The sequence below is a fragment of the Cohnella rhizosphaerae genome (genome assembly GCF_029525575.1).
Classification (GTDB): domain Bacteria; phylum Bacillota; class Bacilli; order Paenibacillales; family Paenibacillaceae; genus Cohnella; species Cohnella rhizosphaerae.
Genome location: NZ_JAPDIA010000003.1, coordinates 862657 through 920327, shown reverse-complemented (window position 1 = coordinate 920327; position 57671 = coordinate 862657). Strand labels below are relative to the sequence as shown.

General features: G+C 62.0%; 42 protein-coding genes and 6 pseudogenes (1 of these 48 running past the window's edge). 12 read left to right on the top strand and 36 right to left on the bottom strand.

The window, feature by feature from the left end:
* Positions 1-473: 473 nt before the first annotated feature.
* Positions 474-1535 carry a hypothetical protein gene (locus OMP40_RS09825; RefSeq protein WP_277530997.1) on the bottom strand — a complete coding sequence of 354 codons (1062 nt, stop codon included), beginning with the start codon at positions 1533-1535 and terminating at the stop codon, positions 474-476.
* 331 nt (positions 1536-1866) lie between these two features.
* On the opposite strand from OMP40_RS09825, the gene OMP40_RS09820 reads away from it, so the two are divergent.
* From OMP40_RS09820 to OMP40_RS09800, 5 genes are all read left to right on the top strand, one after another.
* Entirely contained in the window at positions 1867-2439 is a 573-nt protein-coding gene (locus tag OMP40_RS09820; protein WP_277530995.1) for an SWIM zinc finger family protein, read from the top strand.
* Between the two features lie 17 nt (positions 2440-2456).
* A complete protein-coding gene (locus OMP40_RS09815; RefSeq protein ID WP_277530994.1) occupies positions 2457-3914 on the top strand; it encodes a hypothetical protein in 1458 nt (485 codons plus the stop codon).
* A 314-nt stretch (positions 3915-4228) separates the two neighbouring features.
* Positions 4229-6634 carry a DEAD/DEAH box helicase gene (locus tag OMP40_RS09810; protein WP_277530992.1) on the top strand — a complete coding sequence of 802 codons (2406 nt, stop codon included), beginning with the start codon at positions 4229-4231 and terminating at the stop codon, positions 6632-6634.
* A gap of 430 nt (positions 6635-7064) precedes the next feature.
* The gene (locus OMP40_RS09805; protein WP_277530990.1) at positions 7065-7499 is read left to right on the top strand and encodes a GNAT family N-acetyltransferase; all 435 of its coding nucleotides are present in this window, start codon (positions 7065-7067) and stop codon (positions 7497-7499) included.
* A gap of 285 nt (positions 7500-7784) precedes the next feature.
* Complete coding sequence (locus tag OMP40_RS09800) at positions 7785-8654, top strand: SDR family oxidoreductase (protein ID WP_277533081.1); 870 nt, start codon at positions 7785-7787, stop codon at positions 8652-8654.
* A gap of 24 nt (positions 8655-8678) precedes the next feature.
* Here the strand turns inward: OMP40_RS09800 and OMP40_RS09795 are convergent, their stop codons facing one another.
* From OMP40_RS09795 to OMP40_RS09770, 6 genes are all read right to left on the bottom strand, one after another.
* On the bottom strand, positions 8679-8921 hold the full coding sequence (locus OMP40_RS09795) for a hypothetical protein (protein WP_277530988.1): 243 nt from the start codon (positions 8919-8921) through the stop codon (positions 8679-8681).
* Positions 8918-9544: a hypothetical protein gene (locus OMP40_RS09790; RefSeq protein ID WP_277530986.1), complete on the bottom strand. Its 627-nt coding sequence runs from the start codon at positions 9542-9544 to the stop codon at positions 8918-8920. The genes OMP40_RS09795 and OMP40_RS09790 overlap by 4 nt, the downstream gene beginning before the upstream one ends.
* On the bottom strand, positions 9537-10085 hold the full coding sequence (locus tag OMP40_RS09785) for an RNA polymerase sigma factor (protein WP_277530984.1): 549 nt from the start codon (positions 10083-10085) through the stop codon (positions 9537-9539). Before OMP40_RS09785 ends, OMP40_RS09790 begins: the two co-directional genes overlap by 8 nt.
* Positions 10086-11320: 1235 nt before the next feature.
* On the bottom strand, positions 11321-13984 hold the full coding sequence (clpB, locus tag OMP40_RS09780) for an ATP-dependent chaperone ClpB (protein ID WP_277530982.1): 2664 nt from the start codon (positions 13982-13984) through the stop codon (positions 11321-11323).
* 76 nt (positions 13985-14060) lie between these two features.
* Positions 14061-15122, bottom strand: coding sequence for a DnaJ domain-containing protein (locus tag OMP40_RS09775; RefSeq protein WP_277530980.1), 1062 nt, complete (start codon positions 15120-15122; stop codon positions 14061-14063).
* A gap of 376 nt (positions 15123-15498) precedes the next feature.
* Complete coding sequence (locus tag OMP40_RS09770; protein ID WP_277530978.1) at positions 15499-16446, bottom strand: nucleoside hydrolase; 948 nt, start codon at positions 16444-16446, stop codon at positions 15499-15501.
* Between the two features lie 155 nt (positions 16447-16601).
* Between OMP40_RS09770 and OMP40_RS09765 the strand changes: the two genes are divergently transcribed.
* Entirely contained in the window at positions 16602-17372 is a 771-nt protein-coding gene (locus OMP40_RS09765) for an AraC family transcriptional regulator (RefSeq protein ID WP_277530977.1), read from the top strand.
* 407 nt (positions 17373-17779) lie between these two features.
* On the opposite strand, the gene OMP40_RS09760 is transcribed toward OMP40_RS09765, so the two are convergent.
* Complete coding sequence (locus OMP40_RS09760) at positions 17780-18181, bottom strand: GNAT family N-acetyltransferase (RefSeq protein ID WP_277530975.1); 402 nt, start codon at positions 18179-18181, stop codon at positions 17780-17782.
* 248 nt (positions 18182-18429) lie between these two features.
* On the opposite strand from OMP40_RS09760, the gene OMP40_RS09755 reads away from it, so the two are divergent.
* Positions 18430-19530 (top strand): cation diffusion facilitator family transporter, encoded by a 1101-nt coding sequence (locus OMP40_RS09755; RefSeq protein ID WP_277530972.1) that lies wholly within the window; start codon positions 18430-18432, stop codon positions 19528-19530.
* 655 nt (positions 19531-20185) lie between these two features.
* Here OMP40_RS09755 and OMP40_RS09750 read toward each other — a convergent pair.
* From OMP40_RS09750 to OMP40_RS09735, 4 genes and pseudogenes are all read right to left on the bottom strand, one after another.
* A complete protein-coding gene (locus OMP40_RS09750; RefSeq protein ID WP_277530971.1) occupies positions 20186-20593 on the bottom strand; it encodes a hypothetical protein in 408 nt (135 codons plus the stop codon).
* Between the two features lie 62 nt (positions 20594-20655).
* Positions 20656-21521, bottom strand: a pseudogene (locus tag OMP40_RS09745) (DUF72 domain-containing protein).
* Positions 21522-21932: 411 nt separating this feature from the next.
* Positions 21933-22442 (bottom strand): SRPBCC family protein, encoded by a 510-nt coding sequence (locus tag OMP40_RS09740; protein ID WP_277530968.1) that lies wholly within the window; start codon positions 22440-22442, stop codon positions 21933-21935.
* 198 nt (positions 22443-22640) lie between these two features.
* Positions 22641-24398, bottom strand: a complete 1758-nt coding sequence (locus tag OMP40_RS09735; protein WP_277533080.1) for an MHYT domain-containing protein — start codon at positions 24396-24398, stop codon at positions 22641-22643.
* Positions 24399-24843: 445 nt separating this feature from the next.
* On the opposite strand from OMP40_RS09735, the gene udk reads away from it, so the two are divergent.
* A complete protein-coding gene (udk, locus tag OMP40_RS09730; RefSeq protein WP_277530966.1) occupies positions 24844-25473 on the top strand; it encodes a uridine kinase in 630 nt (209 codons plus the stop codon).
* Between the two features lie 153 nt (positions 25474-25626).
* Here udk and OMP40_RS09725 read toward each other — a convergent pair whose 3' ends face one another.
* The 6 genes from OMP40_RS09725 to OMP40_RS09700 form a co-directional block, all read right to left on the bottom strand.
* Positions 25627-25821, bottom strand: a complete 195-nt coding sequence (locus OMP40_RS09725) for a hypothetical protein (RefSeq protein ID WP_277530964.1) — start codon at positions 25819-25821, stop codon at positions 25627-25629.
* Entirely contained in the window at positions 25769-27742 is a 1974-nt protein-coding gene (locus tag OMP40_RS09720; RefSeq protein WP_277530963.1) for an alpha-galactosidase, read from the bottom strand. The genes OMP40_RS09725 and OMP40_RS09720 overlap by 53 nt, the downstream gene beginning before the upstream one ends.
* The gene (locus OMP40_RS09715) at positions 27715-29925 is read right to left on the bottom strand and encodes an alpha-L-rhamnosidase-related protein (RefSeq protein ID WP_277530961.1); all 2211 of its coding nucleotides are present in this window, start codon (positions 29923-29925) and stop codon (positions 27715-27717) included. The genes OMP40_RS09720 and OMP40_RS09715 overlap by 28 nt, the downstream gene beginning before the upstream one ends.
* 194 nt (positions 29926-30119) lie before the next feature.
* Positions 30120-30941, bottom strand: a complete 822-nt coding sequence (locus tag OMP40_RS09710; RefSeq protein ID WP_277530960.1) for a carbohydrate ABC transporter permease — start codon at positions 30939-30941, stop codon at positions 30120-30122.
* Positions 30938-31792: a carbohydrate ABC transporter permease gene (locus OMP40_RS09705; protein WP_277530958.1), complete on the bottom strand. Its 855-nt coding sequence runs from the start codon at positions 31790-31792 to the stop codon at positions 30938-30940. Before OMP40_RS09705 ends, OMP40_RS09710 begins: the two co-directional genes overlap by 4 nt.
* 67 nt (positions 31793-31859) lie before the next feature.
* The gene (locus OMP40_RS09700; protein WP_277530956.1) at positions 31860-33224 is read right to left on the bottom strand and encodes an ABC transporter substrate-binding protein; all 1365 of its coding nucleotides are present in this window, start codon (positions 33222-33224) and stop codon (positions 31860-31862) included.
* 170 nt (positions 33225-33394) lie between these two features.
* On the opposite strand from OMP40_RS09700, the gene OMP40_RS09695 reads away from it, so the two are divergent.
* From OMP40_RS09695 to OMP40_RS09685, 3 genes are all read left to right on the top strand, one after another.
* The gene (locus OMP40_RS09695) at positions 33395-35296 is read left to right on the top strand and encodes a histidine kinase (RefSeq protein ID WP_277530955.1); all 1902 of its coding nucleotides are present in this window, start codon (positions 33395-33397) and stop codon (positions 35294-35296) included.
* Positions 35190-36710: a helix-turn-helix domain-containing protein gene (locus OMP40_RS09690; protein WP_277530953.1), complete on the top strand. Its 1521-nt coding sequence runs from the start codon at positions 35190-35192 to the stop codon at positions 36708-36710. The genes OMP40_RS09695 and OMP40_RS09690 overlap by 107 nt, the downstream gene beginning before the upstream one ends.
* A gap of 234 nt (positions 36711-36944) precedes the next feature.
* Positions 36945-39512 carry a hypothetical protein gene (locus tag OMP40_RS09685; protein ID WP_277530951.1) on the top strand — a complete coding sequence of 856 codons (2568 nt, stop codon included), beginning with the start codon at positions 36945-36947 and terminating at the stop codon, positions 39510-39512.
* A gap of 120 nt (positions 39513-39632) precedes the next feature.
* On the opposite strand, the gene OMP40_RS09680 is transcribed toward OMP40_RS09685, so the two are convergent.
* The 3 genes from OMP40_RS09680 to OMP40_RS09670 all read right to left on the bottom strand — a co-directional run bounded on the left by OMP40_RS09680 (position 39633) and on the right by OMP40_RS09670 (position 42072).
* The gene (locus tag OMP40_RS09680; RefSeq protein WP_277530950.1) at positions 39633-40388 is read right to left on the bottom strand and encodes a MerR family transcriptional regulator; all 756 of its coding nucleotides are present in this window, start codon (positions 40386-40388) and stop codon (positions 39633-39635) included.
* Positions 40389-40437: 49 nt separating this feature from the next.
* Positions 40438-41634, bottom strand: coding sequence for a glycosyltransferase (locus OMP40_RS09675; RefSeq protein ID WP_277530948.1), 1197 nt, complete (start codon positions 41632-41634; stop codon positions 40438-40440).
* A gap of 246 nt (positions 41635-41880) precedes the next feature.
* The gene (locus OMP40_RS09670) at positions 41881-42072 is read right to left on the bottom strand and encodes a hypothetical protein (RefSeq protein ID WP_277530946.1); all 192 of its coding nucleotides are present in this window, start codon (positions 42070-42072) and stop codon (positions 41881-41883) included.
* Here OMP40_RS09670 and OMP40_RS09665 point away from each other — a divergent pair.
* On the top strand, positions 42051-42359 hold the full coding sequence (locus tag OMP40_RS09665; protein ID WP_338131150.1) for a phosphatase PAP2 family protein: 309 nt from the start codon (positions 42051-42053) through the stop codon (positions 42357-42359). The genes OMP40_RS09670 and OMP40_RS09665 overlap by 22 nt on opposite strands.
* Positions 42360-42590: 231 nt before the next feature.
* Here the strand turns inward: OMP40_RS09665 and OMP40_RS09660 are convergent, their stop codons facing one another.
* The 15 genes and pseudogenes from OMP40_RS09660 to OMP40_RS41400 all read right to left on the bottom strand — a co-directional run.
* Positions 42591-43412, bottom strand: a complete 822-nt coding sequence (locus OMP40_RS09660; RefSeq protein WP_277530944.1) for a sugar phosphate isomerase/epimerase family protein — start codon at positions 43410-43412, stop codon at positions 42591-42593.
* 41 nt (positions 43413-43453) lie between these two features.
* The gene (locus OMP40_RS09655) at positions 43454-44272 is read right to left on the bottom strand and encodes a carbohydrate ABC transporter permease (protein WP_420871954.1); all 819 of its coding nucleotides are present in this window, start codon (positions 44270-44272) and stop codon (positions 43454-43456) included.
* 126 nt (positions 44273-44398) lie between these two features.
* A pseudogene (locus OMP40_RS41405) lies at positions 44399-44914 on the bottom strand (carbohydrate ABC transporter permease); the annotation flags it as partial.
* Between the two features lie 388 nt (positions 44915-45302).
* A pseudogene (locus OMP40_RS09645) lies at positions 45303-46671 on the bottom strand (ABC transporter substrate-binding protein).
* Positions 46672-46789: 118 nt separating this feature from the next.
* Positions 46790-47296 (bottom strand): HAD-IIA family hydrolase, encoded by a 507-nt coding sequence (locus OMP40_RS39930; protein WP_338131081.1) that lies wholly within the window; start codon positions 47294-47296, stop codon positions 46790-46792.
* On the bottom strand, positions 47289-47594 hold the full coding sequence (locus OMP40_RS39925; protein WP_338131080.1) for a hypothetical protein: 306 nt from the start codon (positions 47592-47594) through the stop codon (positions 47289-47291). The genes OMP40_RS39930 and OMP40_RS39925 overlap by 8 nt, the downstream gene beginning before the upstream one ends.
* Before the next feature lie 228 nt (positions 47595-47822).
* A complete protein-coding gene (locus tag OMP40_RS09635; protein ID WP_277530942.1) occupies positions 47823-49352 on the bottom strand; it encodes an S-layer homology domain-containing protein in 1530 nt (509 codons plus the stop codon).
* Complete coding sequence (locus tag OMP40_RS09630) at positions 49276-51951, bottom strand: glycerophosphodiester phosphodiesterase family protein (RefSeq protein ID WP_277530940.1); 2676 nt, start codon at positions 51949-51951, stop codon at positions 49276-49278. The genes OMP40_RS09635 and OMP40_RS09630 overlap by 77 nt, the downstream gene beginning before the upstream one ends.
* Positions 51952-51958: 7 nt before the next feature.
* The gene (locus OMP40_RS09625; RefSeq protein ID WP_277530939.1) at positions 51959-53290 is read right to left on the bottom strand and encodes a sugar-binding protein; all 1332 of its coding nucleotides are present in this window, start codon (positions 53288-53290) and stop codon (positions 51959-51961) included.
* Between the two features lie 251 nt (positions 53291-53541).
* The gene (locus OMP40_RS09620) at positions 53542-54105 is read right to left on the bottom strand and encodes a glycerol-3-phosphate responsive antiterminator (RefSeq protein WP_277530937.1); all 564 of its coding nucleotides are present in this window, start codon (positions 54103-54105) and stop codon (positions 53542-53544) included.
* A gap of 232 nt (positions 54106-54337) precedes the next feature.
* Positions 54338-55252 (bottom strand): N-acetylglucosamine kinase, encoded by a 915-nt coding sequence (locus OMP40_RS09615; RefSeq protein ID WP_277530935.1) that lies wholly within the window; start codon positions 55250-55252, stop codon positions 54338-54340.
* 69 nt (positions 55253-55321) lie between these two features.
* The gene (locus OMP40_RS09610; protein WP_277533250.1) at positions 55322-55960 is read right to left on the bottom strand and encodes a glycoside hydrolase family 3 protein; all 639 of its coding nucleotides are present in this window, start codon (positions 55958-55960) and stop codon (positions 55322-55324) included.
* A gap of 3 nt (positions 55961-55963) precedes the next feature.
* Positions 55964-56092, bottom strand: a pseudogene (locus OMP40_RS09605) (hypothetical protein); the annotation flags it as partial.
* Positions 56093-56180: 88 nt separating this feature from the next.
* A pseudogene (locus OMP40_RS09600) lies at positions 56181-56900 on the bottom strand (glycoside hydrolase family 3 N-terminal domain-containing protein); the annotation flags it as partial.
* Between the two features lie 98 nt (positions 56901-56998).
* Positions 56999-57671 (bottom strand): annotated as a pseudogene (locus OMP40_RS41400) (exo-beta-N-acetylmuramidase NamZ family protein) (it continues 475 nt past the right edge of the window).

The following is a 57671-nucleotide window of genomic DNA, read 5'->3' as shown; positions in this document are numbered from 1 at the left end:
CCACGGGGGGAAGTAGGGAGAAGTGGCAAATAAGAGGCTAGGAACGAGGGATTTAAACAAACATTTAAATCAATGAACATTAATATACCTTGCTCGCCAAATTAAAGGATATTAATCTTCGTCTCATTTGCCAAGAAAGCCGCCTTAAAAAAAGCTCCTGCTGCCTTTGGTTTGCGCATTAGCGCGCAGCGGACGGACAGAGGAGCCCTTATTCTTGAAACTATCGCGATTCGCGGCCCGCTCACGGACTCAGGGGTCGTTATTGCAAGATTGCCGTCCTATTTTAGCCTCGATCCGGGGTAATAACGTCCCTCCAGTCCGAAACTCTCGCAAATGGACCTTTTTTTTTAGAAAATAGCGTCTCCTGAGTCCCAAGCCCGGTGCTCGTGCTCTCCGCAGGCGATGCCAACCGCACGTGCACGCCCATCTCCTCCTCGAAGACAGCAGATGCCGTCCCCACGCGTTTTTCCATCTTATGTACGCATCGTTCGTCCATCCGCCGCGCGTTCGCGCGATGAGCCGGTTCCGGCGATCGAACGGCACTGCGCCAGATAGGACCGCCGCGCTTCGGACGTCCAGCCGCCGCGGTACCTTTTCTCCCAGACGCGTTCGTCCTGCTCGAGAAACCGCAGGATCGCATGGACGGGAGCCAGGCGCTCGCCATCCGCGCGCATGCGCACCGCGTGGCGCAAATAATCGCCGATGACGGGCATCGCCTGCTCATAATCGTCGATGTCCTCCGCAGGACCGCCCGCGATCAGCGCAGCCAGAATCCCGCCCGCTCCCTCGAAGAGCGCCGGGTCGATCGTATCCGCCTGCAGCGCCTCCTCCAAGTCGCCCTTGAGCGCGCAAGTATAAGCGAGCAGTCCGTCGCAGATGCGGTTGCGGTAACCCTCGCGGAGCAGCCAGTCCCGAATTTCCTGCGTATCCGGATCGAGGCGCTCCACGAGGTAGACGCGTCCCCATCCGTCGACGCAACGCGCCAGCTCGCAGAGCGCCTTGCTGGGCTGCTCCATGCCCATGAGCGCCGAGGCGGCATAAAGCGTGAATTCCTCGTGTTTGCCCAGCGTGAACGTCAATTCCCTGTGCCGTTCGCTTCCGTACTGGCTCAGCAGCGCGATGCCGAACTTCACGACGTTGCGGTGCACGCCGTGCCGCGCCATCCACAACGCTTCCTCGTACAGTTGGCCAGCGTTCAACCCTGGCAATTTATGTAAGGCTTGCAGCGCCGGACTGATCGCGTCCAGCGACTCGTCGCGCATGAGCGCGAGGTAGGCGGCACGCCGGCTGCGGACGCTTCGGTCGCGGCTGAGCCGGACGAGCAGGCGCGTCAGTTCCCTGGCGATGCCGTCATCCTCGATTGCGCCGGTCTGCCCGCTTCCCGCCAGGCCCTGTTGGCGCAGCGTCTCCCGGCGTTCGGGCTTGTCCGCGTATTCATCGTCGTCCGGCAGCGCCTGCGACATCAGCTTGCCGTCCTTTCCGATCCGCAGCGCGATCATATCGTAGGCCGACGGCCTGCCGGCCCAGGGATACAAGGGGGGCGACGGCTGTGTAGCGAAGCATACGGTCTCTTCCTTCCGACGGCAATCGGTCTGGCCGTATCAAGCCGGATTGCCGCTACGTATGTATTACCCGCCTGGCAGATATTGCATCGATAAACGCGGCGGCATCTGTCGAAGCGCGCAAAAACGAGGCGATCGGCTAATGTCCGCGCCTAAGATCCGCTCCGGCGAACGCAATTATGCGTTCCGCGTTGCAACAAACAAAAAATGGCTTGCCGAAAATGCCTCCGCGAAGCGAACGTGTGTGCGAGAAGTGCTATAATAGAAGCTCACAGCAAACCGGAAACCGAAGCGAGGTCTAGCCATGTTCACAGAAGGCACGCCGCCGGAAAGCGATCCGCGGTGGGAAGATCTGCTGCGCCGCGTCGCGGAAGCGTTCGACGATCTGACGCTCAAGCGCGGCTATCAATACTACAAGCAAGGACGCGTCGAAATATCCGATCCCGAGGACATGCGGCATCTGCAGGCGGAGGTGGCGGGCACGGTGATCTATCGGACGCGTGTCGACCTTGAAGCTTTGGAGGACGGCAAATGCAGCTGTCCCGTCGGCCGCCCGTGCAAGCACATGACAGCAGTGCTCATGGAATGGGCCGGCTACCACGGCTATCCCGTTCCGGCGCTGGCCAACGCCAAGACGCTGGCTTCCCGCCCCGTCTCCGCCGAAAGGCCGCAGCACGCCGGGATCGAGCGGCTCGCGAGAGACGCGGCCCGCATACCCGAGATGAGCGTCCCGCAGTGGCTGGCTCTGTTCGACAAATGCCTCGCGCCCATCGCCGGCCAAGTGCGCAATACGCAGTACGTGAAGCAGGCCCTGAGCCTTTTCTATAAAATAAAGCCCGTGCTCCCCCCCCCGTCGCCGAGCGGCTGTTCGAACTGAACGCGCTGCTTTTTCTCATGCGCCATGCCGCCGAGACGACCCAGAGCCACTCCGCGCCCAATACGAATACATACCTCGGCTACTTCACCCATCTGGCCGTGACGGACCTTCACGAAGCCGCGATGGGCTGCCTGGATCGCCCCTTGCCCGTTGCGGACGAGCCGCTCGCGCGAGACCGCCTGCTCGAGACGTCCGACATCGTCCGGACGGCGATGCTGACGCCCGGCCCGACGCAGGATTACGAGGTGAAGCATTACGGACGCCTGTGGGAGACCTGGCTCGCGTCTCCGTACGGAGGCGAAGTCCTGTACAAGGAGGAGCTCGGCAAGCTTGAGGCCGCCGAGAGCGGCCTGCCCGCCCAGAGCAGGAGCGCCTGGAACGCGGCCATGCTGCGAATGCGGTTCGCCCTGGCCGACGACGACCGCGCGCTGGCCTTGCTCGCCGGCGAATCGAGCCGCCTGGGCTCGGCCCATATCGCGCAGCTTACGGAGATGCTGGGCGAGCTCGCCCTGAAGAAGGAGGGGCGGCGCCTGTACCGATGGCTGACCGAGCTCGCGCCCCTGATGAGCGGACGACGCTTGCGGGAGCTCGAAACGTACGCCGGGCTATGGGACGAGCTCGTCGCCATGCTGCCCGAGGCGGAGCCCCGGATGTGGGAGACGCTCGAGGCGATGCTGCCGTCCTCTCAGACGATCTACGAAGAACGGTTGCTCGGCGCCGGACGGTACGAAGATTGGATCGACATTCAGCTGTCGTTCGGCCGCGATCCGCTCGATTACCGCGCGACCGAACTGGCGCCGCTGGAGAAGGAAGCGCCGCATACGCTGCTCCCTTTTTTACCATCAGGCGATCGAACGTTATGTATCGATGAAAAACAGAGCCAGCTACAAGTCGGCGGTCAAGCTGCTCAAGCGGCTGGCCAAGCTGTACAAGAAAATGAAGCGCGAGGAGCGCTGGATCGAATTTTACGAGCTGTTCGAGCTGCGCCACAGCAGGCTGCGCGCGCTGCAGGAAGAGCTGCGGAAAGGAAAGCTGTCATGAACGCGCAGCGGGATACGATCAGCATCGACGTGCGGCTGAGCGAGCACGGCGACGCGCTGATATACGGCGTATTGGAAGGTTACGGCTACGTGCCGGGCATGCTGCTCAAGCACAAGCTGTTCGCCTGGCACGAAGCCTCGTTTTACGGTACGAATCTGGACGTGAACCAGGTGATGCTGCGAGCGATCGACGATCCGACCCAAAGCACGGCGGAGGTCGTCATTCTTCCGTCCGAGCAGGTGCTGGCCTTCTTCGCCGCGCCGCGTCTGCTGAAGCATGTCGCGTGGGAAATGACCGGAGAAAGCCGGCTGCTCTCCCGGTGGGCTCCCGTCCTGGCGGAATGGATCGACGAGCGTCGTTATATCCCCCCATCTGGATGCGTACCGTCGCGGTCTGCTGCAGTGGACCTGGGAAGGCGAGCTGCCGCAGGCTGACGAAGCTGGGGCGGGCGGCGCTCTGGCGGATGGCACTTTGGCAGACGGCGCTTTGGCAGACGGCGCTTTGGCGGGCGGCGCTTTGGCAGACGGCGCATTTGTCGAAGGCCTGCGCGCCGCTTTCTCGGCGGCGGTGCGGGAGCGCCACTACGGCACGGAGACCGGTTATTCCGACCTGCGGCGGGAGCACCCGCTGCTGTTCGACAAAAGCGCCGCGTCCGCGGCCGGCATGGATCAGCGCAGCTGGCTCGAGGCAATCGGCTGGCGCCAGGACACCGCGCCGTTCCGGCCGATCCTGCGGCTGCTCGAGCCCTATGCGGGCGGCAGCGCGCCCGACGATTGGCGGCTGCAGCTCGCGCTGCAGAGCAAGCGGGACGAGACGATCGTGCATCCCGCGAAGCTCGCGGCGGACGGCTCGGTCTCCGGGCGGTGGCCGGCCGCCTGGAACGAAGAAGCGAACGAGCGGGCCCCCCGGGTGGCTGGAGCGGCTGCGGGCGGCGCTGCCGCCCGAGCGGCTTGCCGGCGGTCCGCGGGACCTGCTCGGCAAGCCGCTGGACGACGAAGCGGCCTGGCGCTTCCTCTCGGCCGACAGCAACCGGCTGCTCGAGGCAGGCTGGCGGGTGCTGCTGCCGGCCTGGTGGGAGGCGGCGACCCGCAAAAAGCCGCGGCTTCGCGCCAAGATCGCGCCGGAGGCCGGCGGCAAGGGAAGCTCGCTGTTCGGACTGGACGCGATCATCGACTTCGACTGGCGGGTCGCCATCGGGGACGTGGACCTCAGCGAAGAGGAGTTCGCCGCGCTCGTCGCGCGCAACCAGCGTCTTGTCCGCTACCGCGGTCGATGGATCGCGCTCGATCCGGCGCTGCTGACGCAGATCCGGCGCATGATGACGGGCATGGACAAGCACGCGGGCCTCTCGTTCCAGGACGTGCTGCAGCTTCATCTGCTCGGCGAGGGCGAGGAAGCGGACGGCGCCGGGACCGACGAAGAAGAATCGGCGGAGGCGTCGGCCGCGCGCGTACGGCTCGAGGTCGAACTGAACGCGCATCTCGCGGCGTTTTTCGCGCAGCTCGGCCGCCCTTCGGAGTGGCCGCTGCCCGAACCGCCGGCGGACCTGCAGGCGACGCTGCGGACGTACCAGCGCGAAGGCTTCGGCTGGCTCACCTCGCTGCGGCGCTTCGGCCTCGGCGCGGTGCTCGCGGACGACATGGGCCTCGGCAAGACGGTTCAGCTCATCGCCTATCTGCTCCAGCTGCGGCACGACACCCCGCCGGAGCGGCGCCGCGCGTCGTTGATCGTCTGCCCCACCTCGGTGCTGGGCAACTGGCAGAAGGAGATCTCGCGCTTCGCGCCGACGCTGTCCGTGAGCCTGCATTACGGCAGCGGCCGGATCGCCGAAGCGGAGGCCTTCGCCGCTCAGGCGGCGGCCTCCGATGTCGTGCTCACTTCGTTCGCCACGGCTTCGCTCGATCAGGAGCTGCTGCAAACCTATGCATGGGCGGCGATCTGCCTCGACGAGGCGCAAAATATCAAAAACGCGCAGACCAAGCAGTCCGTCGCCGTGCGCAGCTTGTCCGCGGGTCAGCGCATCGCGCTCACCGGCACCCCGATCGAGAACCGCCTGGCCGAGCTCTGGTCGATCTACGACTTCATCGCGCCGGGCTACCTGGGGACGCAGCGCGCCTTCCAGGAGCGGTTCGCCACGCCGATCGAGCGCAACCGCGACGAGCGCAGGACGGCGGAGCTCAAGCGCCTCGTCGGACCGTTCATGCTGCGCCGCAAGAAGAAGGATCCGAACATCCAGCTCGACCTGCCGGACAAAAACGAGATGAAAACGTACGTCCCGCTTACGCCCGAGCAGAGCGCGCTGTACGAGCAGACCGTTAACGAGCTGCTGGAGCGGATGAAGTCGCTCGAAGGCATCGAGCGCAAAGGCGCGATCCTCGCGGCGCTTACCCGGCTGAAGCAGGTGTGCGATCATCCGGCGCTGCTGAACAAGGAGCCGGAGGCGGCGGCCTCCGCTCCGGCGGAAAGTCCGGGGCGCACGGACGGTGCGGCATCCGCGTCCTCGGAAAAGGCGCCGGCCCAGTCGGCTGGCAAGTCCGCTCGCAAGTCCGCCGTCGAGGCGCCCGCGCCTTCCGAGGCGGAGCTTGCCGAGCTGGTCTCCCGATCGGCGAAGCTTGAGCGGCTTCTCGCCATGGTCAAGGAGCTTCGGGACGAGGGCGACCGCTGCCTCATTTTCACCCAATACGTCGGCATGGGAGAGATGCTGCGTCTCGTGCTGTCCCGGGAGCTGGGCGAGCCCGTGCTCTACCTGAACGGCAGCACGTCCAAGACGGCGCGCGACCGCATGATCGAGCGGTTCCAGTCGCGGACGCTGCCGCAGGACGAGCAGCCTAACGTGTTCATCCTCTCGCTCAAGGCCGGCGGCGTCGGTTTGAATCTGACAGCCGCCAATCATGTGTTCCACTTCGACCGCTGGTGGAACCCCGCCGTGGAGAACCAGGCGACCGATCGCGCGTACCGGATGGGCCAGACCAAGGACGTACAGGTGCACAAGTTCATCTCCCTCGGCACCCTTGAGGAGCGCATCGACGAGATGCTGGAGAGCAAGCAGCAGCTCAGCGACAACGTCATTTCCTCCTCCGAGGGCTGGATCACCGAGCTGTCGACCGACGATCTGCGCGACTTGATCACGCTGCGGCGGGGCATGAACGGCTGACGCCAAAAAACGCCTCCGGAGTGAGGCGTTTTTGCAAGGCAATTGGCGAAATTCGGCAGTGCGTTCGGCGAAATTCGGGAACGTTCGGCGACATTACGCGGCTTCCGGCTGGCGCTGTCGCGCCGACGCCATTTCAGATCAGCGGGTAATGTCCCTCGTAGCGCGGATGCGCGTAATACGGCGGGCGCGGGCCGATCAACGGCAAATTCAGCGTAAAAAAAATCGCCGTAGGACACCTTCACCATCGCATCCGATTCGTCCGCCAGCAGCGCGTCCGCCTTTTTACTGAACGAGTACGGTACTTTCACATCGATCATCCTCCATCGGGCTGTTCGCCGTCATAGCCTATGCCGGATGAACTGCGCGAGAGCCAGTCCTGCGTAAAATGTTCGCGCCAGCCGGCGATAAACGAAAAAAGGGGATATTTTCTATGATTAAAGAATTGGCCGAAGAGGAACAGTGGCTGGAAGCCTACCCGGTTATGCACGAGCTGCGGACGAATTTGGAACGTGAGACTTATGTCTCCCTCCTGCGCGAGATGCACGCGGAAGGCTACAAGATGCTCGCGCTTTACGACGGCGGCCGGATCGTAGCGTTGGCAGGCATCGTCACCCTGACGAACCTCTACTTCGGCAAGCATGTATTCGTCTACGATCTGGTCACCAAAGCTTCCGAGCGCTCCAAGGGCTATGGCGAGACGCTGCTCGAATACGTCCATCGATATGCAAAAAACAACGGCTGCCAAACGGTGGCGCTGGAATCGGGCCTTGCGCGCGTGGATGCCCACCGTTTTTACGAGACCAAGATGGGCTATCGCAACCCGGCTTTTCTTTTATCAAAACGCTTTGATTCCGTAACGCTTTGATTCCGTTTGTCCCATGATCGTCTTTCTGCGGCAAGCCGCTTCCCCTCGTCCATGCACATTCGGCTAGGCACCCGTCTAGCCGTTTTGGCATACGGTGAGAAATAACGATATCGGGCAGACGGCACCTTGGCCAACGCGGCGCGTCCGTCTGCCGATTGACGGGAGGCCGACATGACCGACAAACGCGACGGCGAGCGCGAGCTTGAGCAAGTGCGAAGCATGCAGCTAAAGTTCGAAGAAGCGAAAATCGACGCCCCTTATCCGCTCTAACCCGGCTACGGCACGATCACGCGCTACGAGGACATCGCGATCAGCGTGCCCGAGCAGCGCCAATACCGCCAGCCCGGCATCGAGAGCCTGATGGTGCCCAAGCCGATCGTCGACAATCCGCATTATAAAGGCAGCGCCAAGCTGGACGGCAAAGCCGCGCTGATCACCGGCGGCGACAGCGGCATCGGCGCGGCGACAGCAATCGCCTTCGCCAAAGAAGGCGCCGACGTAGCGATCTCCTATCTGGACGAGCACGAGGACGCGGCGCGCACCAAAGCCTGCATAGAAGCTTACGGCCGAAGCTGCCTGCTGCTGCCCGGCGACGTTCGCGACAAGGCCGTTAGCGAGTCGATCGTCCATGATACCGTCAAAGCGTTCGGGCGCCTGGACGTCCTCGTCAACAACGTCGGCATCCAGTTCCAGCAGAACGAGCTGGCGGACATCACCGACGAGCAGTTCGAGAATACGTTCAAGGTGAACTTCTTCTCGCACTTCCATACGACGCGCGCGGCCCTGCCATACCTGCAGCCCGGCGCTTCCATCATCGGCACGGCCTCGGTCGTCGCTTACGTCGGCGAAAAAACCCTCCTCGACTACACCGCCACCAAAGGCGCGATCGTCGGTTGGACGCGCGCCCTGGCGCGCAACCTGGCGCCGAAGGGCATTCGCGTCAACGCGGTCGCCCCCGGACCGATCTGGACCCCGCTCATTCCAAGCAGCTTCTCCCCGGACCAAGTCGCCGTCTTCGGCGCCGAGACGATGCTGGGCCGTCCCGGGCAGCCGTTCGAGCTGGCGCCGACGTACGTCTATCTCGCGTCGGACGACTCCCGCTACGTCACCGCGCAGGTCCTCCACGTCGACGGCGGCCAGTCGACGAACAGCTGAAGCGAACTACGCTTTGCGCGATGACTAGCGGCTATCGCCCGATTTGAGAACGCCCGTGTCGTTGATGGGGGCGGCAAGCGTCTTTTCAGCCGCGATATTTCCTTTTTGATCCAACGCCCGGACGATATAAGGCGTTGCCGCGAACTCGGGCAGCAAGACGAACCAAAGCCTTCTGCCCGGTTCAAATTCAACGATTTTCGATGCGTATTTACCCGGCTGCTCGCCCCCGGTCATCATGATGACGCCAGCGACGGAAGCGTCGGTCACCTCCCCCGACAGCCAGCGGATAAGGACCGGACACGCCCGGATATTTGCCGGGCATGGTCATATAACTCAGCAGCCTTCGAACGCCGTTCTCCCCCCGGCTCGCCATAGCCGATCCCGTAACCTCCGCCCATTCCCCATTTCCAGCCCAGCCAAGTGCGCCGCACGAACTCAACCTGCAGCTCCGTACCGCTCTGCTGCATATCCCGCTTGATGAACAGCAACACCCCGCCGTCCACGGCTTCGCGGTGAACGACACGCATCGTATGGAAGCGCCTGAACTTTTCCACCGCCTCCTCCGGCGTCCGCCCGATCGGAATGTGCAGCGCCCCGGCGCGCAGCCCCATCGCCTTCGCCTGCCGCCGATCCGCGAATCCGCCCGGCGCTTCGTCGGCATAACCAAGTCCTGCCGCCAACAGCGCCACTGCGAGCACAGCCAGAACCGCGATGGTCCACCTGCGCTTCAAATGTTTTGCGGCGAATTCGCGTTCGTCTGCGCCAGCCAGGGCCAGAATGGTGGCCAACCTGCGATCGCCGGGTCTCCTTTGCTCGTTTAAAGGCCTCTCTTTTAGCTGCGCGAACAGCGCGTCCCGCTTCAAGTGCTCATCCGTGATCCGGCTATCCATCGAGCTCCTCCCCTTTCATCCGTTCGGCCAGCATCGCCCTGCCCCTGAACAGTCTGGACTTCACCGTTCCTTCCGCGACGCCGAGCAGCTCCGCGATCTCACCGTACGACCACTCATAGTGAGCGTATAAAACGATGGGCTCGCGATATTTGCTTGGCAAATTCCACACCCCGGCCCATACTTCGTTCACCAATTCCTTCCGCCAATATTCACATTCCGCCGATGCGGTCCCGCGCGCGTTCGGAATCAATCCGACGAGCGTCACTCTCCGCCAAAAGGCCGACTTTCGATAATTAAACGCCGTATTGCGCGCGATGCGAAACAGCCAGTTTTTAAACGGCCCGTCTCCCCGATAACCATCGATCGCCCGCATTGCCCGCACGAACGTATCCTGCGCAACGTCCTCCGCCAGATGCTCCCGCCTTGTCAGAAACAACGCGTACTGCCAGACGTCGTGCCAATGCTTGGCGATCAAATCGGCCATCTCGTCCGCAGCCAGTCCAACGCAATATTTGAGGTCGTGATCCTCAAGGTCCGCCAACCGCCTCGCCCCCCACCTTAAAGACAACGCAGCCCCCGCGTTTGTTCCGCTTATTTTGCATTTGAACGATATCCCCTTCGGTCAGGAAATAGACCGCGATTCGCGTATTTGAACGATATCCCCTTCAGTCAGGAAATAGACCGCGATCCGCGTATTTGAACGATATCCCCTTCGGTCAGGAAATAGACCGCGATCCGCGCATTTGAACGATATCCCCTTCAGTCAGGAACGCCAACCGATGACGTCGCATGCCCCATTGCCATGCGCCAGCCCTTGCCGCATCCCCTCCCCATCTGGCAGAAGCCAAACGGAAAGGATACTATTCGTTCAAGCCATGCCGAGACTGCGAACTTCCTGTGCGAAGGGGATACCGTTCAAACCATGCCGAGACTACTATCTTCCTGCGTGAAGGGGATACTGTTCTAACCATGCCGAGACTGCGAACTTCCTGCGTGAAAGGGATACTGTTCTAACCATGCCGAGACTGCGAACTTCCTGTGCGAAGGGGATACTGTTCTAACCATGCCGAGACTACTTACTTCCTGCGTGAAGGGGATACTCGTAGCAGCGTTAGAAAAGCCGCCTGCGGCCTTGTTTGCGCAATGGCGTGCAGTGTATAGACTGAGAAGACCTTATTTTTGTTCCGATCGCGCTTTGCGGCCTGCTCGCGGACCCAGGAACCTCTATTGAGGTTTGGAGACCTTTTTTTAGCCTGAATCTGGGTGAATAACGACCCTCCAGTCCGAAATAATCGCAATTGCACTGTTTTTATACGAAATAGCGTCATCTGAGTCAGGCCTAAGAGAGGCGCTGTATAGCGTTACTTGTCAGGACTTCGGCGCATTCCGGGCCAAGAGGCGCTGTACAACGTTACTTGTCGGGACTTCGGCGCATTCCGGGCCAAGAGGCGCTGTACAACGTTACTTGTCGGGACTTCGGCGCATTCCGGGCCAAGAGGCGCTGCACAGCGTTACTTGTCGGGACTTCGGCGCATTCCGGGCCGAAGAGGCGCTGTATAGCGTTACTTGTCGGGACTTCGGCGCATTCCGGGCCAAGTGGCGCTGTACAACGTTACTTTATCGGGACTGTGGCGTTTTCCGGGCCGAAGAGGCGCTGCACAGCGTTACTTGTCGATTTTATACTCTTCTATTATATCAAGCAAAAGCCATCCGCCCTTCCGGCGCAAACCGGGACAGCGGATGGCTGTATGTGAAGTGTGATCTCAAAGTGCGATCTCACACGGTTTGTAATGGCTCCGAAGCGGGCTCGCCCGCTTCCGCTCCGGCTTCGTCGGCCTGCCGAATCTCCACCGACAACCCGCCGTCGTTCGCGGCGACGGTCATGATCGAGCCTTCTGGCGCCGAGCCTGCGATCAGCGCCCGTGCTACCCGCGTCTCGAGATGGCGCTGGATGAACCGCTTCAGCGGACGCGCGCCGTACACGGGATCGAAGCCTTCCTTCGCGATGAACCGGACGGCTTCGTCCGACAGCCGCAGGGCGATGCCGCGCTCGGACAGGCGGTCCGCGAGACTGCGCGCCAACTTGCGCACAATCGATTCGATCTCGACGCGCGACAGCGGCTTGAACAGGACGATATCGTCCACGCGGTTCAGGAACTCCGGCCGGAAGTGTCCGGACAGCTCCTTCATGACGCGGTCGCGCGCGGCCGGCGCGATGTCGCCGCTATCGTCCACGCCCTGCAGCAGGTGCGGGGAGCCGATGTTCGACGTCATGATGACAATCGTGTTTTTAAAATCGACGACGCGTCCCTGCGAGTCGGTCAGGCGGCCGTCATCGAGCAACTGCAGCAAGACGTTGAATACGTCCGGATGCGCCTTCTCGACTTCGTCGAGCAGCACGACGGTGTACGGTTGCCTGCGAACGGCCTCTGTGAGCTGCCCGCCCTCCTCGTAGCCCACGTACCCGGGAGGCGCTCCGACGAGACGCGACACGCTGTGCTTTTCCATATACTCCGACATGTCGATCCGGATCATGCCGTCCTCGCGGTCGAACAGCGTCGCCGCGAGCGCCTTGGCCAGCTCCGTCTTGCCGACGCCCGTCGGCCCCAGGAACAGGAACGAGCCGATCGGGCGGTTCGGGTCCTGGATTCCCGCGCGAGCCCGCAGTACGGCGTCGGCCACAAGACCGACGGCCTCCTCTTGGCCGACGACGCGCTCGTGCAGCGTCTCCTCCAGGCGCAAGAGCTTGTCGCGCTCGCCTTCGACCAGCCGCTTGACCGGGATCCCCGTCCAACGCGAGACGATGTCGGCGATCTCTTCCTCGGTTACCGACTCCCGCAGCAAGCGCGTCTCGCCTTCCTGCTCGGCCGCCTCCTCCGCCGCCTTAAGCTGGCGCTCCAGATCGGGGATGATGCCGTAGCTCAGCTCCGCCGAGCGGTTCAGGTCGTATTCCTCCTGCGAGTCGGCCAAGTCCTTGCGCGCCTGCTCAAGCCGCTTTTGCAGCTCGCGCACGCCCTGGATTGCGGCTTTTTCTTTTTCCCAGCGCGCCATCATGCCCAGATGCTTTTCCTTCAGATCCGCCAGCTCCCGCTGGAGCGACTCCAGCCGGCGCTTGCTCGCGTCGTCGGACTCCTTCTTGAGCGCGGCTTCTTCGATCTCCATCTGCATCATGCGGCGCATGACCTCGTCCATCTCGCCGGGCATCGAGTCGATCTCCGTGCGGATCATCGCGCAGGCCTCGTCGACAAGGTCGATCGCTTTGTCCGGCAGGAAGCGGTCCGCAATATAACGGTTGGACAGGGTACCGGCAGCCACGAGGGCGCTGTCGTGGATTTTAACGCCATGATGAAGCTCGAAGCGTTCCTTCAAGCCGCGCAAAATGGAAATCGTATCCTCGACGTTCGGCTCGCTGACGAGTACCTGCTGGAATCTACGCTCGAGGGCAGGGTCCTTCTCGATATACGACCGGTATTCGTCGAGCGTCGTCGCGCCGATACAGTGAAGCTCGCCCCGCGCGAGCATCGGCTTCAGCATGTTGCCCGCATCCATCGCGCCTTCGGTCTTGCCCGCGCCGACGATCGTATGCAGCTCGTCGATGAACAGGATGATCCGGCCGTCGCTTTCCTTCACTTCTTTCAGCACGGCTTGAAGCCGCTCCTCGAACTCTCCGCGGTACTTCGCGCCCGCGACGAGCGCGCTCATGTCCAGCGAAAATACCGTCTTGTCCTTCAGCCCCTCCGGCACGTCCTTGCGGACGATCCGCTGGGCCAAGCCTTCGACGATCGCCGTCTTGCCGACGCCGGGTTCGCCGATAAGCACCGGGTTGTTTTTTGTCTTGCGAGAAAGAATGCGGATGACCCGCCGAATCTCGCTGTCCCGGCCGATGACCGGGTCGACCTTGCCCGCCCGCACTTCGGCGACGAGATCGCGCCCGTACTTTTCCAACACCTCGTAAGTCGCTTCCGGCTCCCGGCTCGTCACGCGCTGATGGCCGCGAATCTCCTTGAGGACGGCGAGCAGCCGGTCCCGCGTCAGGCCGAACGCATCGAAAAGCTCAAGCACGTCGCGATTGCCGTCCCTTGGCGCGGAGGCCATCGCGAGCGCAGCATGCTCAACCGCCACGTATTCGTCGGTCATCGCCGCGGCTTCGCGCTCCGCCTGCTCCAGTACGGCCACGAGCGCCGGCGATGCATAGCGCTTGACCGAATCCGAACCGCCGACGCGCGGGCGCTTCATTAATCGCGCCATCGTCTGCCGATCCATCTCGGCCGGCTGAATGTCGGCCCGCTGCAGCAATCTCGGCAGCAGTCCTTCCTGCTGCTTCAGCAGCGCGGCGAGCAGATGAAGCGAATCGATCTCGGGATGCCCGCTCGCGCCGGCCAGCGACTGCGCGCCTGCGACGGCTTCCTGCAGTTTTTGCGTATATTTGTTGAAATCCATATGCGTCTCTCCTCGGTTAAAATGGTGTCCCGCTTGCGGGGGATTCATGCCGGTTCAGCGTGCGCGGCAAAAAGCATCAGCTTCTTGAGCGCGGCTTGATGCCTGCCATGAATCCGCTGCGTTCCGCGAGCTGTCTGTACAGCTCGCGCTCCGCCTCGCTCGGGCGGGGCGGTACGGCAAGCGCGACGTCGAACAGAATGTCGCCATAGCCGCCGTCCTTGCGGCGCAGGCCCTTCGCCGGAATGCGCAGCTGCTTGCCCGCGGGAAAGTCCGGCGGAATCCGCAGCTTGACCTGGCCGCCGTCCGGCAGCCGGACGATCGCTTCGCCGCCGAGCACGACCTGCCACGGCGCGGCCTCCACCGTCGCGCGCAAATCTCCGTCTTCGCCGAGCGCATAAGATGCATTCGGCTCGACGGACAGCTCGATCAGCAGCTCGTCGCCTTCCTGCAGGCCGTTCGCGCCGTCTCCCTTGAGCCGGATGACGGTGCCGTCGGCCATCCGTTCGGGTACGCGCAGCGCGATGTCTTTGGTTCCGACCCTCACGTTGACCTTGGCGCCCTGCCAAGCCTGCTCCAGGCTGACGTTCAGCTTGGCATGCTGCGTTCGCGCGCTCGCGCCGAACGGATCGAACCCTGAAGCGCCCCACGCATTTTCGGCGCCGAACCCGCTTGCACCGCCGCCGTAAGCGCCGTAACCGCGGGTCCCGCCGGCCGTGTCGCTGTAACCGCCGAAGCCTTCTCCGCCGCCGAAGCCGCCCATGCCTCCGATTCCGCCTTTGCCGAAGAGCATCTCGTACAGCTCCTCCTCGGACAGGCCGGCAGCGCCTTGCGCGCCGCCGCTCCAGCTCCATGCGCCGCCGTCCTGCGCGCCGCCGGGTCCGCCGCTGCCGCCTGTCCGTCCCGCATACTCGCGCCGCATCGAAGCATAGCGCTGTTCTTCTTCGTACGCCTGTCTTTTATCGTCATGGCTGAGAATATCGTAAGCCTCCGCGATCTCCTTGAACTTCGACTCGGCCTCGGGGGCTTTGTTCACGTCGGGATGCCACTTCTTGGCCAGCTTCTGATAAGCCTTTTTGATCTCCTGCTTCGTCGCGTCCTTGCCGACGCCGAGCGTTTCGTACGGATTGCCGATCGTCATGGCGCATCTCCTCCCCCCGGGCGATATGTCTGACCTTTTTTTGACCTTAATGCCATTATAGACCCGCTAAACGAATATGCCAAAGCCGGTTTGAGGCGGTTTAAGCCGATTATTGGCTTTAAATCTTCGCTTATCTAACTCAGATGACCTATATTGACTAATACTGATCTTTATTGCCATTCAAGCGATTGCCTCGTCCGATCAAACGCCGTGGCAGTCAGGCGGTCCGCGCTTTCGTCGGCGTCATAGGCGTCATAGGCCTCATAGGCATCATAGGCGTCATAGGCGTCATAGGCATCATAGGCGTCATCGCCAAAATCCCCTCCGCCTGCGCGAAGGGGATAACATTAAAACATGGAATAGGCCGCCTCCCGTGTCACACTCCGTCGTTCCGTTCCGCTCTCGCCCGAACGTCTAGCTTCGCGAACAAATCCCTGAAAATCGCGTCGCGATCGACATACGTGACATACCGGATCGAATGCCGCCCGTCCGCCTCGAGCCAGCGGCAGTCATCGGACACGAGCGGGCTTGGCGCCAGCTCGCTCGGGCACCAATCCGGCCGGACCAGCCAGGCGATCGCGGATAAATCCCAAATCACCCGCGAGCGCCCGGCATGATCGTCCATGCAACCGAGATACGTTTCGTACAGGTACTGTCCCAGCGGCCCTTTATCCTTGACGTGGTCGCGCAGCTCGGACAATGTCGTCGTCAGATGCGACACGACGCCCATGCAGGGCAACAGGACCAGCGGCACGCCCGAGTCCAGCACGACGCGCGTCGCATGCAGATCCTGCTCGAGGTTGAATTCTCGCGTATCCTGCCAGTGAAAGGCGTGCCCGCCGAGCCAGACGAGCACGATCCGGTCCGCTAAGGCAGGCTCTAGCAGCAGCGCCGACGCGACGTTCGTGATCGCGCCGATCGCGACGACGTACAGCGGATCATCCTCCCCGCGCGCCAGCGCCCGGCGAATCAGATCGCGCGCGGCTTCGCTCTCGACCGGCGCGTCGGGACCCGGCATATAAGCCGCCGAGCCCCGGTATACGGGCAGCGTCTCCATCCCGGCGAGCGACCGGATTTTCAATATTTCCCGGTAGCTCTTCTCCATGCCGTCCGCCGGACCTTCGGACATATTGTTGTGGAACGGAGCGGCATGCACGGCCTCAAGTTCCAACGATTCCGGCGAACACAGCGCGTAGATCATGGCAAACTGGTCGTCGATCTCATTGTACGTATCGGTATCCAGCACGATGGACACTTTTCTTCCGGGATGCGCCAGCCGCCTGACGCGACGGTCCTCCGGCATTTCGACGAACGACGCTGACATTAGTTCCGTCATCCTCTCTTATTGTTTTTGGCTGATTATCGACAGCTTGCATGTTAAGATTATGATTAAATTATAGATAAATTGCCGGTTCGATCGTATCCTGTTTCGGTCGAACTCTATCATGATCCGGCTAGCATTCGAGAGGAGTTTCGTTCATGCAGGCACGGCTACACTTTCTTTTCCCCGTCGCGCACGAGCCCGGAGACGATGTGACGATGCACCGTCACGGCTGCCATGAGTTGGTCTACTATTTGAAGGGAAACGGAAAGACGCGCATCGGCGACCGCGATTACGAATATCGCGAGGACGATTACGCGTTAATCCGGCCAGGGACGTATCACGACGAACGGCATGCCGCGCCTACCGAGGTGCTGTGCCTGGGCTTTGCGCCGCTGCGGGAATCCGCGCTTCCCGAGGGCGTTTTTTCCGACCGCAAGCCAAAAGACGGCGAGGACGCGCACGAGCACATCCTGCCGCTGCTGCTCGGTATGGCCAAGGAGATGAGAAATAAAGACGAGGATTACGCCGATATGCTCGACCTGCTGGCTTCCCAGCTGGTTCTGACGCTTCACCGGCGGCGATTGAACGGCGGTTCGCCCACGCATGCGGAAGATAAGTTCAGGTATGCGATTAACTATATAAACGAAAACTTCCATCAGCGGATCGACTTCGGCTCGCTCGCCGCCATGGCCGGTTACAGCCTCGATCGCTACCGCCATTTGTTCAAGGCGCAAATCGGCGCGTCGCCCGGCCGCTACGTGCTCGGCAGGCGAATCGCGCATGCCCGGACGCTCCTTCGGGAGACGAACCGCAGCATCGCCGAGATCGCCGCGGACTGCGGCTTTGCCAGCGATTCGCAGTTTTGCAGCCTGTTCAGGCGCGAGACGGGCGGCAGCCCAGGGGCCTACCGCAAGGCCAACGCGTGACGATTCGCCCCCCTTAAATACATTTAAACCGCAGCAGTCCGTCTCTTTATGCATTCGCGCTTAGCGGACGGACCTAGGGAACGTTATTCTTGTTCCTATCGCGATTTGCGTCCCGCTCGTGGACCGAGATGATGCTATTGCTGGATTGCCGGCGTTTTTTAGCCTTGATCCGGGCCAATAACGTCCCTCCAGTCCGAAACGATCGCAATCGGGACCGTTTTTTACGAAATAACGGCCCGTGAGTCCGGTGCGTGAACCCGACTTGCATTCAACTGTGCCAGCGGTCCGACGCGCCAACCCGCTTACCTTCCCGCCGACCATCGCCGTACGGTGAGCAAGCGAACGTTCTGACAAGTACATCAAAAGAGCGCAGGGGCAAGGCCCCTGCGCTCCCGCGCATGACGCAATTAACTTTTACGCCACACGTCCGCGTAGTCTGCGTTGCGTTTGAACTGTACGAGCGCGTACGAACAGAGGGGCACGATCTTCTTGCCCTCCTCGCGGGCAGCCTCGACGACGCTGTTCAGCAGCCGCCGGGCGATATCGCCGCCTCGATAGTCCGGCGACACATACGTATGATTCAACACCCAGGTATTCTCCCCGTCGGGCATGAACGTGATCTCCCCGATCTGCTCGCCGTTCTCGCGCACGACGAAGGCGTTGCCTTCTTTATGAATGACGCCGACCTCGTCTCTTCTTTTCCAGCCTTTGAACGTGCTTTTTGCCTCGGACACCGTATCCTTCACGCTGCCGATCGTATCTTGAACGTCGGACTTGATGCTGTCGATATGCCCTTTCATGCTGTTCATTTCTTTTTTTGATGCCTTCGATCGGACTGCTCATGGCGATCGCCTCCTCTAATCAGCCGCTATGGCATATACTACTATATACCCGCTTCGCCCCCCGGTTATTCAGCGCCGGTTCGAAGCGACCGCGGTCAGGCATAGACAGGCGGCCGTCCGCGCGTTCCATCATTGTGCGATCGAGTCAATTGAATTATAATATGAGCAAATATTCATATGTTAAAGGAACCCTAGACGCGGAAGGACGGACAGCGATGGATAAACGAACCGAACGATTGACGGCCGTACAGAGCGGCGATGCCGCGCAAGATCCGCGTTCTGACGGCGCACACGGACAGTCGGAGAGCTTGACGGGGAACGCTCACGAACATTCCCATGGACGCTCGCCCGGCCATGGCGGACATGCGCACAGCCATGGCGCACACGCACACGGTCATGACCACCACGGCCATCAACATGGGATCGGCGATCACCACCATCACGGACGCGAGGGCGACCGCCGCGGACTGACGATCGCGCTCGCGATCACCGCGTGCATCATGCTGCTGGAGTTCGTCGGCGGGCTGCTCACCGACAGCCTCGCGCTGCTGTCGGACTCGGGCCATATGCTGAGCGACACGAGCGCGCTGGCGCTGAGTCTGGCAGCGCTCTGGTTCGCCGCGCGCCCGGCCTCGGCGAAGCGGACCTACGGCTTCCACCGCTTCGAGATCCTCGCCGCGCTGTTCAACGGCGTCGCGCTGTTCGTCATCGCGGGCTTCATCGTCTACGAAGCCGTCGGCAGGATGGCGTCTCCGCCGGAAGTGTCCGGCGGCCCGATGATGGCGATCGCCGCGGTCGGCCTGATCGCCAATCTGGCCAGCGCATGGGCGCTCACGCGCCAGGGCGACGTAGCGAACAACGTCAACATGCGCAGCGCGTACCTGCACGTACTGGGCGATGCGCTCGGCTCCGTCGGCGCCATCGCGGCAGGCATTCTCATGATGGCCTTCGGCTGGTACATCGCCGATCCGATTATCTCAATCCTCGTCTCCGTCCTCATCCTGCGGAGCGCATGGCTCGTCATTTCGCAGACGGTCCACGTGCTCATGGAGGGCACGCCGGCCGGCATCGACCACGAGGAAGTGAAGTCCGCGCTGCTCACGCTCGATGGCGTCCGCGACGTGCATGATCTGCATATCTGGACGATCACTTCCGGCCTCGATTCCTTCAGCTGCCACATTCGCGTCGAGGAAGGGGTCCAGTGCCAGGACGTGCTGCAGCGCGCGATCTCATTGATCGAGGAGCGCTTCGGCATCACGCATACGACTATCCAGGTCGAGAGCGGCGCCATCCGGCATAGAGAGATTCAGGTGTAGGGTGCAAAAAAACTGCCTTCCCGTCGCCGCAATGCGAACGTAGCGGGCATCTGCGCTCCCTCTATCCTGATATGCGACATCACCCAGCCCCGTGCTGCCGGTGCGATCGGAGAACCTCGTCCATCCCGTGCCGACCGCGGAAGTCCCTTTGCGACCGATTCCACTCCATTGTAGGCGCCTCCACGGTGCCGAACGATTCAAAAAAATAACGATATCCTATCTAAAAATTAATCCAATGACGCGCCCGTCGCCTGAACGCGCAACGAATCGCGCCAACTTCTCCAACGTCGCCCGCCGGCTTGGTGCGGACGATATGTGGCGATCGCGTCCTATCATTCTCGCCGTCTATCCGATAGCTGTTCAAACGCAATTATTTCGCTCGATCGCCCTGTCATTGGGCAAATAAGTGTTGAAACGCAGTTAAATTTTCACTTTCGCACGCTTTGGCTCGTTTTGGCTCGTTTCTCAACAAAATAATTGCGGTTGAACACTTATTTCCTCCGCAGCCCGGATCAGCGCGCCGATTAATTGCTTTTCAACACTTATCGCCCTCAGCTCGCAGCCTTCAGCTCCCGGCTTAGCCGTGTCGAACGCAAGCGCCATTCCGCGTATTTGCAAAAAAAAGAAGCCAACGTCGACGCGACGCGGCTTCCTTTTATTTGCGCTTGTTCAAGAAGGCGTTCTCCCTGCGCCTGCGCTCCTGCAACAGACGCTCCTGCTCGTAGACGTGCGCAACCTCGCTCTTGATCTTCATCGAGCAGTTCTGGCACAGCTTGCCCTTGCGGATCGGCGCCTCGCACAGATCGCATGCGTCGGTCAGATTCGGATAATCGTACACCTTCAGCTTCCCCTTGCGGATCCACGACCGAATCAGCTCGGGACGCTCGTCCACCCGCTCCGCGAGTTCCTCCGTGGTCAGCTTGCGGTTCGCGCGAAGCTCCTTTTCCATTCGGTTCATCAGCGCGTCCTCGGCGGCGGTGCAGACGGCGCAGAGCTGCCTGAGATTGATCTGATAGATTCTGCCGCATCCGGGGCAGTGGCCCACGCGCAATTCGGAAGTCATAAGCGATCCCGCCTGTCTGGCTGTCATTTGCGTCTATCATAACACAGCGGCGGCGAACTCTACTAGATTGCCGATACGGGATACTGCTCGTCCGCGCGCGCCGCGGCCGCCTCCGGCGCCGTGCCCGACAGCATGTCCATCAGCGCCTTGGCATTCGGCGTCGCGTCGCCGGCCGAATTGTTGTTGAACACGACGTACACGGTGTCCGTCTCCTGGTCCAGCGCCAGCAGCCGGTCCCGCCACTCGGCCAGCTCCGCGGCGTCGTAATGGTACAAATAGCGAAGCTTGCGCCAATCCGGACGCCCGCTCGCATGCCAGCCCCCCTTCATTGCGTCCGTGCAGGCGCACGTAGGTCATGTCGCTCGTCGTGGCGACCGGCACGATCGGTATCGAGCCCTCTCCCGCCTGCGGCTCGTCGACGATCGTATGGATCCAGCCTTCTTTTCTCATAAAGGCGATCGTCTTGTCCTTGAATGCCGGAGCGTACCAGCTCCGGTTGCGCAGTTCCAGCGCGCAGGGCACGTCGGCCATATACGCCCGCGTGCGCCGCAGCAGATCGACGTTCTCCCGGGTGCAGTCGAACCAAGGCGGGTACTGGAACAGCGCCGCCGCCAGCTTGCCGGCCTCCCGCATCGGCGCGATCGCCTCGTGAAATGCCTTGTACATCGTCTCCTCGTCGTCGAAATAATTTTTTTTTGCCGCGCAGATGGCCCGTCATCCCTTGATACGCCTTCACGACGAACTTGAAGCCGTCCGGCGTGTCCGCCGTCCACTTGGACGTGTTCTTCACCGACGGCACCGCATAGAACGAGCTGTCGATCTCCACGACGTCGAAGTGCTTGCCGTATTCGCGGAGCCGCTCGCCGGCCTTCAGCTTGCCGTATAGCTCCTCGTGATCGCCGAAGCCCGTCAGACCGATTCGGATCATCGCCCCCGCCTCCCTTGCCCCAAATTTATCCTTATGTGTATTTTACACGCCGGAGCGTCGAATGAACGAACGATTTTGGCCTTCGCTATGCGCCGCCGCAAACAGACCGCCCCGCCCTGCATCCAAGCGATGCCGGCGAGCCGGTCTAAAAATATATTTAAATATATTTATCTGATTATTCTAAATAGACTATCTTTTTAACGCAGAGCTGTGATAGAATGCAGGTACAGGAAAGGAGGTGCGTCAACATTAGTTCCCATATGTTGAACGTATCCCTTACCCGATCCAGTCTCTAATCCGGCTGGAGGCGCGGGATACGGTTCAATCAAGCAGCGCCGCTCGGGTACGAGAGACCGTCTTCGGACGGTCTCTTTGTTTGTGTTCGATGCTTCTGGCGGCGCTTTACGCATCCTATCCGCGCGCAAGCCGGCGATAAGGCGCATGAACGCTGCGGGGCACAATATCCGCGTCCAGATAGGCGGCCAGGCCCGCGACGCCCGCCTCCATCATCCGGCGATGATTGCGGACGAAGACGGGACGCAGAAGCGGCGCAAGCGCGCGCATCCAACCGCGTTTCGTTTCCAGCTCCATCAGGCAGTGAACCTCCGTCGCGCGTCCGGCGCCGTGCAGCCGAACGACGGCATGCCCTTCCAAATCGCCCTCGACCCGCAGCGCCACGACGGTCGGCGGCCGGCTCTCGACGACGGATACGCGCAGCTTGAGCGCATAAAGCGGACCGGGACGGAACTCGGACGCATAAATGCTGCCCGAACCCTCGCCCCATTCGTCCGTCGCGATCCGTTCGATCTTGACGTTCGGCCACCAGTCGTCGTACCGGAAGTCGGCGATCAGCGCCCACAGCCGTTCCTTATCCCGATTCACGCGCCATGCATGCGCGAACCGATAGATCGAATCGCTCATACGCACCTCCTGCAAGCGGGTCATATCATGGATATTTAACCACTTTAGCCGAAGATGCCTCTCTGGCGTAGAAGCGCTCCGCGATTGCGCAAGCCGTTTAATCCCGACATCGGCGTCGCATCGGACGTTTCCGTCAGGAAAGCCGGCCGCATTATTCCGTCTGAACTTTAGGGTCGATTGCCTCGCGCGGCCGTTCCGTCAGGCGTCCGAACCTTTGAAGGCTGCCGCCGCAAGCGGCAGCTCGAAGACGAAGCGCGTTCCCTCTCCGACAGTCGACGTCACGGCGATCGTCCCGCCCATCATATCGATGAGATCCTTGCAGATCGCGAGGCCAAGCCCCGTCCCCTCGTGCCGCTTGGCGCGGCCGTTCTTCGCCTGGTAGAAAGGCTGGAACAGATGCGCGAGCTCCTCGTCCGGAATGCCGATGCCGGTATCCCGGACCTCGAAGCGGACGCGCCGACAGGCCTCCGCCGTTTCGAGGTCCGCAGGTTGCACCGCGAGCTCGATCGCCCCTTTGGCCGTGAACTTCACCGCGTTGCCGACCAGGTTGATCAACACCTGGCAGATACGCTGCTCGTCCCCAAGCACCGCATCGGGCAGACCCTCGTCGATGACGCACGCGAGCGCAAGTCCCTTTTGCTTGCATTGGGTCTGAAAAAGCATGGCCGTGTCCCTCACGAGCCCGTTCAGACTGAAGGGCGCGATCGACAGCTGCATCTTGCCGGCCTCGAGCTTGGAGTAGTCCAGCACGTCGTTGATCGTCGACAGCAGCAGCGCGCCGCTGCCGTGGATGACCTGCACGAACTCGCGCTGCTCCTCGCTGAGCTCGGTCTCGAGCAGAATCGCGCTCATGCCGATGACGCCGTTCAGCGGCGTACGAATCTCGTGGCTCATGACGGCCAGGAAGTCGCTCTTGACCCGCAGCGCCTCCTCTGCGTCCCGCTTGGCCGCGAGCAGCTCCCGCTCCGTTTTCACGCTGCCGGTGATATCTTTGGATATCGTATATATGTCCTGGACGCGCCCGTTCTCCACCCAGGGCACCATCGTGCAGCTGAGATGGAGCAGATGCCCTTCTTTGTGGCGTACCGTCACTTCGACCGTCCCCGATTCGCCGCGAAGCGCGGCCAGGAAGCAAGCCTTGAGCTGCTCGAATTCCCCGGGATTGACCATCTCGGTGTGGAACCTGCTCGGCAGCTCCGAAGCCGCGTACCCCATGATCCGCTCCGCTGCGGGATTCGCCCTGAGGATGCGCCCGCTCGGATCGTACAGGCAGACCATATCGGGATGATGCTCGAAAATCGAGTCGTATCTTCGCTGGTTGGATGCCGCGATCCGAAGCGCGAGACGCTTGTCCAAAATCTGGCTGGCCATCACCAGCGCGAGAATGAACAGCATGGATCCGCCGATGATAACGGCCAGCAAAGCGTTCCCTGCCTGCATCCGCTCCGCCGTCTCGCGCGCATGCGCCGCTTCGGCTTCGGTTCCGGCGAACGAGACCGCCGCCATCGCGGTATAATGCATGCCGGCGATCCCCGCGCCCAGCAAGAGCGAGAGCAGCATTTTGGCGCCTTGTCCCGGGGCCCGCCCCTTGCGCTGGTTGGCGTGCGACAGCTTAAGCGCGGCGAAGGACACGGCGAACGCGATGACGATCGATGCAGCGACCAGCAGCCAGTCGTAGCGCTGCTCATAGGGCATGCGAATCGCGGCCATGCCGCTGTAATGCATGCCCGCGATGGCGACGCACAGCCAGAAGCTGCCGATCGCCATGGACAGATTGGATGCCAGATTGCGGGCCATCATCCTGAAGGCCGCGTAGGCGGCCAATACGGGCAGCAGGATGGAGATTGCGAGCCACCCCGGATGGTAATGAATGTTAACGGGAAGATGATAAGCCAGCATGCCGATAAAATGCATGGACCATATGCCGAAGCCCATGGCGGTCGAACCGAGCAGCATCCACAAGCGACGATAGCCTCCCCCGAAGCGTCAGCACGCGCTCGTATACGAGCAGGGAGCAGTAGGAGGACAATACGGAAATCAGCACCGATAAAACGACCAACGGCGGATAATAGGTGCCATGGAGCTGTGTCATGGGCTGTCCTTCCCGGGCTGCGCAGCGTCAAGGGCCCAATTATGGTAATTTATTATTTAATATAAGAATGGATTCGCCAAGCGCTAGCTTCAGTCTAGCATACGACAGCGTTTTCAAAAGGAATGGCGAATCCTATTTTTCCGACCTGCCTCGACATTCTTTTTTATAAGTATATAGGAGTATACTCACCTGCGAAAAGACCTACTTTTTCTCAAGCCGGATTTCCTGTAACAACCCGCCTGCCTATGCTACAATACGGGAATCGAAAAAGCGCATATTAATCCGGGCAAACGGGAAGGTTGATCGACTATGCTGATCATCGGCATCGCCGGAGGCACGGGCTCCGGCAAGACGACCGTCGCGCGCTCCGTCATCGAGCGTCTGGGCGCCGGCAAGGTTACATTTATTTCGCAGGACAGCTACTACATGGACTACCCGCATCTGAGCATGGAAGAGCGCGCCAGAATGAACTACGATCATCCGCTCATGTTCGACAACGACCTGCTCGTCGAGCATCTGGGCATGCTGAAGACTGGACGCACGGCCTATGCGCCGGTATACGACTTTGGCTTCTACGGCAGGTCCGCCGACGAGCGGGAGGCGCTGCTCCCCAATCCGATCGTCATTCTCGAAGGGCTTCACGTGCTGTACGAGGAAAAGCTGCGGCAGCTGCTCGACATCAAAGTGTTCGTCGACACGGATCCCGACGTGCGCATCCTGCGGCGAGTGGTGCGCGACATCGAGGAGCGCGGGCGGACGATCCAGTCGGTGTACCGCCAGTACATGGAGACGGTCAAGCCGATGCACGAGGCGTTCATCGAGCCGTCCAAGAAGTACGCGGACCTGATCCTGCCCGAAGGCGGGCACAACCAGGTCGGCATCGAACTGCTCACGGTGCTCACGGAGAAATACTTGGACGGCGCTCCTCGCCGTTCTTGAACCTTGCGGGCTGCGCGCGGCCCCGTCGCCTGGATTGGCGCAAAGCGAAAACAGCCCCTTGCCTGAAGTCGCGTCCGAGCGAACGGAACTCGTTTGCTCGGGCGCGCTTAGGTTGAGAGGCTGTTTTTTTTGCAGGTTATCCCGGGGAAGGCGCTACTGCGCGCCGAACAGGACGATCGCCGCGGAGGACGAGGAGAATTCGGCCTCGATGACCGCCCGGCCGGACGCGTCCCACGAGACGCGAACCCCTTCGGTATGCCAGACGGGCCGCGCCGGCTTGCCCTTGGTGGCGTAACTATAGGTTCCGGGCGTTGCGGAGAAAAGCGCGACGAGACCGCGTCCGCTCATCGCGGACAGCTTCTCGTGCGCTTCCGCCGCCCCGCCGATCTCCCCCCTCGCGGACCGGATCGCTGTCCGCAATATCGTCGCGTACTTGCTTGTAGCGGTCCAGCGTCTCGCGTATGAATTCGCGGTCCGCTCGCGACAGCGCCGGCAAATCGCCCCACAGGCCGTTATGGCCGAGCATGAGCGAGGCAAGGGAGATGAGCTGGTTGTCCCGCGGCGCATCCGGCAAATAATGCGCAAGGAACAGCGTCGACGGCAGCCAGCGATCGTAGGCGAGCGGACGGCGGCAGATCCAGCCTCGCGCGGGACCGGGATGAAAAAACAGATTCCAGTTGTCCCGCTCCCGGTCGATCGGCACATCGTAATTAAAGTAATACGGACCGTTGTTCACCAGAAAGTACTTGCCGGAGCCCAGAAATGCCAGCCCCATCGCGCGGCCTCCCTCGGTCACGTCGAAGTCGACGATCGCCTGCGGGCATGCCGCGCACAGCCGATCGACAATGCGCGCCATCGCCTGCACCTGCTGGAACGCGTAGCTCTCCCGCCGTTCCAGGCGGGTATGTCCCGCGTCGCCGTGATCGTGCCCGGGCGCGTCGCAGCCGTACTGCGCGATCGCGTCCCATTTGAAATACCGGACGCCGTAATCCCGGGCCAGCCGAATCAGCTCCCCGGCGAACGCGTCCGCATACCGGCTCGCGAGGCAAAGCGGCACGCTCGCCTCCGTCTCCCACACCTCGGCCGGCTCGGCCTCCCGGCCTTCCTCCGACATGACGCAGTCCCGATGGGCGGCGAGCATCTCGCTGCCGAGCGCGGCCACCGTCGGGTTGAACCACAGCCCAAGCTTCATGCCGTAGCCGTCAAGCCGCGTCCTGACCTCGCGCAGATCGTCGGGGAAGCGCTGCGGATCCGCCCGCCAGTCGCCGGTCCGGCCGTACCAGCCCGTATCGAGGACGTATACCTCCACGCCCAGCTCGTGCGCGGCGTCGATATCGAGCAGCGTCCGCTTGAGGCGCATCGGGTCCAGATACTTGCCGCCCTGCTCGTTGCGGACGCGCTCTTGATAATTCCAGGTGTTATAGAAAATATAGGGCCGGCGGCTCTCCGCATTTTCCGACCAGTGCCGCAGGGCGAAGCGGCGGTAATGCGAAGCGAGCGCGTCTTCGTCTCCCTCGATCGCAGCCGCTTGCATCCATACCGTTCGATAGGGCCGCTCCGGCGTCGGGGCGCTGCCGTCCAGATAATTGCCCTTGACCGCCTCCAGCTCTACCGTACGGTCAGGCCGGAGCCGGTACTGAATGAAGGCGTCCGGGTACTGGGAGCCATGCTCGTAAGCGAGCAGCAGTTGACGGTTCCCGCCTCCCGCGGTCAGCAGCGGCCCCATCAACGTCTCTCCCCGCCTGAAATGCAGCTCGTCCGCCTGGCGCTCGGTCGGGCAATAGCTGTGCACCGGCTCCACGAATTCGGACAGCCGCCGCTCGACCGTAAGGTCGCAGCCGTCGAGCGACGCCGAGAGGTAGCGCAGCCGGTCGCTGCCGGTACGCTTCGTCAACCGCGCGCCGTCCCGCGACGCCAGCTCGTAACGGAAGCGGACGACGGGATTGCCGCCGTCCGCCACGCGCACGATCCAATGCAGCTCGGTCCCCGGCGCGTCGCGCAGCGGTCCGCCTACCCGGTATTCGGTGACGCCGCACGTCAGCGTCCGGCGCGGCGCAGTCTCCGCGAGCGTGGCGAGCGCGCCGGACACCATCCGCCCTTCCAGCTCGAACGACGGACTGCCGAACGTCCAGCCCGCTGCGTTTCCGCCCGTATATTCGATCGCCCAGAAGCGTTGGTCGCCGCCATAGCAGACGACTTGCATGCCGGACCGCTCCGGACTGCGCCATGCTTGCTCCTCCGTCATCCCGGCCGCTCCTTCCGTTGCCATGCATAAGGCCCTTCAATCTCAAGCGCGACTTCATAATCGTCCGGGATGTCCGTCTCGATGTGCAGCTTCCCGTCGGCATAGCGCCAGGACATCGCCAGCAGGTCGCCGCCGACAGGCAGCGCGCCCGCGCAAGACAGCAGCCCCGACTGGCCCGGGCGGAGCACGACCGTCCGGCGCAGCGGGTCGACATGGCGGAAGCCGAGCAGGTCGCGATACGCGACATGGACGACGTGACTGACGAAGCCGTGGCTGCAGCTGGCGATCGGCTCGTCCTGCTCCCACAGCGTGCCGGTGGCACTCGCCATCCCGCCCAGCAGCTCGGGCAGCTCGGCCGCGATGACGTCGGCCCGGCCCGCGGCGGACAGCGCCTCAAGGCGCAGCATGTTGCCGATGAGCTGGTTCGTCGGCGCGACGCCCGGCGCGCGCCCGCTCTCGATACCGCGGCGGCGCGGCCCAAGACGCTCCACAAGCGTGCGCCACAGCTCCGGGTAAGTATCCGGCTCCGCGATGCCGAAGCAGAAGGCGTAGTACTGGCACGCCTCCGACACGTGGCCGGTCTCGATCCGCAAGCCTTCCGCGGTCCGCACGGCATGATCCGCGAAGTATTCGCCCGTAAAGGATTGGGACCGCACCGCGGTCCGCACCGCTTCGGCCTGACGCAGCCAGTCGCCGGAGCCGTACAGCCGGCCCGCCGCCTCGAGCGCTGCCGCATACAGCATGTTGGTCGGATAGCTCACATCCTGCACCCACTCGCGCGCCGGCGACCAGTCGACGAAGATCCAGCCGTCCAGCCGCTCCAGCAGTCCGTCCGCGTTGCGGAAGGGCTCGAAGTACCGCATCAGCGACGCGACGCGCGGCCTCAGGCGCGCCAGCATGTCCGCATCGCCGCTGCGCGCGGCGTATTCGCCCAGCTGAAGGACGAACCACAGCCCCCAGTTCGGAATAAAATTGCCGTCGAAGTGGTCGGCCGGGTAACACATCGGCACCATGCCTTCGGGGAGATGGGCGAAGCGTTCGGGCAGCGCGTAATTTTCCAGAAACAGCCGTTCGTATAACGTCGTGCCGCTCAGCGCCGCCGCCGTGCGCGCCATAAAAAAGCTGTCGCACAGCCAGCCCGCGCGCTCCCGCGACGGGCAGTCCATGAAGACGTCGACCGCATTCTGCCTGTAGGTCTCGATGCCCGCCGCGACGATCGCGTCGAGCGCCGGATCGCCGCTCGCGAACGAGCCCCGGACGGCGTCGCCGCACGCGTATTCCCGAACGCCGATGCCGCGGATATCGGCCGATCCCTCCCAGACGAGCAGCTTCAGATAACGGAGCGAGTACGGTTCTATCGTCTCCAGGCTGTGAACGCCCGGCCCCAGCTCGTAGGCGACGGCGTTGACGGCATCCAGCCGCAGGAAGTCGACCTCGCCGCCGCTCAGCACCTCGTCGAACATCAGATACAATCGCGCCGGTTCCGCGCAGACGACCTCGGCCTGAATGAAGCCTGCGGCGACGCGGCCGAAGTCCACGATGCGGTAGCTCCGCGCTTCGAGCCTCAGCGCAGCGTCCGGCACGTAAGGCCGCTCACCGACGCGCCGCTCGGTCGTGAAGGCCTCCTGCAGCAGCAGCGACGGGACGGTCCCCAGCTCGGCCTCGGGATAGCCGAGGTAAAGCGGACCGACGCCCGTCAGCGACCGGTCCTTGCGGTAGCCGTCGGGCGGCAGGCGATGCGCCACGGCGCCGGATTCGCATACGGAGAGCGGCTGCAGCGTTGGAAAAGCCGGCAGCGGCACGCCCCTGGGCAGCGCCAGCCGGCCTGATACGCGAGCCCAATCCGCCCTTGCACCCGGAGCGGCGGCCGCCGAGGATCGCCAGTCCGCCGCGTCTGCCTGCAGCCGGTACGCCTCCGTGAAGGCTCGCTGGAAGCTGTACCGCTGCGTCCGGCGCAGCCGCTCACGCAGTTCGCCGGCCTCAAAGCCCCGCTCGCCGTCCGCTCCCGTCCAGCAGAGCGGGCGGCCGTCCGACGTCAGCAGCTCCGCCTGCAGGAACGAAGGCTCCGCCAGCGTATAAAAGCTGTTTACGTTATAGCCGGCGACCTCGATCGCGACGATCGTCTCTTCCTCCGCCCCGTCTCCCGAAAGCGCCCATTCGTCGACGCGGCAATACCCGTGAGGCGCGGCCGCCGGACCGTGGCCCACGAACCGCCCGTTCGCATAGCAGCGGTAGATCGACGCGGCGGCGATCCGCAGCCGCGCCCCCCCGCCCGACAGGCGCGGCGACGCGGGCTCTGAAGCCTGCCGTTACATTCATCGTGTCGTCGAGCCCCGACAACCAGACGGGCTCGGCGCGTTCAAAAGCAAATCTTTCCATCGTCGCTCTCCCTTCCGTCGTCTCACCCTTTGATCGCGCCGGCCGTCATCTCCTCGATGATGAACCGCTGACCGACGGCGTACACGAGCAGTACGGGGGCCATCGCGATCAGCAGGTCGGCGAAGACGTAATTCCAGTCGGTGCCGAACTTCGACTTGAACATGTAGACGGACATCGGGATCGTCCACATGTCGGAGCTGCCGAGCAGGTAGAGCGGCCATTGAAAGTCGTTCCAGACGCCGAGAAAAACGAATACGGTCGCCGTCGTAATCGAGGGCAGCAGCAGCGGCAGGATGATCCGTATGAAAAGGCCGAAGCCCCGCGCCCCGTCGACGAAGGCGGATTCGTCGATCTCGCGCGGGATCGCCTTGACGAAGCCGGTCATCATGAGCAGAATGAACGGCGTCTGCAGCGCCGCGTACAGCAGGATGACGCCCAGAAATTGATTGTTCAGGTGCAGCGACTGCATCAGCTTGACGGTCGGGATGATCGAGGGCGGCGCGATCAGTCCCGCCAGGAACAGCGTATAAATGACCGCGATAAGCCTTCCCGACCGCCGGGCCGCGATAAACGCGCCCATGACGCCTATGGAGATAGACAATACGACGGAGCCGGTCGTGACGATCGCGCTGTTGGTCAGCCCCCGCAGCATCCGGCCCTGCTCGAATACGACCTTGAAGTTGCTCCAATGCCAGGCGTCGGGCAGCTCGAGCCGCATGAGCGCCGCCTGCTGCGCGTCCTTGACCGCGCTGAGCAAGATGAACAGCAGCGGAACGACGACAATGAGGCTGAGCGCCAGCAGCAGGACCAGCCTGAGCGCCGTGAGCGCGCCGCTCATCCTCATAGCTGAACCTCCCTTCGGCGCAGCAGGTGCAGCGCGTAGAAGGAGATGACGGCGATGACGAGGAACAGACAGACGTTGGCCGCCGTACCGTAAGCGTACAGGCCGTCCGAGAACCGGTCGAAGATGTACGTGTTGACGACCTCCGTCGCGTCGCCCGGGCCGCCGCTCGTCAGCGCGAACACGATCTCGAATACTTTAAGCGAGCCGATCAGGCTCAGAATGACGTTAATGGTGAACGAAGGCGCGAGCAGCGGAAATATCACGTAGCGCACGAGCTTCAGGTAGCCGCTGCCGTCGATGATCGACGCTTCGATCAGCTCCTTGGGAATGACCAGGATGCCGGCGATGTAGATCGCCATCGCGAAGCCGGCATACTGCCAGACGTTGGCGACGGAGATGGCGTACAGCGCCACGTCGGCGTTGCCCAGCCAGTCCGTCGTCGCGAACCCGAGACCGACGAAGCGCAGCAGCTCGTTCAGGATCCCCTCCGGCCGGTAGATGGCGGAGAAGACATACCCTATGACGAGCGTACTGAGCACGCAGGGCAGGAAAAAGACCGTGCGGAACGCGTTGCGGCCCGGCACCCTGGTCGTCAGGATCAGGGCCAGACCGAGGCCCAGACCGTTCTGGAAGACGGTGACGATGGCGGCGTAGACGAGCGTGTGCCGGACGGCGTTGACGAGATCCCCCGCCGCCAGCAGATCGCGGTATTGCTGCAGGCCGACGAAGCGGATGCTTTCTTTGTAGATGTTCCAGTCCGTCAGCGAATAGTAGAAGCCCGACAGCGTCGGATAAATGTAGAGCGCTCCGTAGACGGCCAGCACGGGCAGCAGCAGCCATAGGGGGTACATTTTTTTTGATGTGCATGCGGTGTCAGCTCCCTCCTGCCCGGCCGGCGCGCCGGCCGGGCCCACCCGCTTACCAGCCCGCGAGACCCGCCGCCTTGGCGGCGGTGTCGATATTTTTCTGCAGCGCCTTGGCGACTTCGGCCGCCGTCTTGTCGCCGCCGTACAGCGCCTGCAGCTCCTTCGTGTAGTCGCCGACCGACACGGCCGTCAGTCCGTTGAAGAACGGCGCGGCGCGCCCGGCTTCGACGACCGGCTGCAGATCGGCCGTGCCTCCGTTCAACGCGGCCTCCACGCCGAGCCAGCTCGGCATCGTCTTGGCGGCGTCATAATACGTTTTGAGCGTTTCAGGCTCCGCGATATAGGCAAGCAGATCCTTGGCCTGCTCGACGTTCTTGGAATTCTTGAATGCAAAAGCCGCCTGCGGATCGCTGATGCCGACGTAGCTGTCCGCCTCGAACGGCTGCGGGAACATGCCGACCGGCGCGTCCGGGTACTTGGCCAACAGCGTCGGCAGCGCCCAGTCCGCGTTGATGACCATGGCCGACTTGCCGGTGGCCAGCTCGTCGAGCGACAGATCGTACGTGCCTGAGAACAAGTTTTTGTTCGCATAGCCCTTTTTCACGAGATCCGCCTGCTTCTGCAGCATATCCACGAACTCGGGGATCTGGTCGAACGTCGTCTGGTGCGCGTTGATCTTGTCCATCAGGTCGGGCTGCTTGGCGAGCAGATTGGCGAACCCGCTGAAGGTGAATACCTGGAGCGGCCAGCCGTCCTTCCCCGCCTCGTAGAAGGGGGGTGATGCCCGCGGCCTTGATCTTCTCGGCGTCTGCGAGCAGCTCGTCGTACGTGCGGGGCACGGACAGGCCGAGGTCGGCAAATACTTTTTTTGTTGTAGAGGACGCCCGACACGTTCATCCCGCTCGTCGGAATGCCGTACACCTTGCCGCCGTCCTGCAGGTAATATTTCAAAATGGTCGGATTGATCCGCGAAATGTAGGATTCGCCCGACAAATCGACGAGGTTTTTTTCCGGATTGAGCTTTTTTGATGGCGCTGCTCTGGCTGAAGAAAAAGAGGACGTCGGGGATGTCTTCGGTCGCGATCTTGGTCAGCACCATCTGCTCGAAGTTGTCGGATACGATCTGCAGATCGACCTTGTTGCCGCTTTTCTCCTCGTAGCCCTTCATGATTTGTTCCCAGGGTCCGCCTTTGGCCCAATCGGCGTGCATAATGACGGACAGCGTCACCGGCTTGGCGGCGGGGGCCGTCTCCGACGGCTTGGCGGAAGCGCTTGCCGAAGCGGACGGCGAAGGGGATGCGGACGAGGAAGGCGAGCCGCCGCTGCCGCTCTCGCCTCCTCCGCAGGCTGCGAGCGCTGCGGCCATGAGCACGGACACGGCCGCGGTCAGGCCGGACTTGATCTGTTTTGCATGCATAAGGTTGACCCTCCAGAGTTGAATGATGGCAGCATGTGTGCCGTATTCCTAACGATAATGAAGCCGCCCCGTCATGGAAATGGAAAATGTGCAGGTGGCGGCCTGTAAAATTCCTAGATCGGCGCCGCCGCGCGACCGTCGGTGCTATACTGCTAGCAAGAGGTGGAGTCATGCTAAGCCGGCTGAGCATACGGGGCAAGCTGTTTCTGGCGTTTACGCTGTGCGTCAACATCATCATCGGATTGCTCAGCTACTTATACTATCGACAGACGGCGGACGTCATCTACCTGCGCAACCGGGAGGCGACCCAGCAGATGCTGTACAGGTTCGTCACGTCCATCGACCGGATGTACAAGGACCTTGACCGGATTTCCGCGCAGATCTTGTACAACAACGATATTGCCGCCTATTTTTCGCCCCCCGAGCCGGACTTCGACAGCTCTTACGCCGCCTTCGTCAAAGTGCAGAAGCTGACGAATCTGCTCGAATACTTCAACGGACCGCAGATGACGGCCAAGCGCATTCTCGTCTTCAACCTGAACGGCGACTATATCGATTACGGCTTGAACTGGGACACGTATCCAAGTTTACGGGAGCGCTTCCACCAGTCGTCTTGGATCGAAGATACGCTGGCGCTCGGCGGCGAGAAGCTGCTCGTGCCGCCCCGGCCGACGGAATGGCAGACGACGTCGGAGGTTGTCTTCTCGGTCGCCCGGCGTCTGAACGCGCATACGCTGATCGAGGTTCAGCAGCCCTATGCGCTGCTCGAGCAGACGCTGACCGAGGGGCGGGATGCCGCCGAAGCCAGCCTGTTTATTTACGATGACGACGGGCGCATCTTCTATCCCTACGGCGCTGCGCGCATCCCGTTCGACGGCCGGGCGTTCGCAGGCGGGGCGGACGGCAGCGAGATCCGGCGTTTCGATACCGGAGAGACGAACGTCGCCAACCAGACCCGTTCCTCGTATACCGGCCTGAGTGTCGCCCTACTGCAGCCAAAGGAAGCGCTGCTGAGGCCCATTCAGCGGCTCCATCAGCTCAGCATCGTCATCATAGGCGCGGCGGAGCTGCTCGCGCTGGCGCTCTCCTACGCGATCGCGCGCACGATCACGTCGCCGATCTTCCGGCTGCAGCGGTACGTGCGCAGCGTAGAACTCGACTCCCATCCCGCGACGCCGGCGCCTCGCGCGTTCGCGTACTCCCGCGAGGTGAACGACCTGTACGAGACCTTCGTCAAGATGACGCAGCGGCTGCACCGATCCATGAACGAGCTCATCGACCTTCGCAGTCGCGAGAGCACGGCGCAGATCCAGGCGCTCTATGCGCAGACGAACCCGCACTTTCTTTACAACACGCTCACTTCGATCGGCCGGCATGCAGAAGAGGCGAACGATCGCGACGTCGCGGAGATGTGCTACGCGCTCACTCAGATGCTGCGCTACAGCAGCGTCGCGCCGGCCGCCCCCGTCGCCGTGCGCGAGGAGCTGGCCAACGCCCGCGCCTACTTGGAGCTCATGAAGCTTCGCTACGAATTCCAGCTGCAATTCGATATCGCGCTCGACCCGCTTCTGGCCGAAGAGCCGATGCCCAAGCTGATCGTGCAGCCCTTTCTGGAAAATTGCTTCGCCCACGCCTTCAGGCAGGTCGAGCCCCCCCGTGGCATATATCCGTCGCCGTCCGCGCGAGGCAGGACGAGCCCGGCTGCTGGGAGCTGTCGATCGCGGACAACGGCGCCGGCATCGGCGACGAGACGCTGGCCGCCGTGCGCCGGCGGATCGAGACGCTGCGCGCGGACGGGGACGGCGAGCTCTCGCAGATCACCTCGCGCGGTCTCGGCCATGTCGGCATCGAGAATACGCTGGCGCGCTGCCGGCTGTTCTGGGGCGACCGGGTCCGCTTTAACGTCGGCCGACTGCCCGAGGGCACCGAGATTGTCATCATCGTCCGCAAGGAGGAATGCGACTGATGTTCCGCGTCGTGATCGTCGAAGACGAGCCGCCCATTTTGCGCAGCATCAAGGAGAAAATCGCCGCCATCGATCCCGACTTCAAGGTCGTCGGCGAGTACTATAACGGCGCGGCGGCGCTGCTCGAGATGGATATCGTGCAGCCGCACGTGCTGATCACCGACCTGCACATGCCCGTCATGGACGGAGAAGCGCTGCTCGAACGCGTGCGCGAGCGGTACCCGGACATGCTCTGCGTCATCCTCACCGGCTACCAGCAGTTCGAGTACGCGCGCATGGCGGTCCGCATGGGCGTCGTCGACTACTTGCTGAAGCCGCCTACCGAGGCTACGATCGGCGAACTGCTGGTCTCGCTCCGCAGGCGGCTGCTGCAAAACCAGACGCTGGTCGAGTCGTTTATTTTGCAGCGTCTGCTGCTGCCCCATTCGTCCGTCGCCCATGCGGACGCGGAGCTGGAACGGTATGCGCGGGAGTACTTCTACCACGCCAGCTATATGCTGCTGTACGCCTGGCTGCCTCCCGAGCTGGAGCGGGACTTCCCGGCAGCGCAGCTGCGGAACGCCGCGGAGGCATGGCTGCAGGACGGCGAGCGATGCTACGCGCTCGCCGCTCCGTCGCACGAGTGCATCCTGCTGCTCGGCGTGCACGAGCTTGGCGGGACGCGGCTGGGCGCCTGGGCGGCGGCCGGCGGGCCGGGCGGTCCGGACTCGGCCGCCGTGCTGGCGATCCCGCTCCGCAGCGGCGGCATCGCCGGCGTGCCCGGCGCGCTCCAGCTGGCCCGGCGGGCGGCGCCGCAGCTCAGCCGCATGGCCGGCGCGGCGTTCGCCGTCCTCTCTCCGGGCGAGGGGGCGGGCGAGCCGCCGCGGGCGGAGCTTCCGGCCGCAGCCGTGTCGCACATGGCCGCCTTTGTGCGCAAGCGCAGGAAACCGGAGTTCATGCAGGCGCTGACGGCGGCGATCGGCGACATCGGGCTGGGCAGTCTGCCTCGCTCGACATGGATTCGAACGCTTCAGCGCCTCGCGCGCGAGCTTACGCCTCATGCGGGCGCCGCGGAGACCGAAGGCGTCCCGGAGCGGATGGAAAATGAGATCGCCCAGGCGATATGGGGGGCGGCGCAGCCGGAGATCGCGCTGGCGCATCTAACGCGGATATTCGGACGGCTGTGCGAGGAGGATGGCTCCGACGAGGAGAGCGCCGGATGGCCCGAGGAGGTCGAGGCATACTTGAAGGCGAACTTCACCTCCAATCTGTCGCTCGCGGACCTCGCGGAGCGTTTCGGTCTGAACCCCTCTTATCTGAGCTTCGTATTCAAAAGCAAACGGGGCAAGTCGCCGGGCGATTACCTGATCGAGCTGCGGATCGAAGAAGCGAAGCGGCTCATCCGCGAGTTTCCCCGGCTGCTGTTCAAGGACATCGCGGAGCAGGTCGGTTACCCCGATCCGTATTACTTCAGCAAGCTGTTCAAGCAATGGGCCGGCATGACGCCTACGGAGTACAAGCGGGGTCAGCGCTTCGACTAGCTGCGCCCCGGCTTTGGCAGGTATGTCCGGTCCGCGAAGTGTGCCGCTTAGCGTCACGCGGAGGGTGCCGCGGAGGGCGCCCCTAAAGGTGCCGCGGAATGTGCAGCGGTTACCGCGCCGGGCAAGCCTGCGAATTTTACAAGCCGTATGCTGAGATTCGTCCATTTCGTTCTCCCTCCCTCGGGTGTAAGCTTCTCGTGGTAACGCTTACAACAATTTCGAGGAGGCAATGACGTGCGAAAAAAGCTATGGTACGGCCTGATGGCATGGCTATTGACGGCGGGGCTGGCGCTCGCGGCAGGACCGCAAGCGGCGGATGCCGCCGGCAACGGGTTTAAGGATACGTTCTCCGGCGGCGCAGGCGGCTGGAAGGCCGCATCGGGGTCCTGGTCCGCCGCAGGAGACGAGTACGTGCAGAGCGCGACGGCGAACGGCACCTACTGGACCTCGATCGCAGGCAAGCGTTGGGGCGACGCCACCTACGAGCTGGATCTGAAGCTGCTCGACAACGGCGGCAGCAGCCTGAGCTGGGCCGGCCTGCAGTTCAAAAAAATGGGCCAGGACGACGGTCCGTTCGATAGCGGCATGCTGCTGTACGTGCGGGCGAACGGCACCATCGAACTGTACAAGGTGAACAAGGTGCTCATGTCGGCCGCCACCGGCCTCTCCTTCGGCACCTACCGCCACCTGAAGGTCGTCAACAACGCCCACAACATCAAAGTGTACGTCAACAACGAGACGACCCCGCGTATCGACTATACCGATTCGACCTTCGCCAGCGGGTATGCCGGACTTGCGGCGAGTACGAGCAGTTGGGCGTTCGACAACGTGAGCGTGTCGGGACCCGATCTGCCTTACACGATCAACGTCGGCAGCCCGAACCTGCTTTACGCGGACGCGCAGATGCCGATCACGATGGACGCATCGTTCGCCACGCTGCGGGAGAGCGCGAGCGCGATGCATTTTTACCATGCCGAGTTCCTCCAGCATCTGAAAGGCCCGCTGGACGCTCCGTTCCAAACTTACGTGTCGGCGGGCGGCAGCAATTTGATCGATAAAAACGGCTTCGGCGCCGGCTACAGCGCCTATAAGATCTGGATTATGAACATGTACGAGATCGCACCCGGCGAGCTGCTTGGATTCACGCACAACGAGGCATGGTCGACGCCGCAGCCGACGGGCTTGCCTACGAACTTCAGTCTCGGCATCGTCTACTCGACCGACGGCGGCGCGACATGGGAATACTGCGGCGAGATCGTGCGGCCGAAAAATACGGGCGTCAACATCGGCGGCGTCCCCTATATCGTCCGCAACGGCGAATTTTACGTGTACTTCAACGACGGCATTTACGGAGAAGGGGACGGCATGGGCTATCCGCGACATGTCGCCGTTGCCAAGGCGAACGTACAGGACGTCGTGAATGCGGCACGCAATCTGCAGACGACGACCTGGACGAAATACGTCAACGGAAGCTGGACCGGAAACGCCGTGACGAGCGTCGGCAGCGCCGTCCTCGACAACACCTACCTGTACGAAGACGTGCACTCGGACGCTGCATACAGCACCGCGCTCGGTAAGTATCTGATGACCGTGCAGACGCACCAATCGAGCCGGCTTAATCTCTACTCCTCCTCCGACGGCGTCGTCTGGAGCATGGAAGCCGCGCTGGACGTCGCGGCTCCGGGCTCGGTCATGCAGCCCTATTCGACCTTCGTGGATTACGAAGGCGGGACCAACGACGGCCGCGAGGTCGACGGCGCGTTTTCCATTCTGTATCCGCGCAAAACCTGGGGCAACTACGAGCACGACGACCTGTATCGGCGCTCGATTACGATCTCGGCCGATCAGGCCGACCGATACTCCGCATCCGGGGGCTACGGCCAGACGCAAGGCGCGAACGGCTGGTCCTATGAGCAATGGGACGGCTCCGCTTACAGCAATATGACATGGGACGCCGCGAACGGACGCTGGAAGGGCGCGCAGACATACGTGATCGTCGGCGGCGGCTGGCAGCATCCCGACGCGAACGATTCCGTGCGGACATGGACGGCGCCGAAGGCGGGATCGGTCAATGTCTCCGGCGTCGCGCGCAAGGCGGACAACGCGCTGGGCGGGGACGGCGTGCAGGTAAAGATCATGAAAAACAATACGCAAATCTGGCCGGCGAGCGGCTGGCAAGCGATCGGCGCTTCGGACACGAACGGCTTCGCGCACAACCTGACGGTCAGCGTCGCCCAGAACGACAAGATCCGCTTCGTCGTCAATAAAGGCGGTACGATATCGACCGACGCCACCTGGTGGGACCCGACGATTCAATACGATCTTTACGAAGCCTCGAGCGGCTTCAGCCAGACCCAGGGCGCGAACCAGTGGTATTACAAGCAGTGGGACGGCTCCGCCTACAGCGATATGACCTGGGACGCGGCAAACGGACGCTGGAAGGGCGCGCAAACCTATGTCCTCGTCGGCAGCGTCCTTCAGCATCCGGACGCGAACGATTCCGTTCGCGCCTGGCTCGCGCCAAAGGCAGGGAAAATCCGAATCTCCGGCACCGCGAAGAAGGAGCCGGGCAGCGGGGCCGGCGACGGCGTCAACCTGAAAATCATGAAAAACGGGACGCAAATCTGGCCTAGCGTCGGAAGCGCCGCAACGCTGGCCTACAATAATTTTACCGGCCTTTCTCACGATGTCGCCGTATCCGTCTCGGCGGGCGATTATATCTACTTCATCGTCAATAAGCGGAGCAATCTGACTTCGGACGGCACCCTCTGGAACCCCACGATCCAGTATACCGGCTTATAGACGCCGGCTTGTAGAGCGACGGATTGCGAGGCTTTGAACGAGCGATACGAACGGCAAAAAGCGGGATCGCATCTCTATCGTGCGCGATCCCGCCTTTTTTACTTGCATGACTCGTCTGCGTTACTGCCGCGTATACGCCACGATCGCGTCCCGCAAAAACGCCGTCATGCCCGGTTCCTTTTCGTAATAAGCCTTGAACCGCTCGTCGTCGACGTACATCTGCGCGAGCCCCGCATGCGCCTCCTTGTCGTAGCTTCCCCAGGAGTAGGAGAGCCACTGCTTGTGCAGCTCCGCCGTCCGCCGCGCCGCTTCCCCTTCGGGGTCGCCGGCCTTGAACGCTTCGGCTAGCGCAGCATGAACCTCGTCCGCCAGCTTGTTCATCTCGGCGTAATCCGCCTCGCTCATCCCCCGCAGCTTCGCGTTGGACCGGTCGATCGTCCCGTCGCCGTATTTAGCGCGCATCTCCGCGCCGTACTTGGCCTCGTTGTCCGCGATCAGCTTATCCTTGAAGCCTTCGAACTTCTCTTCGTCGCTCATCTTTGTTCCTCCTTCACGGGCGCCGATGGTGCGCTCGACGTTCGCGATCAGCGCATCCAGCCGTCCCCTTCGTTCGAGAAGCTCCTCGCGATGAAGCCGCAGCGCCCGCACGCCGTCGTAGTCCGGATCGCCCATGATCTCTTTGATCCGGTCCAGCCCGACGCCGAGCTCGCGGTAGAACAGTATCTGCTGCAGCCTGTCGACTTCCGCGGCCCCGTAGATGCGGTAGCCCGACGAGCTGATTCTGGCCGGCTTCAGAATCCCGACCTCGTCGTAGAACCGCAGCGTCCGGGCGCTTACGCCCGCCAGCCTGCCCAGCTTCTGTACCGTGTATTCCATGCGATCGCCTCCCGACGACTTTACTTTAAACGTTGACGCAACGTGAAGGTCAATCGGTTTTTTTGAAAAATAATTCGATGCCCGCCGTTACACCGCGGACGCTTCTCCGCAGACGCCCGTCAGCTCCGCAAGCAGCTCGCCGAATACGCCGTCCCAGTCCCGCGTGCCTGCATAGGCGTACGCCCGGTCCGAGATCGCTTCGCGCAGCGCCGGCTCCCCGTGCAGCCGGGCGAGCGCAGCGGCGAAGGCGTCCGCGTCGTCCGGCGTGCAGAGCAGGCCGGTCTCTCCATCCTTCACGAGATCGGGCAGCGCCCCCCGCATCCGCCGCGATCACGGGCAAGCCGCAGGCCATCGCCTCGAGGGCGACGTTGCCGAACGTCTCCGTCGGCGACGGGAACAGCAGCGCCCCGGATGCCTGCATCCAGCGCTGCAGCTCGCGCTGCGACACGGCGCCGAGGAACAGCGCGTCGATGCCGAGCTGCTCGGAGAGCCTGCGCAGCTCGCCTTCTTGCGGCCCGTCTCCGGCGATCACCAGCCGGGCGTCGGCGTTCGTCCTTTCTTTGAAGCCGCGGAAAGCGCGCATCGCCGTCCCCAGGTTTTTCTCCGGCGCGAGCCTGCCCGCGCATAGCACCGGGAAGCTGGAAGCGGACAGCCCATGCTCGCCCAGCCATCCCGCGCGGTCTCCCGCTCTGCCGAAGAGCGAGGCGTCGATGCCCCGGCTCCATACGCGAAGACCGAGCCAGCCGTCTCGCCGGCATTCCGCGAGCACGGACGGCGAAGGCACGAAGACGCGCCGGCAGGGGCGGTGGAACCAGTGCAAGTATCGCCGCAGCAGCGCGCCCGCCCACGTCAGATTGTAGTAAGGCAAATAGCGCGCGAAATGCGTATGATGCGACGCGATCAACGGGATGCCGTGCTTCAGCGCGAGACGGCGCCCGGTCAGGCCGGTGCCGAACGGCGTCGCCACGTGCACGGCCGTCGGCTTAAAGGCGAGCAGGCTCCGCTCGGCCCCCGGGGACACCGGCATGGCCAGCCTGCATGCCGGGTACAGGAAAAACGGCAGGCTGGCGAGCCGCTCCGCCGTCTCCTGGTAGCCCGGCGCGCGGCGCGGTCCGGCAGGCGCGAACACCTTGACGGCGATTCCCCTTTTTTCCAGATAAGCCGTCCATCGCTGCAGCGTTTTGGCTACGCCGTTGATCTCCGGGACGTACGTGTCCGTAAACAAGGCCAGGCGGATCTCGTTCATGCGACGCTTCCTCCTCCGACGGTGCGTGTTACGCCCATCGTACAGCGCCTGCGTTAGCGCGAAATCAGCGGAATGTCAAATCGCGACAGGCTCATTCCTTTACAGTAAGGCCGACGGAACTTCATACGCCAATGACAATTCGCGGTTAGACTGGTGTCACATGAAGCCGCGCCCGCGCGCCCAAGGAGAGATGGCCATGGCTCAGTTCTATCGCATGTTAAGCCGCTTCGAGAGCAACTGGTTCCTTTATATTAACATCCGGTGGAACCGGGCAGCGCTGACCGCGCTGTTCCGGCTGTTGTCGCTGATCGGCGGAGCGACGTTCTCGCTCTGCGTCTCCCTCGCCGTCGGCTTGTTGGCCGACGGCATCTGGCGTACGGCCGGCTGGCAGGCGCTGGCCGCGGTCGTCATCAGCCATATTCCCGTCGCGCTCGCCAAACGTCTGTCCCCCAGGTCCCGCCCTTATCAAGTATTGCCTCAAGCCAGGACCGGCCCCCGCCCGCTGCGCGACCCCCTCCTTCCCTTCGGGCCACACGACCGCCGCCTTCGCCATGCTGACGCCCTGGATGATCGCCAGCCCCGCCCTCATCCCGCTGCTGCTCCCGATCGGCGCCGGCGTCGCGCTGTCCCGCGTCTACTTCGGCCTCCACTACCCGAGCGACACCGTCGCCGGCATGCTGCTCGGCAGCGCCACCGCACTGCTCGTAGGGGTATGGATCGCATAAAACATTAGTCCGGCTAACGATTCATGCCATAAAGCAACAAGCCCGCCGGCAGCGTTCCGAAAGGAAACTGCCGCAGCGGGCTTTTGAAGTTTTCCAGCCGAAGGCGCTCAGCCTTTCCGGGTTCTTCGCTCGCCAATCGATCAGCGTATGAATCCGATCCTCGGCGGAGCGTCCGCCTTGCCGCGCTTTCCCGGACGCGCTAGCGGGCGTCCGCCCGCGAGTCGCTTGCTCTCAGCCGCTCATCCAGCCATGCCGCCGACATCGCCGCATCCGGCAAGCTGCGCATCTCAAGCGTCCAGGCGCCTGCATAGCCGGCGCGCAGCAGCCCGATAGCCTCCGACAGCGGTATGGTGCCCGCGCCAAGCCGGAGATGCTCGTCGCTTTCTCCCCCCGTTGTCGCTTAGGTGCAGGCCGATCAGATGGGGCAGCGCCTGCCGCAAAGCCGCCAGGCAGCGACCCTCCCCCCAGCATATGGGCATGTCCCGTATCGAAGACGACGCCGACACGCGGCGAGGACGTCAGCTCCGCCACCCGAACGAGGAATTCGACGTCGGTCCCGAGCAAGCCCGGGTACGGCGGCACATTTTCCAATCCGATGGCGACCCGGGAGTCCCCGCTCGCTTCCAGCGCCCGCTTCAGCATGTCCGCCACCCGGACGGCGAGCGCTTCCCGATGTCCGGCTTCCGCCCTGTCGGTCGCTTCGCTCTCTGCAACCCCCGGATGCAGCACGATATATCGGGCATCCAGCCGTTCCGCGACGTCCAGCGTGCGCCCGAGCGCCACAGCAGCAGCCTGGGCTTCCCCCGCTTCGCGCGCCGCCGGATTCAACCCGGTTATCGGCGCGTGCAGACTCCATGAGATGCCCCGCGCCTTGCCCGCGTCCCGGAGCCGGGCCAGCCGTTCCGCCGGCCAATCCAGCAGCTCGCCGTGCGGGCCCTCGCACATCACCTCGATGGCATTCCACGGTCCTTCGAGCAGCGCGTCCACCGCTTCCTGCAGCGGCAATTCCATCAATGCATACGTCGATACGGCATACTCGGATTGCGCGGTCAATTCAGTGCCCTCCTTCGGCATATGCGGCCCGAATTGGCCGCTCATTTAATCCCGGATTGGATAAAGCTGTTCATAAACTGTCGCTGGAACAACAGAAAAACGGCCAGCAGCGGGGTGACGACCAACAGCGTAGCGGCGCTGACCTCGCTCCACTGCGCGCCCGTCTCGAACGACAGGGCGAAGATGGCCAGGCCGACCGTCAGCGGACGATTCTCGACGGAATTGGTCACGATCAACGGCCACAAGTAATTGTTCCACTGATAGCTGACGGACACCAGTCCGAATGCAAGGTAAGCCGGACGAGCCAGCGGGAAATAAATCTTCCACAAGACGTTCCATCTGGAGTAGCCCTCCATCGTCGCCGCCTCGTCCAGCTCCGACGGAATCGTCAAAAACGTCTGCCTCAGCAGGAAGATGCCGAACGCCGAGGCGAAGTACGGCAGCATGACGCCAAGCTTCGTATCGAGCAGCGACAATTCCTTGAGCACGGTGTAATTCGGAAAAATCAGCACGTCGGCCGGCACCATGATCTGCGCGAGAAACAGCAAAAACACGAGGCTTTTCCCATAAAAACGCAGCCTTGCAAAAGCAAATGCCGCCATCGTCACGGATACCATCTGAAAAGCCAACACGCTAACGACAATCAGGATCGTGTTGATATAATACTGTCCGAAGGGCGCGGCCGCCCAAACGGCTGCGAAGTGCTGCAGCGTCAAATCCAGCGAAAACGAAGCGGAAAGCGCAAGCGCCTTCGGACGGAAAGCGGTCGCTGTCAGCCACAGCAGCGGCACGCTCCACAAGGCAGCGAATAGAAAGAGGAGCCCTCGGCTCGCAAACCTTTTCAAATGCGGCATCGGCATCGCCTTTCTGCTCCCCGGCACTAAGAGAGCTATTGATAGTGAACCTTTTTTATCCAGGCCGAAAAATTGAAGCGCGGAGAGCAACAGCAGCAGCCCGATCATCACCACGGTCAAGGCGGAAGCGACGCCCTGATCCCAGAAGCTGAAGGCCGTCTCGTAAATGTAGTAGAGCAGCAAGCTGCTGGAGTTGTCCGGCCCGCCCTTCGTCATGACCATCAAGTGATCTACCAGCTTGAACGAATTCGTCAAGGCGACAATCGCAACAAAAAGCGTCGTCGGCATGAGGAGCGGAAACGTAATTTTGCGAAAAATCGTCCAGCGGCTCACGCCGTCCACATACGCCGACTCGTAAAGGTCGGGCGAAACATTTTGCAGACCGGCCAAATAAAAGATCATGAAATAACCGGCTTCCTTCCAGACCATCATCACGATCAACGCCCACATGACCGTATGCGGCGAGCCGAGCCAGTTCATGTCGCTCGCCCCGAGCGCGGTGACGGCGCGGCTCAGCAGCCCGTATTCCGGCGTGTATATGAACAGCCATATATTGGCTGCCGCAATCATAGGGATCACTGTCGGATAGAAAAATGCGGCGCGGACCAGTCCGATTCCCCGCGTCGCTTTGTTGACGAATACGGCCATCGCCATCGCCAGCGCAATCGAAACAGGCACCGTACCCAGCGCAAACCACAAATTGTTGGTCAGCACCTTCAGGAAAATCGAATCGTCCAGCAGTCGGACATAGTTGTCCGCCCCGATAAAGAGCGGCTTAGGCGTTGCCAGATCCGCTTGGTACAGACTCAGGCGAATCGTCTTCGCGATCGGATAGAACGTGAACAAAAACAAAAACACGAGCGACGGCAGCAGCAAAAGCCAGGCGAAAACGTTTGTTTTCCAGCGCATTCGCGTATGGACACCCAATGGACAGCCTCCTTCAAGCCGGTATGCCAGCCAGTAAAACGAAATCGCGCCTTGGCCGGCGGAATCCAGGAACTTGCGGCCTGCCAAGGCGTTCTTCCGTCAACCATGCTTATTTGTTAAATGCTGCAAGCGCCCGATCCGCTTCCTCTTGCGCCTTCTTAAGCGCATCTGCGGGCTTCAACGTGCCGGTCAGAGCAGCTTGCACCTGATCGTTCACCGTTTTCATTACCTTGCCGTTATTGTGCGTGGACAGTTCGGCCGAAGCGTATTCGAGCTGATCGCGGGCGATCAGCGCGGCAGGGAATTCTGCCGTATACTGCTTCATCCGCTCGGTTTCGTAAGCGGACTTTTTTAACTGCGACATAACCGGTGTCCATGCTCCATTGCGCAGCGCGTTCGCTCTCGGTCATGAATTTCACGAATTTCCAGGCCGCTTCTTGCTTCTTCGGATCGATGTCCTTAAAGATATAAAAGTTGCCGCCGCCCGTCGGGCTGCCGTACGTCTTGTTGGCAGGCAGGAAGCTGACGCCGAAGTCGAACTTGGCGTTTTTCTTCACATTGGTCAGATTGCCCGTCGTATGATACATCATCGCGGTCTTGCCTTCCAAAAAGTCGGACGGAACCGTTCCCCAGTCGGTCGCTCCTTCGGGCATCACCTTGTCCTTCTTGGACAAATCCGTCCAATACTGCAATCCCTCCACATTCTCGGGCGTGTCGAGCATGACCTTTTTCCCATCCTGGGTCATCAGGTTATTCCCGTTTTGCAGCGCAAACGTCTGAAGCATCCAGTAGCCGAAGCCGGTTACCGGTATTTCCAATCCCCATGTACCGTCATGGGTGAGCTTTTTGGCATAATCCTTCATCTCTTGCCAGGTCTTCGGCGGCTTCTCCGGATCAAGACCCGCTTCCTTGAATTTGTCCTTGTTGTAATAGAGCACGATCGTGCTGCGTTGGAACGGAATGCTGTACGTCTTGCCGTCCGTCTGGGAGTTAGCCAGGAAGGCCGGATAGAAGTCGGCTAAATACGATGCTCCGCCCTCTTGCGCGATGAAGTCGTCGAGCGGAACAATGGCGTTCATATCCAGCAGGCTGAACAGCTCCGTAGATTGGAGAACGGCGACATCCGGAGGCGACTTGCTCTGCACGCCTGCCTGCGTCTTTACAGCCGTATCCGCATAGCTGCCCGTATACACCGGCTTGATCGTGATGTTGGGGTTTTGCTTCGTGAATGCCTGAGTCATCTCCTCGATCGTCGCCGTCAGCGGTCCGCCTACCGCAATCGGATAATAGAAGGTCAGATCAATCTTCTCATCGACGTTGGCGTCGCCGGATGCAGCGGCGGAAGCGGAACCGGAAGCAGCGGCCGCCGGCGAGGAAGATGCGGGAGCGGAGGACGAATCCGAGGCCGCCTGGCCGCAGGAAGCCAGCGTAAGGCAGCAGAGCGTCAAATAAACCCATTTCTTCGACATGGAACGCATACAATCTCTCCTTTAAAATGAACTACATAGGATAGAAAACGGTTCGGCGCCACGTCTGCCATTACTGTAGCAGACAAGTGTCAAAGCCGATCGAAACCGTGTGAAGCCTGCGTAAAAATCAGATATTGCCCGTCCGGGAACTAGTTGTAAATTCGCGTAACGAGGTCCATACGTAATCCGGCTTGATCGGAGATTGCCGCAGATCCTGCTCGGAAGCGACCCCGGTGAGCACAAGAGCGGTGCGCAGTCCCATATTGGAGCCGAACAGCATGTCCGTCTCCAGCCGGTCTCCGACCATCAGGCAGCGTTCAGCCGGCAGCCCGCTTTTCTCCAGTACCTTGGCGCCGTAATACTTCGAGGGCTTGCCGATCACTGCCGCCGCGGAGACGCCGCTCGCTGTCTCGATCGCCTTGACCATGGACCACGTATCCGGTATCAGATCGCCGATCACCGGACAGTTCGGGTCGGGATTGGCCGCGATCAGGGAAGCCCCGTTGCGTACGGCTTTCGTCGCCCGGTGCAGCTTGCCGTAGTCGAAGTGCATATCCATGCCGACCAGCACATGCGAAGCGGAGAGCGGGTCGGCGGTATACGCGATCCCTTGCTCCTCCAGTTCGTCAATCATCGCCGCTTCGCCTACCACGTAAACCGTCGGCTTCCCCCTGCGCTTCGCTCAGGTAGACGGCGGAGAGGTAAGCGGCCGTCACGATCTCGTCCAGCTCCACCTGCAGCCCCAACCTCCGAAGACGCTGACAGCATTCGGCTCTCGTTCGCGTCGTCGTGTTGGTGAGAAACAGAATTCGCTTGTTCGCCTCGCGCAGCGCGCCCAACGTTTCCGGCACGCCGGGGAGCGCCTGCTCTTCGAGCATAATGGTCCCGTCCAGATCAAAAAAATAGCCATCCAATTGAATCCATTCCGGCAATCTTTGCGCAGCCTCCCCCCTGTGCAAAATGCAAAAAAACCCTTTTATCCGGCAGACGGATGCAGGCCAATAAGGCCACGCGCTCCGTCCGCCGAATAAAAAAGGGTTTTCTCCTCGTCTCGCACCCTTGTTTATTCTATTTCTTTCTTCTTTTTTGAATATAACTCAAATTTGTTATTGTTGTGTCAACTTGATGTGAATATTGTGTAAATCAGTCGACCGTGCAAATCAGTTGATGAAGCTCGCGCGGGTCAGCAGCCGCTTCAGCATAACGGCGGATTGCGCCCGGGTTGCCACGCCGTTCGGCTCCAGCATATCGGCTGTCTTGCCGTTGATCAGTCCCGTTTGAACCGCTGCGGCCAGCTCGGACTTCGCCCAGCCTGTCGCATTGGCATCCTTGAAGGGCGCCAGCGCTTCATCGCGCTGCGCTGCCGACAGATTCAGGTCGATGCCCGCATACTTCATGGCGCGGATCAGCATCGCCGCCATCTCTTCGCGCGTGATCTCCCGATTCGGACGGAACGTACCGTCCTCGTAGCCGCCCAGTATGCCCGCCTGAGCCGCCGCAGCGACAGCGTCGGCATACCAGTCCGCATCCTGCACGTCGCCGAAGACGCCGTTTGCGTTTGCAGAAGCCAGCCCCAGGGCGCGTGCGACCAAGGCCGCAAATTCAGCGCGAGTAACGCTTCTGTCGGCATCGAACCGGTTTTCGCTAACGCCGTTCACGACGAGCTTGTTCGCCAGCAGCTCGATATCGGCCTTCGCCCAATGACCGGCGGGCAGATCGGCGAAGCTTCTGTTGCTTGCGACGACCGCGTATACGCCATCTCCGCCGCTCTTTATCGTCACGATCGCCTGTCCGCCCAGCGTCCCGAATGTGGCAGGAACGAATTGCAGCCGGCCCGTTTGCGGATCGTACCGGACGACAGTCGCCTTGCCCGGATCGAGGATGCCGTCAAGCGTCCATACGCGGGACACCTTGCTGTTTTCCAATCCGACAGCGACAGCTTTTCCGTCTTTGCCGGACACTTCCGCTCCCAGCTTCACCGCTTCCGCAGCCAGCTTGCCGCCGGCAGCCGTAACCGCGCTGCTCACAGCCGCTGCGTCGCCGGCTGCCAGTCTGCCGACTGTAATTCGGAGATTCAAGTCATTCACTTGGCCGCCGAACTGCTGCGCCCATTCGTCAAGCTTCAGGGCGGACAGCGGAAGCGTGTAGGCCATGCGATTGCCTGCCACCGTCAGCGTCTTGCCGCCCGCACGGGACGCGTCGATCAGCCCGGCCGCCGGCAGAACCACCGTGTCTCCGGTGAAGTCGACTTGCACCTGGTTGTTTGCCGCGAACGATTTTTTCAATTCATCCGCATCCGCTTTGCCGTCATTGGCCTGAATGGAGCCAGCGGTACCGCCGGACGTATGGCCGGGAAGCGTCGATGGCGTTCCGTTGTCGCCGCCGTTGTCGCCGCCATTGTTGCCGCCATTGTCGCCGCCGTTGTTGCCGCCGTTGTCGCCGCCGTTGTCGCCAGCGACTTCAATGGTAATCGGCTGCGAATACATGTCGTATCGGCGACCCGAATCGATGACCTGCGTTGCCCTCAGCAGCGCATGAGCCTGCCCCGCCTTTTTCGCCGTAACCGTCGTTCCGTCCACCTCTACCGCATCTTGCCCGTCCAGCAGGACGATTTCAGGCACGACATCCATTTTCGCTCCCTTGTAGGAGATCACGGAAGCGGACAGGCTGAGGCTGCCCTTTTGAGCCATCTGATACTTGTCCTTCGCGGACTGGACGGAAGCCATCCAGTCCGAAGCATAATCGGCGTAATCGGTCGTGATCCCCCCAAGGTCCCCGCAGGAACATGGCTATAAAGTCGTTCCGGTCGTTGATCGTCCAGGGCGATACGATGAGACCGCGGTAATGCGCCGCATCCAGAAATTTTTGACCGATTCTGTAGAAGCCGACATTAAAGGTCGAATTCGTTTTTTGAACCATGAGGAGCGCGTCCCGCAGCGATTTGTTCACATTCGATTCATCCGCGCTGATGCCGTTGACCAGCAGACCCGTCGGCATCTCCGGCATTTGCTGCCGCAGCCTCGCCAATTGCTCCGCATTGAAGGACAACATGTTTACCGCATTTTCCGCCTGCTTCTCCGTCATCTCCCGGATGACCGCATCGATCATTTCCGGCTTGGAGGATTTGATCTCGGACTCGACCATTTTCCCGACCGACATGGCAAGCTCAAGCTGTTCCTTCCACGTCGGTATTTTCACATTGGGGTATGCCGTCGGATTCGGCTTGTTCGCATTGAGCGCCTTCAACTGCTCCAGCGTGAAGTCCTCGACTTTTCCGGTTCCGTTCGTCGTACGATCCAGCGTGTCGTCGTGCACGATGACGATTTGTCCGTCCCGGGACAGCCACATATCGTTTTCGATAAAGTCGCCGCCAGCCTCGAGGCCGAGAATGTTGCTCTCGATCGTATCCTCGGGCGCCTGCGACGGCAGCCCCCGATGCGCGAGAATAAACGGCTTGCGGATGAGGGTCGTATTGCCGTCGTACAGCTTCATGGCATCGATCGCCGCTTCGGGCGAATCGGTCACGATGCCGTCCACGCCCGCCGTGATCAGCCGGTGCATGCCCAAGGCCCGCTCCGCCTGCGGAGAGCGGTCCGTCGCCCAGACGACGATGGATCGCATTTGGAGGTATTCGACCGTTTCTTTGGATGCGGCGGCGTCCTGCGGCAGGATGGCGATTCGCGCATCGCTGGCGGCCGTCTCCCTCCGCAAGGCAAGCAGATTATCCTTCGTAACGACGCGGCCGCTGAAGTCCAGTATGCCTCCCAAGATCGGATATGCGGCTCGCGCCTGCTTGATCAGCACGCCGTCGTCGGACGCGACAAGGGCGTCTTCAATCCCCTTTGTCTTCAGGTAGGCGACCAGCCTGTCCACGGTTTGCTTGTCCTTGACATAGAAGACCGGAATGACCGAAGTCCCGATCGCATCCATAGCCGCATCAAGAGCGCCGATTTTTGCGTTACCGTCGCGGGCGCTCACTTGCAAATCGCCGTCCAAGCGCAGCAGGACCGACGCCGGCGCGTTCTCTCCGCTCCACTTTTGAAGATCGCCGAGCGACCGGATATCCGCCGCCACCGCAGGCGCAAGCGCAATCTTCGTATCCGGCGCCTTCACTTGCACGAACTTCTCGGCTGCCGAAGGCGGCAGCTTGCCGTCCTGCAAGGCGATCCGGATGTTGTCGACCTTGATTTTGCTGCCGTTCGCCTGCAGTCCGATTCGGCCTTGCTTATACGCCGTTGCCGACTCCGTGTCGACGATCAGTTGGTCGTCGATCCACTGCTGCACGCGATTGCCCAGCGTCAACACTTTGTAATGATACGCTATGCCCGTTTGCAGCGATTCGCTGTGCGAGGCCTTCTCGATGACATTCCATCCATTGGCAGGCGTCCGTTCGGCGAACTCGACGCCGTTGGCGGAAGCGCTCTGCCGTACAGCCATTTGGTAGTAAGGATAATTGTTGTTTTGAACGCGATACATAATCGACTGCCATCTTCCCGAATCGTTCGCCGCCAACAGCGTGACGTCCGCTTCAATCTTGTAGTTGCCGAACTTGCCAAGATACGCCGGGAGCAGCACTCTCGACGGATTGTCTCCCCCCGAGCGCGCGTCCAGCTCGAACGCCCCCGATTTGACGGTCGCCGCGGCAGCGGTCGAGCCCTCGATCCGCGTCCAGTCCGGCGGCATGACGCCGTCCGTCAAGGCGTCGAAGTTCTGTTCGTACAGCACATAGTCGCTGTCTCCCGCATTTTTGACCGCCACGGTCAGATCGACGCGCCCCGCTCCCTTTTGCGCGGTAACCGTATAGACCCCTTTTTTCGCAAACGACTTGAGCTTGCCGTTGTCGATGACGACCTCTCCGGACGAGGACGACCAGTCCACTTGATCGCCATTCAACTTCGCCGTAGAGAAATCATTGTAGCTGCCCTCGAACGAGATCGCGCCCAGATCGATCGGCTGGCCGGACACGGCCAGCAGGTAGCCGGCCTCATGCTTCAACGACGACAGTTGGGCGCCAGCGGCGGACGGCGTGACGCTAATCTCTTTCTCGGCTTCTGCATTGTAATAGACGGCCTTCACCTTGGCCGTGCCTTCCTTGACCGGGTAGATGCGGTTGTCGACGATTTTAAGCACGCTTTCGTCGGAGGAATACAGCTTGACGCGATCCTCCGGCACCGGGTCGGTTATACCGTCCGAGTAGTAGACGGCGTATGTAACGCTGGCCGGTCCGGTCAGGGCCTCCAGCGAATTCGGCAGCGCCATGTCGAGCCGGTCCGCCGTGATTCTCGTCACCTTCAGATTATCGAAGGAAACCTTGCTTTGATCCCCCCTGAAAGCCGACTCTTCCCTTTTGCGGAAGGACGTCGGACGGCAGATTTTTATCTCCGTAGAGCGTAAATTCGGCGCCGCTCTTCGCTTTCAAGTATTGTTTGACATTGTTGTCGAACACTCTGAGCTTCATCGTATACGTCTTGCCGGTGTCCAATTGCGCGCCCGTCGCGCTGATCGGCGTAGGCGAGTACCAACTGCCGTCCGCTCTTCGGTAGGCCGTCTCGATCGTGCCGTTTTTCTTGATCGCCATCTGCGGGTATGGCGCCTTGCCGTTCGAAGGCGCACGGAACATGATCGAGGCCCAGCGGCCGGTGTTCAGGAAAGCGTCGAACTTGACGTCCGCCTCAATCGTGTAATTGTCCCATTGGACGGGAGCGACAATCCGGCTTTGCTTGCCCGATTCGTTCCCGTCGAACACGAGACTGCCATTGCCGTAGGTGTCCTGGACGACCGAGAACGGCTTGCTGCCCGCATTGACATCCGACAACCAGCCGTCTGGCGCGCCGCCATCGGGATAGCCGTCAAAATTTTCGTCCAGCAGCACCGGATCGATATTGCCCGACACCGGATGACTGTCCGAAAGCGTAAGGACGCCGTAACCCGACGTATCGTTCCAGAAGGAGTCCTCGCCATACGCGCTCCAGAAGCTCGTCCGCTGCTCGGCAGACTCCGCCCCGTACCGGTCCGTCGCGCCGACATTGAAGCCCAGTTGCTTCTTCAATACCGGATCGAAGTTCAAGATGTCCCACGGCACCGCCATTTCCAGGCTCCAGCCCGTCTGCGTCTTGCTGATGGAGCGGAGAATCTTTTTCTCGTCCTTGCCTCCTTGATTGTTGGGCGCCGCTCCGAAATGAAATTCCGGCGTGGCTGTCCCATCCTGGTACACAAATCCGAGCTGCATATCGTCGTCGATAAAAGGAGCCGACTGATGCATCGAGGGGTCCAGAAAAATATTGATATTGTCTTGTTCGAACCAATAACCCGAGGCGTTAAAAGCAGGCGTATCGTCGTCGGCCTTCACGCCGACATACAAATACTGATTGTCCCACAGCAAACCGAAGGAGGAATCTTTGAACGCCCCTTGGCCCGCCTGCACCGTCATTTTCTTATCCAAGCTCCAGACCGATTCATCCAGCTTGCCGTCGATGACCGGCGCCGTCAGCGTCTTATTGACCTCCATCGCAGTTCTGCCCGGTTCGGCCGCAGAGGCATTCGAAGATGAGCCAAGCGGCTGCAGCAAGCCTGCTACAATTGCGCCCGCAGCAGCGATTTGAACTAGCCTGTTTCTGATTTTCGGCATACGTTTCTACTCTTCCTTTCGCCATAGAGATTGGATTGCGATTCATGCGAGCAGCACAAAAAAAACCCTTCATCCAGCTAACGGCAAAGCACCGCCCCGGCTGGGGCTCCCGTTCACTGCACAAAAGGGTTTTCTCCTCGTCTCGCACCCTCGGTATTCGATTGCGATTCCTGTTCTTACTCTAGCAGCGAATTGTTAACCCCGCATCAACGAGGCTCTCATAGATTGTAAATCCGCAAAAGATGCCCGCTTTACGTCCAGAGATGCCGGCTCCCCATCGAGACGGCGCTCGCACCGGCGCGCAGAGCGGTCTCGATCTCGTCGTGATTCTGAATCAGGCCGCCCGCGATGATCGGCAGCGAAATCCGGTCCTTCAGTCGGGAAATCACGCTCGGGAGCAGGCCTGGCATAATTTCCGCCGCATCCGGCTCGTTTTGCACGATGTTCTGAACGCTGTGCTCCAGCGCAGACGTATCGATGAGGAACAGCCGCTGGATCGCCAGCAAGCCGTTTTTTTTCGCCTGCTTGATAAAATGGCTTTTGGTGGAAATAATGCCTGTCGGCTTGACCCGCTCGGCAATATAGCGCATCACGATCGGATCGCCGCCCAGGCCATTAATAAAATCAACGTGGAGAAACACCTTCTTCCCCGATCGCATCGCCTGCGCTACGTAGTCGTCTAATGTCAACAGGTCGCCGATCAGCAAAAAAACGGCCGGCCAATCCCCGCGGCATGCCGCCTGCAAATCCTCCGGCTTTCGGACTGCGGGAATGATCCGTTTGTCTCCCCAGTAATCGTGTAATCCCGTCTTCAATTTACCGCTTCTCCTCTCCATTCATGCCGTTGCAAAAAGGCACCTTCTATCAACTTAACAGCGAAATGTTTGTAGAATATGAAAAAGAAAGGAAAGGGTGAACGAAACACGCAGGTCGAATCATGGAGAAAGCCCATGCGCTTGCGCATGGGCTGAAGTGCAAAAGGAGCGCGGCGGCCAGCCGCACGAAGCTAAACCCAGGAGACCGCCTCGCGTCGCGCCGAACGGCTGCTTACTTCCCGAGCCGCGCCAACGCCATCAGCGCGGCGCCGGCCGAGGCGTCCCGACGGGGCGCGACGGCCCGGATGCCGGGACAGCGCTCGCGCAGTCCCGCCTGAAACGCGTCGCGCACCTGCGCGCTCCGCAGCAGCACGCTGCCCGCCATCGCCAGCTCGCCGCCCTCAAGCGACAGCCGCTCCGCTACGGGCAGCACCAGCTGCACGAGCTCAGACGCCGTGCGCCGCGCGATCCCGAGCGCGGCTTCGTCCCCAAGCGCGCAGGCGTCCGAGAGCAGCGGCGCGAGCGCCGCAATGTCCTGCTTGCCGGTGCCCTTGTCGTAGACGAAGCGCACGATCTCCTCCACCGATCCGATGCGGAGCCGATCGTAGACCATCTCCGTCAATACGGTCGCCGGCGCTCGCCCGTCATGGGCGCGCACGACGGCCGCGAGCAGATCGCGGCCGATGCTGTAGCCGCTCCCTTCGTCGTCGATCAGGTAGCCGAAGCCGCCCGTGCGATGAACGAGACCGGACGCGCTGCGGCCGAAGCAGATCGATCCCGTGCCCGCGATCAGAATCATGCCGTGCTCGCGTTCCAGCGCGCCGAACAGCGCGGTCTCATGGTCGCCCACGACGTGCACGCCGCCCCGATAGCCGGCATCGCGCAAGACGGCGACCAGCCGGCCGGGGACGGTCGGATTGCTGACGCCCGCCGCGCCGACGACCATCTGACGGCAAGCGTCCGGACCGCCGCAGGCCGCGGAGATCGCATCGGCGATATCCGCCAGGCTGCGTCTGATATCGTTCTCGTCCCGCCCGTTGAAGTTGATTCCGCCCGACTCGAACGCGAGCGCCGTGCGCCCGGTCTCGTCGAGCACGGTCACGGCCGTCTTCGTGCCGCCTCCGTCCAGTCCCGCCACGAATTTCATCCGCGCTCCCCGCCTTCCTCATGCCTTTTGTTCCAACGTATCCGATCCGGTGCCCGCCGCCGCATCTTCTTATCGATGCCACACGTTCCCGATGCTTCCCGCCGGGCGAACCTCGCCGGACAGCACCCGTGCCACCGACTCCAGCGACAGCGGCGTGTACTCGAACGCGGCGAGCCCGCAGTCGACGCCTTCCAAGGCCTCCAGATCGTACGGCTTGCCTAGCGCGACCGCCGTGACTCGTTTGCCCGCGGCAACGAGCCTGCGCACGATCTCAAGCTGGCCGCGGTTGTCCATTCCATTGTACAAACCGTACACGATGCGGTCGTAACGCTCGGCTTCCAGGAGCACGCGTACGATCTCCGCCTCGTCCGGATCGATGCCGACGAGCAGACTCGCGCCGCCCAACCTGTCCGCCATGACGTCGGGGAAGCTAAGACCGCCCGCAACCTGGCTCGACGCCTGATCGGGCCGGTACGGAAGACTGCCGACAAACAACGTGCGCGTCTCTCCCGGCCGCAAGGGGTCGAGACCTCCCGACACGAAGCAGATGCTCGCATCGCCGATCGCCGCGGCTTCCTTGCGGTGCGCCTCGCAGCCGACGACGGAGAGCGGGGACGCCTCCGATCCCGAAGCGTATTTCTCCTTATAATACAGCACCTTGTCCACCGCGCGGTCCACTGTCTCCATCGGCAGCTCGCCGGACTGCACGGCTTGCTCGATTACCTCCACGGTCTCGCGGACGAGCGACGGCGTGTGGCTGACGAACAGCAGGTGGATGCCCGCCTTCAAGGCCCCGAGCGCGCCCTGCGCCGTGCCGTAATACTTTTTCACCGCGTCCATCTCCAGGCAGTCCGAGACGACCAGCCCCCCCGTAGCCGAGCTTGCCCTTCAGCAGGTCCTCGACGATCACGGACGACATCGTGGCCGGCACGCGGCGCGGCTCGATGGCAGGGAACATCATATGCGCGATCATGATCGCCTCTGCACCGGCCGCGATCGCGGCGCGGAACGGCAGGAGCTCAAGCGCCTCAAGGTCCGCCAGCGTCTTTCCCGAAGTCGGCAAGCCCAGATGCGAATCCACTTCGGTGTCCCCGTGCCCCGGGAAATGCTTGAGCGCGGCCAGCACGCCGCCTCCCTGAAGCCCGCGGAGCATCTGCAGGCCGTACGTCGCCACCGTCTCCGCGGTGTCGCCGTAAGAACGGACGTTGATGACGGGATTGCGTTTGTTGTTGTTGATATCGAGCACGGGCGCCAGGTTGAAGTTGATGCCCAGCGCCCGCAGCTCCGCCGCCGTGATCCGGCCTGCCGTCAGCGCCCCCGACGGATCTCCCGCGGCCGCGATCGCCATCGCGCCCGGGACGTTCACGGCGTCGCGGGGCAAGCGCGTCACCCTTCCGCCCTCCTGGTCGATCGAGATCAGCGCCGGATAACCTGTCCCCGGCCGGATGAGCTCCTGCAGGTCCCCGCACAGCCGCGCGAGCTGCGAAGCGTTTTCCGCATTGTGAGAGAACAAAATGATGTTGCCGATCTTCCAATCCCGCACGAGCGCCTTGAGTTCCTCCGTGACCGACGTGCCGGGGAATCCCGTTACGATCAGCTGGCCGATCTTCTCGCGCAGCGACTGCGGCCGCCGGTATGTCGCATCCATGCTCGCCATCCTTCGATTCCTCCTTCTAAGAGAAAAGCGGCCGCCGGTCGGCTGCGCATGCGCAGCGTTCCGGTCGTCCGCGGCTTCGTTTCAATACATCAATACAAATGGAACTGCGCCTTGGTCTCCCCCGAACGCCCGGCTCTCTTCGCGGAATCCCGCGAGCAATCCCGGCACGTCCGCCGCCGCGCGCTCCGACCGATACAGGTCGTCCCCGCCGAGCAGGTCGATGAACGGACGCGAGCCTTCCCGCAGCGGCGGAAGAAACGAGAATTGCTCGTAATTGCGCTTGATCGCATAGAGGAGGTTCACGCCGGTTTCTAAAGGAAGCACGGCGCGGACGTCGGTGACATGAAGCTGAACGCCCCGGCAGAACGCGCCTTGATGCTTGGAAAAGGACGGCTTGAAGTAAGCAGGCCGGAAGAACACGCCCGGCAGCGCCAAGCCGTTCATCTCGTCCGCGAGCCGCTCCGCGTCGATGAAGGGTGCTCCGATCATCTCGAACGGAAACGTCGTTCCCCGTCCCTCCGACAGGTTCGTGCCTTCGAAAAGGCAGGTGCCGCCGTAGAGCAGCGCCGTTTCGAACCGGGGAATGCCGATCGACGGATGGATCCACAACCGATCCGTATCGGGAAACAGCATGTCGCGCGTCCAGCCCTCGCACCGGACGACGTGCAGGTCGGCGCCCCAGCCCTGCTGCGCGTTCGCCATCGTCGCGACCTCGCCGGCCGTCAATCCGTAACGCACGCACAAGGGATAGCCCCCCGACGA

Bases quoted from the DNA above. Each gene is read 5' to 3' on its own strand.
- clpB (WP_277530982.1), bottom strand. From the start codon at position 13,984: ATGGATTTCAACAAATATACGCAAAAACTGCAGGAAGCCGTCGCAGGC.
- OMP40_RS09790 (WP_277530986.1), bottom strand. From the start codon at position 9,544: ATGGATAGCCGGATCACGGATGAGCACTTGAAGCGGGACGCGCTGTTC.
- OMP40_RS39930 (WP_338131081.1), bottom strand. From the start codon at position 47,296: ATGATTGACGAACTGGAGGAGCAAGGGATCGCGTATACCGCCGACCCG.
- OMP40_RS09775 (WP_277530980.1), bottom strand. From the start codon at position 15,122: ATGACGATCGGCAATCCGTACGAAACGCTCGGCGTCGGCAAGGACGCG.
- OMP40_RS09705 (WP_277530958.1), bottom strand. From the start codon at position 31,792: ATGTACCCCCTATGGCTGCTGCTGCCCGTGCTGGCCGTCTACGGAGCG.
- OMP40_RS09615 (WP_277530935.1), bottom strand. From the start codon at position 55,252: ATGAAATTCGTGGCGGGACTGGACGGAGGCGGCACGAAGACGGCCGTG.
- OMP40_RS09810 (WP_277530992.1), top strand. From the start codon at position 4,229: ATGCGGGCGGCAGCGCGCCCGACGATTGGCGGCTGCAGCTCGCGCTGC.
- OMP40_RS09655 (WP_420871954.1), bottom strand. From the start codon at position 44,272: ATGCCGATGCCGCATTTGAAAAGGTTTGCGAGCCGAGGGCTCCTCTTT.
- udk (WP_277530966.1), top strand. From the start codon at position 24,844: ATGCTGATCATCGGCATCGCCGGAGGCACGGGCTCCGGCAAGACGACC.
- OMP40_RS09635 (WP_277530942.1), bottom strand. From the start codon at position 49,352: ATGGCTCAAAAGGGCAGCCTCAGCCTGTCCGCTTCCGTGATCTCCTAC.
- OMP40_RS09750 (WP_277530971.1), bottom strand. From the start codon at position 20,593: ATGACTTCCGAATTGCGCGTGGGCCACTGCCCCGGATGCGGCAGAATC.
- OMP40_RS09740 (WP_277530968.1), bottom strand. From the start codon at position 22,442: ATGAGCGATTCGATCTATCGGTTCGCGCATGCATGGCGCGTGAATCGG.
- OMP40_RS09710 (WP_277530960.1), bottom strand. From the start codon at position 30,941: ATGAGGATGAGCGGCGCGCTCACGGCGCTCAGGCTGGTCCTGCTGCTG.
- OMP40_RS09820 (WP_277530995.1), top strand. From the start codon at position 1,867: ATGTTCACAGAAGGCACGCCGCCGGAAAGCGATCCGCGGTGGGAAGAT.
- OMP40_RS09815 (WP_277530994.1), top strand. From the start codon at position 2,457: ATGCGCCATGCCGCCGAGACGACCCAGAGCCACTCCGCGCCCAATACG.
- OMP40_RS09805 (WP_277530990.1), top strand. From the start codon at position 7,065: ATGATTAAAGAATTGGCCGAAGAGGAACAGTGGCTGGAAGCCTACCCG.
- OMP40_RS09770 (WP_277530978.1), bottom strand. From the start codon at position 16,446: ATGTCAGCGTCGTTCGTCGAAATGCCGGAGGACCGTCGCGTCAGGCGG.
- OMP40_RS09765 (WP_277530977.1), top strand. From the start codon at position 16,602: ATGCAGGCACGGCTACACTTTCTTTTCCCCGTCGCGCACGAGCCCGGA.
- OMP40_RS09680 (WP_277530950.1), bottom strand. From the start codon at position 40,388: ATGGAATACACGGTACAGAAGCTGGGCAGGCTGGCGGGCGTAAGCGCC.
- OMP40_RS09725 (WP_277530964.1), bottom strand. From the start codon at position 25,821: ATGAGCGGACGCGGTCTCGTCGCGCTTTTCTCCGCAACGCCCGGAACC.
- OMP40_RS09695 (WP_277530955.1), top strand. From the start codon at position 33,395: ATGCTAAGCCGGCTGAGCATACGGGGCAAGCTGTTTCTGGCGTTTACG.
- OMP40_RS09735 (WP_277533080.1), bottom strand. From the start codon at position 24,398: ATGCTGCTCGGTTCGACCGCCATGGGCTTCGGCATATGGTCCATGCAT.
- OMP40_RS09690 (WP_277530953.1), top strand. From the start codon at position 35,190: ATGTTCCGCGTCGTGATCGTCGAAGACGAGCCGCCCATTTTGCGCAGC.
- OMP40_RS09760 (WP_277530975.1), bottom strand. From the start codon at position 18,181: ATGAACAGCATGAAAGGGCATATCGACAGCATCAAGTCCGACGTTCAA.
- OMP40_RS09625 (WP_277530939.1), bottom strand. From the start codon at position 53,290: ATGCCGAAAATCAGAAACAGGCTAGTTCAAATCGCTGCTGCGGGCGCA.
- OMP40_RS09700 (WP_277530956.1), bottom strand. From the start codon at position 33,224: ATGCATGCAAAACAGATCAAGTCCGGCCTGACCGCGGCCGTGTCCGTG.
- OMP40_RS09755 (WP_277530972.1), top strand. From the start codon at position 18,430: ATGGATAAACGAACCGAACGATTGACGGCCGTACAGAGCGGCGATGCC.
- OMP40_RS09675 (WP_277530948.1), bottom strand. From the start codon at position 41,634: ATGAACGAGATCCGCCTGGCCTTGTTTACGGACACGTACGTCCCGGAG.
- OMP40_RS09720 (WP_277530963.1), bottom strand. From the start codon at position 27,742: ATGGCAACGGAAGGAGCGGCCGGGATGACGGAGGAGCAAGCATGGCGC.